Here is a 57,671-nt window from a genome sequence, read left to right as displayed (position 1 = left end):
TTGGCATCAATGGTTTTGGCCGGATCGGTCGCCTCGCTCTGCGAGCGGCCTGGAGCTGGCCAGAGTTCGAATTCGTGCAGATCAACGATCCAGCGGGCGACGCGACGACTCATGCGCACCTGATCAACTTCGACTCGGTGCATGGCCGTTGGCACTCTGCAGCCAGCGCCGAAGGCGATCATGTAGTGATTGACGGCAAGCGCATCAAGATAACGGCCAACAAGGCGATTGCCGACACCGATTGGTCGGGCTGCGATCTGGTGATCGAAGCCAGCGGCCAGATGAAAAGCGTGGCGGTGTTGAATGCATACCTGGACCAAGGCGTGAAACGTGTGGTGGTCTGTGCGCCGGTCAAGGAGCAAGGCGCCTTGAACGTGGTGATGGGCGTTAACCAGCACCTGTTCGACCCTGCGCAGCACCGCATCGTCACCGCCGCCTCCTGCACCACCAACTGCCTGGCCCCTGTCGTCAAGGTGATCCACGAAAAGCTGGGTATTCGTCACGGCTCGATCACCACCATCCACGACCTGACCAACACCCAAAGCATTCTCGATCAGCCGCACAAGGATTTGCGCCGTGCACGTGCCTCCGGGATGAGCCTGATTCCGACCAGTACTGGCTCGGCCACGGCCATCGCCGAAATCTTCCCGGAGCTGCGCGGGCGCCTGAATGGTCACGCGGTACGGGTGCCGCTGGCCAATGCTTCGCTGACCGATTGTGTCTTCGAGGTCGAGCGGGCCACTACCGTCGAAGAGGTCAATCAGTTCCTCAAGGACGCTTCCGAGAACGAGCTAAAAGACATCCTTGGTTTCGAAGAGCGTCCGCTGGTGTCCATTGACTACCGCACCGACCCGCGCTCATCGATCATCGATGCGCTGTCGACCATGGTCATCAATGGTACCCAGGTCAAACTCTATGCCTGGTACGACAACGAGTGGGGCTATGCCAACCGCACCGTCGAACTGGCCAAAATGGTCGGTCTGGCAGTTTAAGGAGCGGTCATGAACGCGTTGTCAGCCCTCGCTCCGCAAGTGCGGCAGTACCTGCTCGTGACGGGCAACTATTGGGCCTTCACCCTCACTGACGGCGCTTTGCGCATGTTGGTGGTGCTGCACTTTCACGCGTTGGGCTATAGCCCACTGCAAATCGCGGCATTGTTTCTGTTCTACGAGCTTTTTGGCGTGATCACCAACCTGCTGGGTGGCTACCTCGGCGCCCGGCTGGGTCTGAACCGCACCATGAACATCGGGCTGGGTATGCAGGTCGCGGCGCTGTTGATGCTGACGGTGCCCTCGGCCTGGTTGACCATCCCATGGGTGATGGGCGCTCAGGCGTTGTCCGGGATCGCCAAAGACCTGAACAAGATGAGCGCCAAAAGCGCTATCAAGCTCCTGGTCCCTGATGGCCAGCAGGGCAAGCTCTACCAGTGGGTGGCGATCCTCACCGGCTCGAAGAATGCACTCAAGGGTGTCGGCTTCTTTCTGGGCGGAGCCTTGCTGGCCTTGATCGGCTTCAAAGGCGCCTTACTGGCCATGGCCAGCGTACTGGCGATGATCTGGATCGGCAGCTTGATCCTGTTGAAGAAAGATCTGGGCAAGGCCAAAGCCAAGCCAAAGTTTCGCGACATCCTGTCCAAGAGCCGGGCGGTCAATATCCTCTCAGCGGCGCGGATGTTCCTGTTCGGTGCCCGCGATGTCTGGTTCGTGGTGGCCTTGCCGGTGTACTTGAGCAGCGTGTTCGGCTGGGATTTCTGGACGGTTGGCGGCTTCCTGGCGGCCTGGGTGATTGGTTACGGCATCGTGCAGTCCTTCGCGCCCAACATCACCGGCAAGAAGCGTGGGCGCGTACCGGATGGTCGTGCGGCGTTGCTGTGGGCACTTGCACTGGCGGGCCTGCCTGCGGCAATCGCTCTGGGGCTGACCACCGGGTTGTCACAACAGGTGGTGCTGCTCGGCGGATTAATGGTCTTTGGCGCGCTGTTTGCGGTGAACTCGTCGCTGCACAGCTACCTGATCGTGTCCTACGCCAAGGAAGACGGCGTGTCGCTGGATGTGGGTTTTTATTACATGTCCAACGCCATGGGGCGGCTGATCGGCACGGTGCTTTCCGGTTGGGTCTATCAGGTGTATGGGCTGGAGGCGTGCTTATGGATATCGAGTGGATTCGTGCTGCTTGCAGCTTTGATTTCGGCTGCATTGCCTCGTCACGCGCTTGGTGAATGACCGCTCCTGGCCGATTCTTTCAACAGAACCGACCGATAGCAGTCTGTCGAGAAAATCGCCCGCCGCCACAGGTGCCAGCCTGGGACATGATGACTGCGTCGGTCTTGGTCAGATGCCATATCGGCTATCGGGAAAACCTTCAACACTCACGTTGAAGTGCAAACTCGATAGCACTCAGCAAGGCATCGCTGCTGAAGGGCTTACGCAGGCATTCGATGGGTTTATAGCGACTGGACTCGGCCAGTGTCGCTTCATCCCAATGTGCCGACATGCAGATCACCGGGAATTGTCTGTCCTTGAGCGTCAGGGCGTGCATGACGTCTATCCCGGACAGGCCGTGCATTTTCAGATCCAGCAACAGGCAGGCGATGTCATTGAAGTTTTCCAGGGCCAGGAATTCCTCGCCCGAGGCGAATACCCGGGCGCGGTATCCGGCTGACCGAAGCAGGTTGGCCAGGCTTTTGCGCACCGACGCATCGTCGTCCACGATGCAGACGATGATCATGACGCTGCCGGATGATCCGCAGGCGGTGTCGATCGTCATGAAGAACCCTGCGTGCCAAACGCCGGCTCGGCGCTGAGCAAGCCATACAGGCTGACCAGACTGACCAGCGAGCGCGTCTGCATCTTCTCCATGATGTGTTTGCGGTGGACCTTGGCGGTGACTTCACTGGTGCCCAACCGGTTGGCAATGTGCTTGTTGGACAGACCCGCGACGATCAGCGGCAGCACTTCGTGTTCACGGGGGGTCAACAGGGCAGCCCTTTGACGGGCACTCTGGGCGCGTTGCCATTGCTCGAACGCCGTCGCTGCGCGCTGACGGGTGGTGCGCAGGATGTCCAGCAACTGGTCGTCATTGAAAGGCTTGGTCAGGAACTCGACCGCTCCCGCTTTCATGGCCTGCACCGACATCGGGATGGTGCCGAAACCGGTCATGAAAATAACCGGCCACGGCAGTCCGCGCCGCCCGAGTGTGGATTGCAGCTCCAGGCCTGTCGCCTCGGGCAGGCTGACGTCCAGCAACAGGCAAGCGGGGCCGATGTCGAGGTCGGCACTGAGCAATTCTTCGGCCGAGGCGAATATCCGGTGCACGATGCCTTCGGCCCGCAGCAGTCGGCTGAGCGCTGTGCGCACGCTGGCGTCATCGTCCACGATGAACACCGGCACGCTGTCAGGATCGATCCGCTGCTGATCCTCGGACGCCAAGGGGGCCGCAGGGTGGAACAGGGGCAGGGGCGGTTCACGTTCTTTCAATAATCGGTAACCTCGGCGCGGGATCGTCTGGATGAGCTCTTTTTCTCCGAGCAACTTGCGCAGCGAGGAAATCTGCACCTGCAGATTGTTTTCCTCGACGACGGTGTCAGGCCAGACCTGTGTGATCAATTCATCTTTGCTGACGATGCGGCCATCGGCCTGCATCAGCACCGAGAGGATTTCGAACGCCCGGCCCCCGACACGCAGCGGCTGTCCATCAAGAAAGGCTTCGCGCCGTTCCAGGGAAATAGTGGCTTGGCCGAGTCGGATCATACGTTCCTCTGCACTGCGTTGACGGGAGTGACGCCGGAACGTCGTTTCTCAGGGCTACACGCTAGGGGACGGCCTCGCATAATGCAATTATCCCGAGGGATAACACGCGGCGATTTCAGAGCGCAAAAACCACAGGCCGCGGGGGGGGCTCAACTGCCATTCTGGTGCCAATGACGGACAGGATTGCTTGAGCGCAACCCCCCGGGCCAGAGCCTTGCGTATACTCCCGGGCTCAGCCCGAAACGAATCTTCAGCGGTGATTGTTCATGCCCAGCAACCCTCCCTCAGCATCCGGTTCCCACAGTCTTGACGTCGTACACGATGAAGCCTGGCTGGAGCGTTGCACCTTCACAATACTGCGCCGGGAAAACGACCTGACCTGGTTCACGCTTCAGGATCGGGCATCGGGCACACGCTGGCTTGCAGCCCGGGCGCCGATTCAACGGCCTGCCCTATGCCAGCGGCTGGAGCGCGATTTTCACCTGCGCCTGGATCCGGCCTGGGCGATTGCCCCTGTCGCGTTCATCCGCTCGGCCGAGGGGCCTTTGTTGATCTATCCCGCGTCCGGGGTGCCGCTGACTGATTTGATCAGTGACACGGGGCTGCCACTGGCGCGCTTGCTGGCCATCGCCGTGGCCGCGGCCAACGCGCTGGCGAGCGCCCAGAAGGTGGGTGTGCGACATGCCAGTCTGCTACCTCACCACTTGGTGGTGGATGCGGCCGACTCGGTCAGACTGCTGAATTTTCACCGCCATGCCGGGGAAGCGCCCGCCGTTGAACTGCCCGGCCTGGAACAATGGCCTTATCTGGCCCCCGAGCAGGTACGACGCGATGCCGCCAGTTTTGATGCGCGCAGCGATGTCTACGCGCTGTCCGCGATTCTTTATCAGGCACTGACCGGCCGACTGCCGCTCACTGCCCGCGACCCGTCCCAATGGCTGCACGTGCACGCCGCTGTCCAGCCGCAATCACCGGCGATTCATATCGCCGATCTGCCGGAAGGCATCTGCCGAGTGTTGCTCAAAGGCCTGGCGAAAGAACCGGGTGTCCGCTACCAGAGTGCCGAATCAATGGCCGCGGATCTGGCCTGGTGCCAACAGCAGTGGCTGGAACATGAGCGTATCGACGCGTTCCGCCTGGGCGCTTTCGATGCGTTGCCTTCCTTGGCCCGCAGCGATGTGCTGTTTGGTCGAGAGGCCGAATGTACGCAGTTGGTCGAGCTGATGCAGCGGGTGGGCAGCGATGGCATTGCCCGGGTTCTGCTGGTCGGTGGCGCGCCGGGCGCCGGCAAGTCGACGCTGATCCATCAGGGTGTCCGGCCCCTGGCGCCCGGCTACTGGGCCAGTGGCAAGAGCAATCTGTTGCAGCAGGAAATTCCATTCGCACCCCTGGCGGAAATCTTCAAGTCACTGATGACCCAGTTACTGGGCAAGCCGGCTCTGGAATTGCAGGCAGTGGGCAAGCAACTGGTCGAACGGCTCAAGGGGCGGGGCAGGCTTCTGGTGGAGCTGGCGCCGGAGGCCGAGCTGGTCATCGGGGTCACACCGGAGCTGCCGAACATGCCGGCCCGACATGCGCTCGATCGCGCCAACCGGACCCTGCTCGATGTACTGGAAGTTTTCGCTCAGCCGGGACGCCCCCTGGTGCTGTTTGTGGATGACGTGCAATGGGCGGACGATTCGACGCTGTCGTTTTTGCAGGCCTTCGTCGCCCGGCGGCCCCGGCATCTGGTGCTGATCCTGGCGTATCGCGAGGCCGAGTCGCAGGCCCTCGAGCGCGAGGGGGGAGTGCTGGAGGCGTTGGGCCGCGAGCAGTCGTTGCCCTGTGCAAGCGTCATGCTGGGGCCATTGTCGGTGCCTGCGGTCGTGGAGCTGATCGCCGCTGAGCTGGACACCGACCCCAGGGAGATTGAGGCGCTCGCGCAAATCGTGCATTACAAGACGGCCGGCAACCCTCTGTTCGTCAACCAGGTGTTGCGCGCATTGATCGATGAACGTCTGGTGCGCTTCGACGTGCAGGGTCGCCGCTGGGTCTGGAGTCAACAGGAGGTGGACGGTTATCGCTACGCCGACAACGTCGCGGACTTGATGGTACTGCGACTCGAGCGCCTGTCACCGATGGAGCGCGAAGTGCTGCGCACGGCCGGCTATGTCGGCGGGCGCTGTGATGAATCACTGCTGCACCGGCTGTTGCCGTGTGAGCCGCAACAGATCACCCATGATGTGCAAAGCCTGGTCGATGCCGGTTTTCTGCTGCGTGAGCACGAGCAACTGGTGTTTCTCCATGACCGTGTGCTTGAGGCGGCCTGTCAGCTTGCGGCGCCAAGGAGACGCGCCACCGAGCATGCGCGTATCGCTGGCGCCATGCTTGATCATTGGGGCGAGCAGATCCATGAGCATGTGTTCGAAATCGCCAGTCAGGTCCAGCGCATTGACGCCGATGAACAGCAGGCGCATCGCCGCGCCGCGTTCGTCGAGTTGTTGGTCGAAGCCGCCGAACGCGCCCGGGACACCGCCGCTGTCGAGCAGGCTGTGGGCTATCTTCGCACGGCCGAGAGTCTGCTCGGCCAGACAGGTTGGTCGAGCCTCTACAGCCAGGCGTTTGCCACCCAATGGCTGGCTGCCGAGTGCGACATGCTCATGGCCGATCTGGACAGCGCCCGGCGCCGCCTCGACGATTGCCTGACCCACGCCACCACCGTGCTCGACCGCGCGAAGACCTATCGGTTACGGGCCACCTTGCGCACGCTGCACTCCGATTACGAGGGGGCGATCGCCGAGGCGTTGAACGGTCTGGCCCTGCTGGATATTCCCCTTCAGCGCAGGCCTTCACAGAACGATTTGACCCTGGCATTTACCCAGGTTCGCGAGCTTGTCGGCACACGCCGCATCGCCGATCTGGTGCATTTGCCCAAGGCCGATGACCCGCCTGTCGAAGCGGCCATGGAGTTACTCAGTACGTTGATTTCTTCGTTCTTCGTCGACGACGACATTCGTTTTCTGCATTTGGCGAAAATGGTCGAACTCACACTGCTGCATGGCACCACGCCAAGTAGCGGTTACGGTTTTGCCTGGTTTGGCGTGATGATTGCCGAACGCTATGGCGAATATGTAGACGGGCAGGCCTTCGCTGAGGTGGCGCTTGAACTCACCGACAAGCACGGCTACGAAGCAGGGCGCACAGGCACACTGGTGGCGCTCGATCAGGTCAGCCCGTGGACCCGCCCGATGGCGTACGCTCGACAGAAGGCGTTCGCCGCATTCGAGTGCGGCCAGGCCGGCGGCGACCTGGGCATGTCCTGTTACGCCTGCAACCACATCGGTTCCGACCTGCTGTTCATGGGCGAACCCTTGCAAGGGGTGTTGAACGAACTGGAGCATGGGTTGGCCTGGGTGCGGCAATTTCATTACATCGATATCGAGCGCATCCTGCTGGCGCAACAGGCATTCGCCACCGATCTGCGCGACGGGCGCCTGCATCGACCGTTGGCCGAACCGGATGGTATCGAATACGACCGTTTCGGCCCCATCGACCGTACCCGTGTGTCGCAGCCGACGCTGTTCTGGTCGTGGCTGTATTGCGGTATGTCGGCGTTTTATTTCGGCGATATCCCTTACGCATTGCGACGTTTTGAAGACGCCGCCGCGCTGGCCTGGTCCATTCCGGCGCATATCAATCTCGCCGATTACTACCTGTTCTACAGCCTGGCGTTGGGCAGTGCGCAAGCGCCGGGCGAGGTGGCGGAAAAACTGGAAAAACTCGAGCGGCAACGCCTGCGGTTCCTGCCGTGGGTCGAACTCAATCCGACAACTTTCCGCAACAAGTTGCTGCTGATCGAGGGCGTCATCGCCCGTTTGCGCGGTCAGGAGCTGGTAGCCATCCGCTGTTTCGATCAGTCGCAGATCGCTGCTGCGGCGGCCGGTTTCATCCACGAACAGGCGCTGGCCCATGAACAGCTGGCCGATATCTGCCTACCCAACGGGCTGGTGTCGGGTGCCAGTCACCACCTGCGTGTCGCACGCGACTGTTACAACCTGTGGGGCGCCGAGGGCAAGGCACGTCAATTGGAAACCTTGCACCCGTTTATGAGTGCGCAGCCGTCGTTCGAGCCGGTCCGGCCTGTGACCCAGGTCCGCCTCGATCTTGAAGTGGGGATCGAAGCGGCGCGTGCACTGTCGCAGGAAGTTCTGCTCGACCGACTGGTCGAAACCTTGATGAATCACTTGATGATTCAGGCCGGTGCCGACAATGGCGTGCTGATGATCGTCAGCGGCGCCGAACTGCAACTGGCGGCGACGGCTTCGGTCGAAGCCGGCAATGTACGGGTCGCGCTGGACGCCGGGCAACCGCTCGAACAGAGGGCGCCGGCCTCGGTGCTCAACGCTACGATGCGCACGCGCACGACCCTGGTGCTCGACGATGCCCGCACCGAGTGTCCCGAGGCCTACAGCGTCGATCTGCATCAGCGTCAGGCACGGTCGGTGTTGTGCCTGCCGTTGCTCAAACAAGGCACGTTGATTGGTCTGGTGTATCTGGAAAACAGCCTGGTCCCCAAACTGTTCAGCGCCGAGCGCCTGACCATGCTGGAAATTCTCGCCTCTCAGGCTGCAGTGTCACTGCAAACCGCCAAGCTGTATGAACAGTTGGTCGAGGACAACCAGCTACGCGCGCAGATGGAAGCGGACTTGCGCAGTTCCCGGGCGGAACTGGCGCGTAGCTCGCACCTCAAGGTCATGGGCGAGCTTTCTGCTTCGATTGCCCATGAAATCAGCCAACCGTTACTGGGCATCGTGTCCAATGCCTCGGCCAGCCTGCGCTGGCTCAAGCGTGATCAACCCGATCTGGAAGAAGCGATTCAGGGACTGGAAGACATTCGCTCAGACAGCGCCCGTGCCGCGGACATTGTCCAGGCGCTTCGCGTACTCGCCAAACAGGTGCCATCGCAACGGTTGCCGGTGCACATCGATCAGATGATCGGTGAGGTCGTGCGCCTGACCGCCACCGACCTGGCGAACCGCAACGTGAGCCTGGAAACCCGGCTTGATGCGCGATGCCCGGTGTCGGTCGACGCGGTACAGATCCAGCAGGTGGTGTTCAACCTGATCACCAATGCGCTGGAGGCCATCGCCGGAGCAGGGTTGCCCAATGGACGCATCATCATCGGCTCCGCGGTGAAGGACGCTCATGTCCAGGTCTGCTTCCAGGACAACGGGCCCGGAATTGACGCGCACCAGCGCGAGCAGATCTTCGATGCGTTCTACACCACCAAAGGCAGCGGCATGGGAATGGGCCTGGCCATCTGCAGGTCGGTGATCGGCGCGCATGGCGGGACGCTGGTGGTCGAGGATAGCGAGCAGGGTGCCCGGATTTGCTTCAACCTGCCACTGGCACCGGCCAGCGCTGGATAAAAAAAGGTTCTTCACGGAATTCCGGGAAACTGTAGGAGCCAGCTTGCTGGCGATGGACTCAAGTACGCCGCGTTTATCCAGTTCACACGCGTTATCGTTATCGACCATCGCTGCGATGCGGCGACCCGACAAGCCAGCTCCTACAAAGGAGCGTGCCCACGCTTTTTAGGCCGCATGAGCGGCCAAAGGGGAGGCGTTCGTGTTATCGGGTTCGATCGGTTCACGCGTGCTGCTCCTGTGCGCGCGCCTGACCCACGCCGTCGACCAGGCTATCGCGAATTCTCCATTGGGGCATGTCCCGATCCATCACTGGCGGCTGGCCAGGCTGGCTCGCTACAGGATCGAAGGCCCGGCGCCATGCCTTGGGTGTCATCCCTTCCAGGCGGCTGAAGGTGCGGGTGAAATGCGAGTGGTCTGAGAAACCGCATTCATAGACGACATCGGTGATCGGCATCGAGGTGATCAGCAGGCTTTTGGCTTTTTCGATTTTCATCATCACCAGCCAGCTTTGCGGCGAGTGGCCGGTAACCTTTTTGAACGCCCGGGAAAAATGGCTACGGGACAGGTTGCAGTGTTCGGCAATCTCGCTGATGCGAACACAGCTGCCCATGTCCCGCAGCATCAGCTCCTTGGCGCGGCGCTCCTGCCAGCCGGACAGGGCACCCAGCGGCCGTACAAGGGTGTATGGATGGTTTGAAATCACCGATTGCGGGTTCATGGCGGCTCTCCTGATCGTTCAGGAAAGTCTGTCCGCCGGGGACATTTAAAGTCCTTAAGCAAACCTTAAGAGTTCTGAAATCCAGTGTCCGTTGCGGTGTGTCCTTTCATGCCGGTCAGCCAGGTTGGAAGCGAAGGATGATTTGTTTTTTACCGGACCCGTCAGAGCGTTCCAAAGGTCAACTCCATCGCCAGTACAGCGGACAACGCCAGCATAATCAGCAATGCGATAAACATCAGGCTCAACTGAGCGACCTGCTTGTAAACGGTCATCGGCCTTTTGGTGACTCGTGCAATTGATTTATCAGAGGAAGCCATCACCCATTCTCCCTTTTGCACGCAATGCGTAATCGCTCCGGAAGGAGTACATCAGGATCACCGGCAGGATGAACTGCGCGCCGACATCATCCAGCGGAACGGTGTTGGCGGTGGTCAGGGTAAGGTGCATCGCACAGGGCGGGTTTGACCTGAGCAGCAAGGCGATAGAGTTGCATGGTGGTGTCGCACGATTCATTTTTCACCCCTCGCATCATGCCGGGCCCGCCGTCTCCATGATGTCCGGGACGACAGCTGTTGCGGGTACCAGGGGGCCTGCAACTAATGAGCCATTTCAATAGGGCGAAGGAAAAGTTCAAATGAATGAACAGGCTCTGAGTGTTTGAAGCGAGAGAAAAGGGGGAGGGGGGAATATTCCTCAAATCAGGTGGCAAACGCCCGTTCGGGTGGGTGAAATGCCCCATTTATGGAGATAGCCCCCGGCCCCTTTTTATGGTTCTTCACGCAATCCCGGGGAGCACCGATACCTGTAGAAGCTGCGGTGCGGCGATCCGACTTGCCAGCGATGGCAACTGACGGCCGAGCATTTTCTTCCTGGTGTACATATTCATTGCTGCGGTAACGGCCACTTAGGGTTCCGCCCTGACGGCGGGTCACTTGGAAAAGCCTGTAGGAGCGAGCTTGCTCGCGATGGAGGTCAACGATGACGCGGGGAGCCTGACACCCCGCGGTGCTCTCAGGTTTTTCGCGAGCAAGCTCGCTCCTACAGGGCCCGCCGCCATCGGCCATCCATGGCCGTGCGCGGCCTCACGAGGGGGCGTGCACCGCAACAGCACCGCGAGGCGAGGCGAGCTAACGCTCGACCTCGTTGTTTGGTGGTGCACGCATTCCCCTGTAGGAGCTGCCGAAGGCTGCGATCTTTTGATCTTGATCTTCAGCAATCTCCAGATCGCAAAAGCAAGATCAAAAGATCGTCCGAACGCGGCCCGAACCTTCGGCAGTCCCTACAGATATTTCGTTATATGTGTTCCCCGGAATTCCGTGAAGAACCTTTTTTATCGACCATTTTGGGTAGGGACTTCTCGTACCCGACGGCGGTTTGACCGGCTGCGATTGGCCTACCGCAACGAGCGATAGGCAATGGGCTCGAGGTAAGCCGACTGCAGGTCTCGTTCCGGGATCTCCCAGATGATTTGCTTTGGCGGGGTTTCTTTGGAGGCCGGGTTGTTGAGGTAGCTGTTTGCAGCACCGGAGAACGCTCCGCCGTCTTTGGCGAAGTTACCTACGGGGGCGCCCAGTGCCTGCTGCACAAACCCTGCGAAGTTGGAGTTGCGTGAGAATGAAGTGCCGATGAGCACTGTATCGGGGAGGTCGGCATCGCCAAAGAGATCTGCCTCGGTGTCAGGGCTGGCGGCTGACGCAACGGGAAGTTCGTGGGTGCGGGTCTCGGCGAGCATTTCGGGGGTGGGTTGCCATTTGAGCGGCAGCCAGTCGATGCCCGCCAGATGGACCAGGTCGCCAGGTCGCACCGCGAGCGCGGCATGACTTTCGTTGAACGACCGGCGTGGCGTGGCGCTGATGCCCAGGGTCTTCAGGCGCTGTGCGATGGCCTCGGCTGCCACCTTCGCTCCCGATTCACTCCAGTGTGTATCGGTGCGCAACCAGGCACTGGCCCCCAGTGGCGTCAGCGCACCGGTGAGGTCCAGATTCGACACGCCACCCGCATCCAGTTTCGAGGTCCAGGCTCGAATGCGCCCTTCGAGAGCGGCCGGGCGGTGCAGTGCGCATAGCTGTCCGGAGGCGATGCGGCTCTTGTCTGGAACGATGACCACCAGCAGGCCGATGTCACGCTGGGAGAGCTGCTGCTTCAGATCAATCACTGCCTGGACCTTGGCATCGGCATTGCGCTGTGCCTGATGATTGACCTTGAGTTCATCGGCCAAAAACAGCCAGTCAGGACAACCCGGGCGAACCCTCGGCCCCGTGTCGCGCAGGAGCAGCCAACTGGCACCGCGCTCCAGCTCGGCGAAGGTCGTGGGGAGTTGAGCGTTCGACAGTTCCTTGGCGATCCGATGGGTGATATCGCCGTCAAGAATCTGCGTGGCCGGCACTTTATCGGGTAGCAGCGAGATCTGCCCTGAAACGATCAGACGGCCAGAGGACAGCAGGCCGACGACCAGGAATATCAACAGCGCCACGCCGGCCAACCGACTGCTGCGTGTCGCCAGATCCTCTGGCTGAGTGGGGGGCGGGGCGTGCTTTGGGGTCGTCATCAGAATTGGAAATACAGGAAGGGTACGGTTTCGCGACTGGCGATCAGTGCGAACGACAGCATGAAACCGGCGATGGGCCAAAGGGCGGCGGTGTATAGCGAAAGGCCGCCCAGTCGTTTCTCACAGTAAGGGCGCAGCAGCGGTGCGACGACACCGAACACTCCCAGCAAACCCGCAAGGCCGTGCACCGGGCGCAGGGTCGTGGACAGTTCGTCACCGAGGGCGATGCCCTGCAGACCGAACTGTCCGGCATACAGGCTCAGCGCGCCATGAAAGTCGGGGGCGCGGAACAGTGTCCAGGCCAGGCATACAAACAGCAGAGTCAGGCCATGGGAAAGCACCGGCGGCACCGGGGGCAGGGAAGAGCTGTTCCAGGCACGATTCACACATAACGCAATGCCATGGGCGCTGCCCCACAGCAGATAATTCCAGCTATCGCCACCGTGCCAGAGGCCGGCGATGGCCATGATCAGGAACAGGTTGCGGTAGGTTTTCCAGGTGCCGTTGCGATTGCCACCCAGCGAAATATACAGATAGTCACGTAACCAGCTGGACAGTGACAGGTGCCAACGACGCCAGAAGTCCTGGATGCTGTTGGCCAGATACGGACGATCGAAGTTCTCGGGAAAGTGAAAGCCCAGCATCAGTCCCAGCCCGATGGCCATGGCACTGTAGCCGGCGAAGTCGAAGAACAGTTGCAAGGAATAGGCAAGGCAGCCGATCCAGGCGTCGCAGAAGCTGGGGTTCGGCACACTGAACGCCACATCGACTACCGGCGACAGGGTGTCGGCCACCAGGACCTTCATGCACATCCCGACCATGAACCTGCGTGCGCCCAGGGAGAAATTCTGCAGGTTGAAGTAACGCTGATTCAGCTCACGCCGAACCCAGTCATAGCGAATGATGGGGCCGGCGACCGAATGGCCGAACATTGAAATATAGGTGGCGTAGTCAATGAAGCTGCGTTCAACCGGCACGGTACGGCGATGCACATCCACCAGATAGGAAATCGCCTGCAAGACGATAAACGACAGCCCCGCCGGCATGATGACCCGCTGCCAGTCCGGGGGCATGGCGCCGTACCCGGTGAGGGTATCGATCAAGGTGCCGGCAACGATGTTGGCGTACTTGTACCAGCACAGCACCGCCGTGTTGAGCACGATCAGCGTCGCGAGCAGCCGCACGCGGCCCTTGCCATCTTCGCGCAAGGCGTCAATCAGCAAGCCGCCGACCCACGCCGTGATCGTCAGCACCACATGCACCGCGAGGAACCGTGGGCTCAACCAGCCATAGAACAGCCAGCTGCCGATCAGTAACGTGACGTTGCGCCAGGCGGCCGGGCACACGGCATAGGCCGCCAGGAACAGCGGCAGGAACAACGTCAGAAACTCGAGAGAGGCAAAAACCATGGCGGTGGTGCGATCCGATCAGTGGGCCAGGACGTCAGTCGCGAGCAACAGGTAAGGGCCATTTGCCCCAGGCAGCAGCACAACGCTATAGCGCTCGCCGGCCTTGAGCTGGCCAAGGTCCAGCGGGGCACCGACGCTGGTTTGGGCGCAGACCAATTGCACCGACAGGTTGACCGGATTGATCGCTCGGCGTTGCACGCTGCCGTCGGCCACCTCCTTGAACAGGTCGGCGTTTTTTCCCGCAGCGCGCAAACCGGCCTGGGTGCACGCTGGATCGGCGCTGACAAACGCCAGCGAGGCTCTCAGGCTATTGAAGTCGTCGGGTTGCTCACGGATGACGACCTGGCGGATACCTTGAGCGCTGTCTGGCAAGGCGATCACGCTGGCGAACTCACCTGCCGCCACCTGGATGTCCAGTGGCTGGCTTTTGCCGTTGCGTTCCAGGGTGCCCTTGATCGGCTGATTGGCGGGCACGGGCAGGTAGTCGGACACGGCTTTCGAGCCTTCCAGTTTGAGGCTTGCGCGCGAGCCTTCGGCCAGCAACTGCAACGGTTGGTCGGCGGCGTTGATGAAGCGCAGGAAGGCCGAATCCTGATCCGGGCCCGTCGGGTACAGGGCAATGTCGGCGGCCTGGGCGTGCAGGCTCAGCATCAAGGGCGCGAACAGCGCCCAGCCAAAGGCGGATCGGGTCATTTGCCGGCTCCCGTGCTGCTGACGGTGTCGGCGGGGAGTTTGGCCAACGCTCCACCAATCGCATTGCCCCAGGATTGATAACCGGCGACGGTGAAGTGCTGCCCATCGGTGGTGATCCACTGCCCGGGTTTGGAGAACGTCAGCGAATCGATGTAGGTGCAAGGCGCCACGTTCGCGGCCAGAAACTGCGACATCAATTGGGTGCGGGCATCATTCTTCTGGTACATGCCGCCGGCTTTGCCCCAGGCCGGGCCCACCCAGGCGCAGCGGGTTCCGGTGGCGGCAATGGCCTTGGCCAGGCCAGTGACGCTTTGCCATGCCCAGGCTTTCGGAAACACCGGTTTGTCATAGGACGCCATGGTGTCACCGATGACCAGTACCACCAGGTCGGGCTTGTCGGCGGCGATCAGGTCCTGGATCGGTGTGGTGGTTGCCTCGCGCCCCTTGATCACGATCTTGTCGTTGCCTTTGCGCTCGGCGCCGCAGTCGACTTTCTTGCTGATCAGCCAGTCTCCGGCGCTGGCGCCGCAGGCACCGATGGAGTGGACCTGGGCGCCTTGGCGAGTCAGGTTGTCGTGCAGCGGTTCCAGCAAATGGTCCGCGAGGCTCATATGGCTCTCCCCAAGGACAAGGAGAGTCAGACCGGCAAGGGCAGATGTGGGCATCGAAAGCTCCAGAATGATCAGTTGGAATAAGGCGAGGTGTAGGGGCTGACCGGCAGGCTCATGGGGCCGCTGATCTCCTCGAACTGGTAGCGCAAGGACAGGGCACCGTTGATTTGTTGGTAGTCGCGGGCGTTGTCCAGGCCCAGATTGGCGCCCAGCAGGAAGTTTGACGCGACCTTGTATTCAGCCGCCGCGGCGACGCTGTAGCCGATCCCGGTTTTGTTTTGCCCTGCGTAGCGCAGGCCCGAGGCCGCCTGCAGGGCTTTGTCGGTCGGGAAATAGTCGACGCTGTCTTGCTCGAAATGCTGCACGCCGACCGAGCCCTTGACTTGGTACGTCAAGCGCCCGGTGCGTTGTGCCCAGGTCACCGGCACGCCCAGGGCGAAGAACGTCTGCGGGCTGAAATAGCCGCCGTGGCCGTAGGTGAAAAAGTCCTGGTTGTTGGCGTAGCTGATGCCGGTCATGCTCAAGCCGACGGTCAGTTTGCTGTCCGTTGCATTTTGCAGGTACCAGTACACACCGCTGCCCAGTTCACTGCGGTTGTTGGACTCGACATGGTTGCCCAACAGCTGGTGCCAGGAGGCGTAGCCATAGGCGCCGACTTCGTTGTCGTCAAAGCTCAACTGACCACGTCCGCCGTTGGCGGTCACACCGCCCCAGGACTGCCCGCTGCGTTTGTCCGTGGTGCCGGCAAACGAGGTGAGGCTGTCAGTCACCGGACGTCGGGAAACGCTCACGCCATAACGGACATCAGAGGTGTCGCTGATGGGGCGATCAATGCTGATACCGCCCGTTGCGGTGGTGTATTTGAAACCGAGCGGAGTGGTGCCGAGATCGGCTTTGAGCCCATCGGCGGGCCGTTGAAGGGCGACGGAAAGGCCGACACCCTCGGCTTTCTGCGAACCGGGGCTGCCGCTCTGCGCACCGTTGCCGAAACGCGACAGCGCCTCGCTGCTGGCACTGCCGGCGTTCAGCGAGACCGGTGTCACGCGCAGGGCGACGCGGCTCTCATCCAGCGGGATATTGATTTCCAGCGGAGTTTCAATGTCGGTGAGTTTGCTCAGTCCCGACTCACTGTTGTTGCTGCGAATGCTCACGCCCTGGGTGACGTAGGCGCTGCGCTCCTGAAGAATTTTATTGAGCGCCAGTTGCGCGGGGCTGATGTCCTCGCTCATCAGTGCTGCGCGGGGCAACTGCGACTCGAATGGATTGCTCGCCTGCTGCGGCCTTGGCGGGGCGTCGATGGCAAAAGGGCCGCTGCCCGGCATCTCCTGAACCGGTGGCGGGATGGCTGCCAGCAAGGTGTCGCGAGTGACTGCGTTACGTGACCCCGATACCCCGGCAAAAGGGTTGGGCGCCACTGTCGAGCCGGCCAGTTGAGCGCCCGGGCTTCTACGTTTCTCGCTCTGTTCGATGGCCACGGCTTTACGCAGCAGATCGGTCGCGGTGCCGGTTTTGCCCATGTTCTGGTAGAGGCGTGCGGCCTCGGTCAGCGTTTGAGGGTTACCGGATTCGGTCTTGAGCAGCTGCTGCAGCGCCTGTTCGGCAAAGGCCGTGTCATGTGCCAGCACCGCCGCGTCGGCAGCACCCAGCAACAGTTGCGGGTCGTTTGGCTGGCGCTGCAACAGCGGTTTGTAGAGTTCGAGGGCTTTTGCCGTATCGCCGTTGGCCGAGTACATCCGCGCCAGGGCCGCGACGGCCGCGCTGTCACCGGGACGTTGCGCCAGTGCGGGCGCCAGTGTGTCGTAGGCGTTGGCCAGATCGCCGCGTTCACGCAACTGGTCCGCCTGGCGGATGCGATAAAGATAGAGCAGGTCGTCGAATCGCTTGCGGGCCGGCGCGTTCAAGGGCTTGTTCTGAAGGTCGCGCAGAATCTGGTTGACCTGCGTGTCTTCGCCGGTTTTAAGCAGGACCGCGGCGTATTGCAGGATGAAGTCCGCCGAGGGCGCTGTGGTCTGTTGCAACCGCCCGCGCATGAGGGCCAGCGCACGGCCCGGCTCGCCGATGTCGACGTAGGCCGAGGCCAGGCTGGCCGTGCGGTCTGGACTGTCGTTGGCCGTCGGCTGAATGCGCTCGAGCAGGGTCAGGGCTTCCTGGCGCTGTCCGCGCTTGCCCAACTCGATCACCTGGCGAAGTTGCAGGTTGAAGCTGACGTCAGCGGCCAGGGCTTGCATGTCCGGGGTGCGCTGGTTGGGGCGCAAACGTCCCAAGGTTGTCTGGGCGGCTTTCCACTCACCCATCTGGACCGACAGCAAGGCGCTGACGTAAAGCGCATCGGCATTGTCGGGGTGGGCCTGGAGCATGGCATCGATCAGGTCCCGAGCCTTCTGGGGTTCGCCCATCGCCAGGTTCAGGCGGGCCAGGGCGAAACGCGTCCAGATGTTGTCCGGTTCAACGCGCAGTGCGTCTTGCAAGGCGTTACGCGCAGCGGGAAGGTCGTTGCGTTGTTCGGCGAGGGCGGCCAGTTGCGTCGCGCGCAAGGCTTGCAGGCGTGCGGACTGGCCGATCTTTGCCTGTCCGGTGGCGGGCAGGCTGTTGATCAGTTGCAGGGCTTCATCGTTCTTGCCGCTCTTGAGCAGCACGTTGACCAGCCCTTCCTGTGCTTGAGGGTCGTCGCGGCGCAGGCTCAGCACCTGGCGATAGTTGCGCTGAGCGTCATCGAACTGGCCCGCGCCGGCCTGAATGTCCGCCAGGGCGAGGCGAGCGTCCACTCCGTTTGGATTGAGCCGCAGGGCCTGGTTGACCAAGGCCAGTGCCTGGGCGGTCTGGCCTTTGGCCTGGGCGTCGCGGGCCTGCTGTAACGCCGACCAGTAGCGCACTTCGTTCAGCGCAACTTGCCAGTGGCTGCCGTCCTGTTGTCGCGTGGCCTGACCCAGGAGCTTTTCCGCTTCGTCCAGTCGGTGTTGTTGCTGGCGAATGACTCCAAGGCCACCCAGCGCATCGGCATCGTCGGGCCGGGTTTTCAAGCGCGCCAGGAAAGCCTGTTCGGCGGTGGCCTGATCGCCTTCCTTGAGCGCCTTCAGGCCGCGCGCGACTTCGGCGGGCGGTTGCCATTGCTTGCTGGTCGTCGTCGCTGCCTGTTGCTTGCCCTTGTTCATCTGCGCCCGGATTTCCACGTCATCCGGATGCGTCTTGAGGTACGCCTCGAACAACGGCACTTGTGCCGCATTGGGTGGGCCGATCCAGGTCAGCGCCAGGCGCCAGCTTTCGTCGGCATCACCGGCAATGTCGGTACGTTGGGTCAGCGCGGCCAGGGCGCGGATGCCCTCGGCACGGCTGTCTTCATGGCGCACCAGATGCTTGGCGTAAAACAGCGCGACGATCGAATCGTTGGGCATCTCCCGTTGCAGGCGCTGAAATCCACCGCGCGCTTCAGCCCAGTCCGCCTGATTGAAGGCAAGGTTGTTGTAATACTCGCGGCCAATCGTACCTTGAGGTGGACGGCCATCGAACAGCGCGCGAAACACGACAGTCGCCTTGTCACGTTCACCGGCATCGACGAGGCGCCGAGCCTCTTCCAGGCGCTGTTGGTTCTGCGGTTGTGCCAGGGCAATGTCCTGCGCCAATTGCAGTGCCTGCCGAGGCAAAGGCTGGATGGCCTGCAAGCGGGCGAGGTATTGCTGCGCCTGTTGTGGCTTGTCCTGTTGCACGCCGATCAAGCCCAGGCCATACAGGGCGTCAACCTGGACCGGGTCCAGCAACAGGACTTTCAGCCAGACTTCCGCCGCGCGTTGAGGGTTTTTGTGCAACTGCCAGTACTGCCCTTGCTCGACGAGCAATGCCTGTGGCGTCGGACTTTGAGCGTGGGCAGCAGCGGCCGTCCATGCGCTCATGACGGCGATGGCTAGCGTGCGGTGGTGCGCGTGCATGCGGTCTCCCAGGAGAGTTTCAGCGTTCCGTCTTCCCGGAATCGATAATGTTTATCTGCCCAGCCGAGCGCGAACAGGCTGAGCATCAAGTCGTAGTAACGCGGCGGGCCGACGTCGGTATCGAGCCTCGTCAGCGCTTGGCGCAAGGCGAGTTCCACGCGGTCTCGTTGCTGATCGGCCAACTTGGGTTGCCCCTTGGCCTGAAGGTAGGGAATCAGTGCAGCCCGGAAGCCGAAAGGGCTCTGGCCCTGGACACTGCCGTGCAGAACCTGGACCGTTTCCGGGGGGGAACCCGTCGCGACAGTGCTGCGGGCCATACCGTCCAGCCGTTTGAGCAGCCGCGCTGCCAGCGGTTCGGAGGTATCACTCATGCCCAGCCAGAGGTACACGCGAATGGCGTCGTAGCTGCCCGTGTCGCCGTGGACCGGGTCGCTGACGAAGACCCCCGATTGTGCTGAAGTGCCTTGATAACCGACCCAGTCCGCGATGAAACCGTGGCGGCTGGATTGGGCAATCATCGTCGCGGTGTTATCGGCAATCGCTTGCCAGGGCCCGGAGGGTGCTTGCTTGGCCAGCCGCCGTAACAGCGGCAGTGGCAGGTAGCTGGGGTTCAGGCGCCAGAGAGCGTCCGGCTGGACGAAGCCCTGTGGTCCAGGCAATACCATCGGCCCCAGCCCGGGCAGCTTGACGACCAATTGCGCTTCGATCGTCGCCATCAGCTGCAGGGCGTCCTGGTGATAGTCCGGCCGATGCCACAGGCGTGCGGCTTCGAGCAGGGCGTAGGCGATCCACAGGTCGGCGTCGGCGGCCGAATTGGCGTCTTGCAGGCGCCACTGACCGTCCGTGCCTTGCCCCCATAACCAGCCCGGCAGGCGTGTGGCGGTATCTGCGCCGGCGAGGTTGGCCGAGGTCCAGCGCCAGAGTTTGTCGAAGCGCTGCTGATCGTTGCCGATCAGCGCGAAGAGCATGGCGTAGGACTGCCCTTCAGAGGTGCTGTGATTGTTCGCAAGGCTCGATTCCAGAACCCGGCCGTCGGCCTGGACGAAGCGTGTTGCATAGGTCTGCCACAGTGGCCAGGCTGGCGGCTCGCAGGCATTTGCGGCCGCCATCGTCGGCGCCAGCAGGGCGAGCGCCAGCACGGCGCTCAACCTGCGCGCGTTACCGCGCAGGCTCTGGCGAAGTGAAGTACCCCGGCGGCTCACGGACGACACTGACATGAACGACACTGGCTTGCGCGGCTCATTGGCCAAGACGACGTTTGGCCCGTAAGCGCAGGGCCAGGTAGGCCATGGACGCAAGCAGCAGGACCCCGAGAAGCGTGAACAGCATGAGCGCCATGACGTTCTGCGAGAGGTACCACTGCAGATAGCGCAACGGACCCAGGCGCCCGACGTAGTAATCCTGCTCGGCGACCAGCGATTCGACATGCTTGCCCCTGACCACCACCAGACTGCCTTGCAATTGGTTGGCATTTTCTTCGCCGCTGAGCAGGGCACTGGTCACGTCGGCCAGGCCGCCGGGCCTGGTGCCGGCGATAAACACCACGCTGCGCCCACTCTTGAGCGGCGATTCGAATCCGGTCAGATAAGCACTGCCGTCCTCGGCGCTGAACCTGAAGCTGCTGCGCGCTTCGCGCCGATTGGTTTGCGTATCCGGGCTGATCCAGTTGCGCACACGCAACGGCAGGTCCGACAGTTCAAAGTACTGCGCAGCGTCTACGCCCCTGGCCGGCAGAAGGTGTTGCCATTGATCCAGCAGCGGCTGATTGTTGCCCGAGGCGAGCACCAGCAAATCCCGGTCGCGTTGCTCAGCGACCTGGTCGGCGTGGACCACCTTCACGCCGGTGGCCGGATAACCGGTGGAGTCGCCGAAGCGGCCCAGCAGGGTCAGATAGGCGCTCAGATCGGCCGGGCCTGGCTCGTTGGGCAGGATCACCGATGTTTCAGACAGGTCGGCCATGCGGGTGAACGGGAAACCACTGTCCTTGAACACCCCGAGGTTGGGCATGGCCATGAAATGTTCGTATTGGCTGAGGTCCAGGGTCGAGTCCGGGTCGATCACACCGCGCATGTTGTCGATGATGATGTCGCGGCATTCGCCCTGTTTGATGTAGTCATACATGAAGCGAAATTGCAGGCGCGATTGCAGCGCGACTGAATTGAGCGGCAACAGCATGCGCGACGTGCGGGCCAGGCTGTCGTCGGTTTTGAGCATCGACAGCAGGCTGTCGCTGTTGCCGAGCTTCTCGATCGAAGGCAGGTCGATCGACTTGATGAAGGTGTCGTTGAAACTGATCAGCAACGAAGAATTGGTAGAGACCGGTTGCGGCGTATAGCGGTACTTCAGGTCAAGTTGCGCACCGGGCTCGCGCCAGTTGAACAGGTCGGGTGGCAAGCGCAGGGCAACCGTCATTGGTCCCGGGTTATAACCCGACACATTGAGTTCTGCGGGTTTGGTCAGTTCACCCAGGCGAACCGGGCGATCGGAGGGCAGCCAGTTGGGCGCGTCGTACGGCTGGCGTGGCTTGAGCGAGTCGATCCGGTCGATCACCACGCTCTGCCCGGAAAAGGCCGAGCCACCGAGGGCCAACGCGGTCGCGGCGACTTTGAGATCGGCGCCATCGCGCCCGGAGACGATCAACAGTTTGCCCTGAGCATCATTGGGGTTGCTCACCAGGGTCAATGTCGGCCCGGTGGCCCCTTTGATCGGCAAACCACTCAAGGTCGTTGAGTCGCTGGCGCTGACAAATACCACTGCGTTGCCTTTGGCCGGCAGGCTGCCGAGGCTGGCGGGGAAGGTTGCACCGCGGTAGCTGGCCAGGGCGCCGAACCAGGACGACAGGATGCCGGCGGCTTCAAGCTCAGTGCCGCCTGGGCGCGCGGTGAACACGAAGGGCAACTTCAGGGGCGAGGCGTCTCGACGATCGAACAAGGGCAGCGGCAGCGCGGACAGGTCGTTGGGCTGTTTAATCGAGGACACCTGGAGGCTCAGCTGGCTCTCGTTGCCGATCCTGGCCCACAGGCTGGAGTGCAAAGGGTCTTCACATTGCATCGTGTAATGACCGATGAACTGCAGGCTGAGCCGGTTGAATTCGGTGATGGTCTGCGGCGGAATCTGCACGGTCCGGGTCTGCAATTTACCGGCCTCTTCCTTCGGGAGGGGCAGGCTGGCGGCCACTTGATCGTTGATCAGCACGTTGATTTGCGAAAGATCGGCCAGCAGCGCCGGTGAGTAGCTGTACTGCAGCGTGATCTGTGCAGCCGTGACGACTTCATCGGCGCGCACATCGAAATTCACGCTGTCGGTAGCCTCCACGCCTCTAAGGGTCATCGAATAGCTTTTGCCCAGCTCCTTGAGGGTGCGGGTATAGCTGTTGCCCGCGGCATCGGTTTCAGGCAACGATGCGACCGGCATCACCGCCGTGTCCGTGGCGCTGATTTGGGCGGCAGCACTCAAGGCACAGCCGCTCCAGCCCACTAGCGAGCAGGCGATCAGCATGAGTGAGCGAGGAAGAAAGGTCTGGCGAGTGTAAGGCTTCAAGATCGTTGCGTGTCCGCGGTGGAGTCGATAGGTGATGGAGCGCCCCGGCGTTTGCGTAGTAGCGCGCGGCTGTCCTTCAGGGTTGCTACGAACAAGCGCAGGATGGCGCGCAAGCCAATGCTGCTGACCTCGCGCAACGCCGACATGGGCGCATCGAGGCGGCCGTTACCCCAGGTGTTGGCCCAGGTGTCGGCCCGTGAAAAGGTCAGTCGCACCAGCTCACTTTGCTGGCGCAGGGTCAAACCCTCGAATTGCACCCCCGTCACGTTGTCGTTGCTGAAGATCGTTTTTGCGGGAAAAAGGCTTGAGGGAGGTGTGCGCAGAATGCACAGCCGCAGCTTCTCATCGACGCTGAGCTGAACCTGCGGTGGCAGTGCCAGACCTACGCCGTTTTGTGAGAAGTCCTGGGTTTTGCAATCGAACGAAGTGCCGTCTTCGCGATAGACGCGCACAGGCAGATCTGCGGGCACCCTGGGTTCGTTACGCACCTGAGAGGACTCGGTGGCCACCGCCACGGCAGTGCTGACGATGATGATGTTGTACACGGTCCAGGCCAGGTTGATCAGCAGGGTCGTGACCTGGGCCGAATCACCCCCGATCAGTTTCACCACGCCGATCACCAGACCGATCATGTTCAAGGTCAGCAGGACGATGTAAGGCCGCGCGAGCTTCCAGTCGAAATAGTCCTGCTCGATGGTGCCGCCCTTGTCGGTCACGTTGAACTTGCCCAGCGAAGGGCTGATCAGGGCCAACAGTACCGGTCGCATGATGTACCAGGCCAACACCGACTCATACACCTCGTTCCAGAAGGAATGGCGGAAGCGCCCCTGGATGGCGGAGTTGGTCAGGCTGGAGTGGAAAATATGCGGCAGTACATAGACCGTGACCATCAGCGCCGAGGCATGGAAAATCTGCGCGTCGAACATCAGGTAGGCCAGGGGGGCGGTCAAGAACACCAGGCGAGGCAGGCTGTAGAAAAAGTGCATCATGGCATTGAGGTAGCAGATGCGCTGCCCCAGGTTCAGACCTTTGCCAAACAGCGGATTGTCGGTGCGAAAAATCTGCGCCATGCCCCGCGCCCAGCGTATGCGCTGGCTGATGTGTCGGGAAAGGCTTTCGGTGGCCAGGCCCGCCGCTTGTGGAATGGCGAGGTAGGCCGTATTGAAACCACGGCGATTGAGCTTGAGTGCCGTGTGCGCATCTTCCGTCACGGTTTCGGTGGCGATGCCGCCGACTTCCAGCAAGTGAGTGCGCCGGATGACCGCGCAGGAGCCACAGAAGAATGCCGCGTTCCACAGGTCGTTGCCGTCCTGCACCAGGCCGTAGAACAGCTCGCCTTCATTGGGCACCGAGCGAAAGGTATCGAGGTTCTTTTCGAACGGATCCGGTGAATAGAAGAAGTGCGGTGTTTGCAGCAACGCCAGGTTAGGGTCCTTTAAAAACCAGCCCATGGTGATCTGCAGGAAGGAGCGGGTGGGCACGTGGTCGGCGTCGAATATGGCAATGAACTCGCCATCGGTGACCTTGAGAGCCTCGTTGAGGTTGCCGGCCTTGGCATGTTGATTGTTGTCGCGGGTGATGTAGTTGACACCAATCTGCTGACAGAACGCCTTGAATTCCTCCCGGCGTCCGTCATCGAGCATGTGCACCCGCAGTTTGCCCTCGGGCCAGTCGATGGCCTGAGCCGCAAGCACTACCAGTTTGACGATGCCCAACGCTTCGTTATAGGTGGGAATGAAGACATCTACCGTCGGCCATTGCGCGGGCGGCTGTTGCAGAAACTGCGGTGTGCGGTGCAGCGGCCAGGCGGTCTGTACGTAGCCGAAGACGAGGACGAGCAAGGCATACAGTTCGGCCAGGACCAGCCCGTAGCCAAATACGGCATCCAGCCAGTTGTCGAAGCCCAGGGTGTCGGTCAGGCGCCAGTACATGTAGCGCAGCGAAGCGATCAGCGAGAGGGTGATCAGGGTCAGGATCGCCAGACGCCCGGCTTGCTTGCGGATGATCAGGCTGGCGGCAAAACAGACGGCGGCAAACGCGGCCTGGGAATACAGGTTCAGCGGCGCTGTGAGGATGCCCAGCACCAACAATGCAGCGATCAGCCCGGCGGAGATCTTCAGGCCCTGGCGGCAACGCAGGGGCCAGCGACTGACGTGCGCCTGGAAAGTATCCAGTCGCTGCTGCAACCACCACGTCTTTGCAGGCAGCTGGTTGAGCCGGGCGGTCATGGCATGTCCTGCGGGCTTGAAGCATCCGCGCAAAGCAGGGCATGGACCGCGCCTGACAGCGAAAGAATGTCCAGACAGCCCATGCTCTCAGGTGCGTACTGCAACAGGTCCCGACCATAGGCCAGCGACTCGTTGAACTGGTGATCGAGGCGAATCGTCCCGATCAGGTTGGCACCGAGCCGCCGCCGAAACAGCACGCCCATGTCCCTGCTGAACGAACGCGAGTCATCCCGTTGATTGAGCACATACCGTTGTTGCTGCGCGCGTCGTCGGCTGGTTTCCAGCCACTGGGTCATGGTGTCCAGTGCCAGGTAGGAGGCCGCGTCGGCCACCGTCATCACCAGTACCAGATCGGCAGCGTCGAGTGCCTGTTGCGAATAGACGGTCGCACCCGAAGGCGTGTCCAGGATCACGGTATCGTTTTCGCTGAGGTCCATTGACGCGAGGTGCTGATTCAACCAGTCAGAGTCTTCAAGCATCAACTGCTTGAGCAATCGGCGCTCGTTCACCTGGCCAGTGCCGAAGGGCAGGCACTCGCTGTCGCCAAAGCCCGGCAGGCGATGAGCGCCCCAGTCTGCGCCCTGCTCTTTGAGCTGGATCAGCCCGGGATCCTGCCTGGTGATACCCAAGTGGCAGGACAGCGCGTTCTGAGGGTCCAGATCAATAGCGATGGTTCGCCCGCCAGGGCGCCGAAGGGTTTTTGCGAGGCCCGCGGCGACGGTGCTTTTACCCACCCCACCATTCGCCGAAACGATGGCAATGACCTTCGCCCTGGTTCGCTTGCGGGTCGCTTCCGGCAGACCGTCTCGACGAACCTGGTTGAGTTCACGCAACAGGTCGCTCAATCGCTGACGGTCACCTGTAGCAGAACTCGCAGGTGGCTCGGTCAGGGAAGAGGATTTGGGTGGCGGTGGCGAGAGGGCAACATGCTTCACCGGCTCGACCGGCGCGCCAATCAATAAAGAAGGCTGTGGCTCGTCCAGTAGAAACACGGGGGGCGTTGGCGTTGGTATTGGGGGAGGCAAGGCCTCCGCCGGTTCTGGTTCAGCCAGCGCAGGTGTAATCGGGGCCTCTTTGAAATCTTTATAGTTCGGTTGTATTTCCTGGTAACTCTGCGCATTGGCGCCAAAACGTGTAAAAAGTTTCGTAATGTCGTCTACATATTTCATGCGTTGTACCAGGAATGAAATAGCTCAGAAACTCAGCATTCCATTAACTTGACAAAGTTGATGCGTTGTCTGGATGTTGGCAGAGTGCCACTAATGTAGTGGTACCTGCGTCCCGGTGTCAACGAATGTTATAATAAGTCAGTGAGGCTTGTTGGTGTTGGACTGATGTTATTGAGTTGTTTTGTTATGTGTGGGGCGTGTGAGTTTTAGAGTGTGCTCAATAATGACTTTGTAGTGGTGTGTAATATGATAATGGTTAGTTGGGGTATAGGTGCGATGGCACGCCAGTGTTTATCGCTTTCGATGGTTTGATGTCGGGTTTATATATTAAAGAAGTTGGTTTGTGTATTTGAAGGAACAGTGATGGTTTCAAAAAGTACTTTCGGATAATGCAGTGGGTGTCGCGTATGTCAGGCCGCGTAAAGTCGCAAAGAAACTTCCCGTCTGGCTACAACGGCTGAAAATCAACACGCCTTATCAAGCGAGCCATTTGAAAATCGGACATAGCGATTGCTCGTCGGTCGTTCACCGGCAGGCTCAATGTTAATTTTGTTCAGGGTTGTGTTCGGGACACTTGGCGCTGCGCTGGGTAAAGTCATGATCGCTCGCCCGGCCTGGTGTGTTTCAGATGGATTACTGAATGGCCAGCAACTGGTCAGGGTGGGCACCCATTCAGACAAGGTGCAGGCGACAGGCTGAGGCATTCAGCTAACGTTCGATCGTTCGCCTCGCCAGTTGCGTTACACACACTCTCCCTGAGGTGACTGGCGGGGTGAACCCTGCACGCGCCGGATGCGACAGGTGGAGATTCCAGGTTCCGGTGTTCAGCTATGCTTTCAGCACTTTGTTCAAGAAATGGATTTCACTATGAGCAGCGTAAGAAAGCCGACACAGCGAGAAATCTGCGATGCCTTGGAACTTAGCGAAAGCGAGGTCGCGTTGTACGTTGCAGAAGTAGAGGAAAAGGCTGATGGCTCGGGGCACTGGATCTTTTTCAGCGTATTGACGCCTGACGAGGTACTGTTCTGGCCCAGGGTCGGTAACAGCCTGAGGCTTGAAACAGATGCCATAAACCGACTCTGGACAAAACAATCATCGAGTATCGCTCGGTAGGTTTCCGGGGTCGCGCTTTAACTGCGCCAAGCTCTTATCCTTAAATGCTCACGAGACCTTTTCACTGGTCTCGTAGATGCCTGTTCTTTTATCACCTGTCAGAGGTCTGGTTTGAACACGCCGGCAACTCATCGACAGCATGTCCGAAGGCAATAGAGTCATTGCCGTTGGCTGCGTTATCCGCGATCAAACCTCGCTGATGTCGACCCAGCGCTGTTCCCGTGCCGCCAATCGAATCGCCGTCGCCAGCCGCTCAACTTCCAGAGCTTGCTCGAAATCGGTGCCGGCTTGTCCATGGCCGGCCAAGGCCATGATCAGCTCATGCACTTCCAGCGTTTTCAACTCGTTGTAGCCCAGTTGATGCCCCGGCGCTGGACTGAACGCTGCATATCCGGGCAGGTTCGGCCCGGCCAGTAAACGCTGGAAACCATCCTGGCCGACGCGGCACAGGCGTAACTCATTCAAACGTTCCTGATCGAATGCCAGGGTCCCTTGGGTGCCACTGATCTCGAAACTCAGGTGATTCTTGTAGCCGTGCTTGAGCCAACTGCTGCTGAAGGTGCCACGTGCGCCGCTGGCGAAGCGCAGTAACGCATGGGCCTGATCGTCGACGGCAATTGTGCGTTGTTCCCGGCTACCGGTGGTGGCCGGGCGCTGGCGGTGCACGGTCTGGGAATCGGCGCATACCGCTTCGACATCGCCGAGCAGATAGCGCGCCATGCCCAGCAAATGGCTGCCCAGATCCGCCAGCGCGCCACCGGCATGTTCGGCCTCGCAGCGCCACGACCAGGGGGACGCTGGATCGGCCATGAAGTCTTCGCTGAATTCGCCTTGAAAGCTGATGATCTCACCGAGTCTGCCGCTCTGAATCAACTCCCGCGCCAGGCCGATGATCGGGTTGTGCTGGTAGTTGTAGCCGACACGGGTGACCACGCCCGCATCCTTGGCCGCCAGGTGCATGGCATTGGCCTGTTCAAGGTTCACCGCCAGCGGTTTTTCGCAGTACACCGGTTTGCCAGCGGCAAGCGCGGCCATGGCCATCGGGTAGTGCAGGTGGTTGGGTGTGGTGATGGCGATCAGGTGGACCTTGGGATCGTCGATCAATTGCTGCCAGTCGCCATAGGCCTGCTCAAAGCCCCAGGCAGTGGCGCATGCTTGCGCACGAACGGGATCGGCGTCGGCCAGGGCAGCGAGGCGAAGCGTGAAGGGCAGTTCGAATGCTGCGCTGACGTTGCGAAAGGCCAGGGCGTGGGCACGCCCCATGAAACCCGTGCCGATGAGTCCGATTCCGAGTTCGCGCATGACAGGATCCTTTGGTTTTTGTTTTCAGGAAACCTGTTTATAGAATAAAAATTCTTTTTTATCAATTATGGAATAAATATTCGCAGTCGGCCGCTGAGCGCTCGCGTGCAAATGTGGGCGTTCTGCGTTGCGCGCGGCGCGGTAACGCCAGTGTCTCGGTCAGTCTTCGAACCCGACCTGCTCGTGAATCTCATCGACTTTCAATTCCAGTCGATAAGCCACGGCGATAAACAGCGCCTGGCACAGGCACAAGGTCGCACTCAATGAGCGGAAGGCAAACGAGCTGCCTTCATTGACCAGCAGCACGGTGTTGGCGCGCTTGGCCAAAGGCGAAAGGTTACTGTCGGTGATGATCAGGGTTTTTGCCTGATGATGCTGGGCGATGCGCAGACAGTGCTGGGTTTCCTTGCCGTAGGGCGTGAAGCTGATGGCGATCACCAGGTCATTGGCGCGCACGCTGCGCATCTGCTCGCGGTAACTGCCGCCGAGCCCCGACACCAGGTGGATGCGCTTGTTGGTGTGTTGCAGGTTGTAGACCAGGTAATCGGCCACCGCGAACGAACGGCGCACGCCGACCACGTAGATGTTGTCAGCGTTGACCACCAGATCCACGGCCTTGTCGAAGGCCTGATCATCGAGTTCCAGCCCCAGCCGTTCGATGCCCGACAGGGTGGCGTTGATGCATTCGCGCGCCAGGTCGCCGCCGCTGGCCTTCTGTGACTTGTTGGCGATCATGCTGCGGATGCGTTGCTGGTAGTTCTGTACCGGCGTGGTCTTGTGGGTATACGCCTCGCGAAACAGTGCCTGCATTTCGCTGAAACCACTGAAGCCGAAGCGCTGGGAGAACCGCACGATGGCCGACGGATGCACGTCGCACTCGCGGGCAATGTCGCTGATGCGGTCGACCATGATCCGGTCGCTCTGCTGGCTCATGTAGCTGGCAATGCGTTTGAGCTGGCGCGGCAGGCTTTCGTATTCATCGGTGATCAGCTGCAGCAGACGCTCGGCATTGATCGGGGGGCTGGTGAGATCGCTGTCGGGCGTGCTCTCGGTCGTAGCCGGCTGATCGGTGCGGGACATGAGGAAATCCTTCTGGCTTGTTCTTATAGGGACGACTTTTCACCTCGTCCCCTGACAATAGGTTGGCTGTGCGCAGTCTACAGGGTAGGCCCGGATAAAATCTTGAGCTTGCCGTCGACACAGGCTTGCTGAAACGATGGACTGGCTCTGGAACGCGTGTACTGAAGTTTATTGGAAAAAATATTCCACGTAAAAAATATTTGGAATAATTATTGATTGTTTGGCCCGGGTCGTTTTAGTCTGCCTCCACCAAGAGTGTTCGGCGCGGCCATCGCCCCGAACGCAGGCTGATAAAAATAACAGGAGCCAGCATGGGCCAGACTCGTTTTGCCAGTGGGCGTCAATTGGATCTGATTTGCCTGGGACGCCTGGGCGTCGACCTCTATGCGCAGCAAGTCGGGGCGCGGTTGGAGGATGTAAGCAGCTTTGCCAAGTACCTCGGTGGCTCGTCCGCCAACATCGCCTTCGGTACCGCGCGGTTGGGGCTCAAGTCGGCGATGCTGAGCCGGGTAGGGGACGACCATATGGGGCGCTTCCTCGTCGAGTCCCTGACCCGTGAAGGCTGCGATGTCAGTGGCATCAAGGTCGATCCGGAACGCCTGACCGCCATGGTGCTGCTGGGTCTCAAGGACCGCGAAACCTTCCCCTTGGTTTTCTATCGTGAAAACTGCGCCGACATGGCGCTGCGGGCCGAAGACATCAGCGAAGCCTTCATCGCTTCCAGTAAAGCCTTGCTGATCACCGGCACGCATTTCTCCACCGACGGCGTGTACAAGGCGAGCATCCAGGCCCTGGACTATGCACACAAGCACAACGTCAAACGGGTGCTGGACATCGACTACCGCCCGGTGCTCTGGGGTTTGGCCGGCAAGGCGGACGGTGAGACCCGTTTCGTCGCCGACCAGAACGTCAGCCAGCATGTGCAGAAAATCCTTCCGCGTTTCGACCTGATCGTTGGTACTGAAGAAGAGTTCCTGATGGCCGGTGGTGCCGAGGATTTGCTCACTGCGCTGCGCAATGTCCGGCGCCTGTGCGCGGCGACCCTGGTGGTCAAGCTCGGCCCGCAAGGCTGCACGGTGATTCATGGCGAGATCCCGGCCCGTCTCGAAGACGGTGCGATTTATCCGGGCGTGCGTGTGCAAGTGCTTAACGTGCTGGGGGCCGGCGATGCCTTCATGTCGGGGTTCCTCAGTGGTTGGCTGGAGGACGCCAGCGATGAGCGCTGCTGCCAGTTGGCCAACGCCTGTGGCGGCCTGGTGGTGTCGCGCCACGCCTGCGCCCCGGCGATGCCGACCCGCGCCGAACTGGATTACCTGTTCAACAGCCCGGTGCCGATTACCCGACCGGACCAGGATGCGGTGTTGCAGCGCCTGCATCAGGTCAGCGTGCCGCGCAAACAGTGGAAGCAGCTGTTCATCTTTGCCTTCGACCATCGCTGGCAACTGGTGGAGCTGGCGCAAAAGGGTGGCCGTGACCTCAACGCCATCTGCGAACTCAAGCAACTTTTTATCCAGGCCGTGGAGCGGGTCGAAGCCGATTTGCGCAAGCAGGGCATCGACGCCGATGTCGGGCTGCTGGCCGATCAACGTTTCGGCCAGGATTCACTGAATGCTGCCACCGGTCGCGGATGGTGGGTGGCGCGGCCGGTGGAAGTCCAGGGTTCGCGGCCATTGGCTTTCGAACACGGTCGTTCTATCGGCAGCAATCTGATTGCCTGGCCACAGGAACAGATCGTCAAGTGCCTGGTGCAATTTCATCCCGATGACGAACCGTTGCTGCGCCTGGAACAGGAAGCGCAGATCAAGGGTTTGTATCAGGCGTCCCAGGTCAGCGGTCATGAACTGCTGCTGGAAATCATCCCGCCCAAGGATCACCCGTCGACGCATCCGGACGTTTTGTATCGCGCCCTCAAACGCCTCTACAACCTGGGCATCTACCCGGCGTGGTGGAAGATCGAAGCGCAAAGCGCCGAGGAGTGGAAGCAACTCGACGAACTGATTCAGGAGCGCGATCCGTATTGCCGAGGCGTGGTGTTGCTGGGCTTGAATGCTCCGGCAGCAGCACTGGCCGAGGGCTTTCAACAGGCCAGCCAGAGCCAGACCTGCCGCGGGTTCGCCGTAGGGCGGACGATTTTCCAGGAGCCAAGCCGTGCGTGGCTGGCCGGGGAAATCGACGACGAAACGCTGATCCGCCAAGTGCAGGGCACGTTCGTCGAACTGATCGAAGCCTGGCGTGCGGCGCGGAGTTGAACAAATTAGCTGATTGATGGGGCTTTGTGGCGAGGGAGCTTGCTCCCGTCGGGCTGCGAAGCAGTCCCAAATCAACCAGCCCGGTGTATCAGGTAAACCGCATTCACAGGTCTGCGACTGCTTCGCAGCCGAGCGGGAGCAAGCTCCCTCGCCACAGGTGATGGGTTGAACATTTTTTGAGAAAACAATAAAAGGTGCAGCCATGCCCGCTATCCGAATTGGCATCAACCCGATCTCCTGGAGCAACGACGACCTGCCGTCCCTCGGTGGCGAGACGCCATTGAGCACCGCCCTCGGCGAAGGCAAGGAAATCGGTTACGAAGGTTTTGAACTCAACGGCAAATTCCCCAAGGACGCCAAAGGCGTCGGCGACGTGCTGCGGCCCTATGACCTGGCACTGGTGTCCGGCTGGTACTCCAGCCGTCTGGCACGGCGTTCCGTGGCCGAGGAAATCGACGCTATTGGCAGTCACGTCGAGCTGCTGGCGAAGAACGGCGCCAAGGTGCTGGTCTATGGCGAGGTCGCGGACTCCATCCAGGGCCAGCGCATTCCTCTGGTCGAACGCCCGCGCTTGCACACCGAACAGGCCTGGCAGGAGTACGCCGACAAGCTCACCGAGCTGGCGCGCTTCACTCTGTCCCAGGGCGTGCGCCTGGCCTATCACCATCACATGGGGGCTTACGTCGAATCCCCGGCCGACATCGACAAGTTGATGGCCCTGACCGGCAGCGAAGTCGGCCTGCTGTTCGATTCGGGCCATTGCTACATGGGTGGCGGCGAACCCTTGCAGGTGCTGCGCAAACACATCGAACGCATCTGCCACGTGCATTTCAAGGACGTGCGCAAACCGGTGGTGCAGCTGGCGCGCAACAACCTGTGGAGCTTCCCGGACTGCATCATCAACGGCACCTTCACCGTGCCCGGCGATGGTGATATCGACTTCGGCGCATTGCTCGATGTGCTGCTGGCCGCCGATTACCGCGGCTGGCTGGTGGTCGAAGCCGAGCAGGACCCGGCGGTGGCGCCAAGTTATGTCTACGCGAAAAAAGGCTACGACACCTTGCGCGCACTGCTCGATGAGAGGGCCGCGCGATGAGCCTGTTGGTCAAAAGCAATTCACGCGGCCGGACCATGGTCGAGTTGGGCCAGGGTGAACTGGAATACGTCGGCTTCGCCGCTTACCGCCTGAGCCTCGGTGAGTCCCTGCCGGTCTCGGCGGGTGATAAAGAACTGTGCCTGGTGCTGCTCAGCGGTCGCGTCAGCATCAAGGGCGAAGCGCCGGGGCAGGGCGCGTTCGACTGGGACAACATTGGCGATCGGCAGTCGGTGTTCGAAGACAAGTCTCCGTTCGCCGCGTACTTGCCGCCCGGCAGTCAAGCCCAGGTGGTGGCGTTGAGCGATGTGCAAATCGCCGTCTGCGCCGCCCCCGGTTCGACCGCCGACAACCTCGGTCCGCGACTGATCAGACCCGACAGCATGAAACGCAGCGTGCGCGGCAAGGGTGCCAACACCCGCTACGTTTGCGACATCCTGCCGGACACCGAGCCCGCCCATTCGCTGCTGGTGGTGGAGGTGCGCACGCCGTCCGGGCACTCGTCGAGCTACCCGCCACACAAGCACGACACTGACGATCTGCCGCACCAGAGCTTTCTCGAAGAAACCTATTACCACCAGATCAACCCGCCCCAGGGCTTCGTGTTCCAGCGGGTGTACACCGACGATCGCAGCATCGATCAGGCCATGGCCGTGGAAAACAGCGACCTGGTGGTCGTGCCCAAGGGTTATCACCCGGTCAGTGTGCCGTACGGCTACGAGTCGTATTACCTGAACGTGATGGCCGGTCCGAAACGCGTCTGGCAGTTCCATAACGATCCGCAGCACAGTTGGCTGCTTGATCTGTGAACTGAAAAGCCTGAATTCCAACGTCTGAATTCCCATTTCTGTACGGAGAACAAGAACAATGAGCGACGCCCAGGTAATCGGCCATTACATCGACGGTCAGGTGCAAGACACCGGCAGCGAGCGGTTCAGCAATGTCTTCGACCCGGCCACCGGCAACGTGCAGGCACGGGTCGGTCTGGCCGGCGGGAAGACTGTGGACGAGGCGGTCGCATCGGCCCTCAAGGCCTTTCCGGCCTGGTCGGAGCAATCATCCCTGCGCCGTTCGCGGGTGATGTTCAAGTTCAAGGAACTGCTCGACCGCCATCACGATGAACTGGCGCAAATCATCAGCCGCGAACACGGCAAGGTGTTTTCCGACGCCAAGGGCGAAGTCACCCGTGGCATCGAAATCGTCGAATACGCCTGCGGTGCGCCGAACCTGTTGAAAACCGAATTCAGCGACAACATCGGCGGCGGCATCGACAACTGGAACCTGCGCCAGCCACTCGGTGTTTGCGCCGGGGTCACGCCGTTCAACTTCCCGGTGATGGTACCTCTGTGGATGATTCCGCTGGCGCTGGTGACCGGTAACTGCTTCATCCTCAAGCCGTCGGAGCGCGATCCGTCCGCCAGTTTGTTGATGGCGCGGTTGCTGACTGAGGCCGGTCTGCCGGATGGCGTGTTCAACGTGGTCCAGGGTGACAAGACGGCGGTCGATGCGCTGCTGCAACACCCGGACATCGAGGCGATTTCGTTTGTCGGTTCGACGCCGATTGCCGAGTACATCCACCAGCAGGCTACCTCGCGCGGCAAACGCGTACAGGCCCTGGGCGGAGCGAAGAACCACATGATCGTGATGCCCGATGCGGACCTGGATCAAGCGGCAGATGCCTTGATTGGCGCCGCTTACGGCTCGGCCGGCGAGCGTTGCATGGCGATATCGATTGCCGTTGCGGTCGGCGATGTCGGTGACCGGTTGATTGCCAAGCTGCTGCCGCGCATCGATCAACTGAAGGTTGGCAACGGCCTGCAGGGTGACACTGACATGGGGCCGCTGGTGACGGCCGAACACAAGGCCAAGGTTGAAGGCTTCATCGATCAGGGCGTGGCCCAGGGCGCACAGCTGATTGTCGACGGTCGCAACTTCAAGGTGCCGGGCGCCGAGAATGGCTTCTTCGTTGGCGCGACGCTGTTCGACAAGGTCACGACCGAGATGAGCATTTACCAACAGGAAATCTTCGGTCCGGTGCTGGGCATCGTGCGGGTACCGGACTTCGCCAGCGCGGTGGAGCTGATCAACGCCCACGAGTTCGGCAACGGTGTGTCCTGCTTCACCAGCGACGGCGGCATCGCCCGAGCCTTCGCCCGCACCATCAAGGTTGGCATGGTTGGCATCAACGTGCCGATTCCGGTGCCCATGGCCTGGCATTCGTTCGGTGGCTGGAAGCGCTCGTTGTTCGGCGACCACCATGCCTACGGCGAAGAAGGTATCCGTTTCTACAGCCGCTACAAAAGCGTGATGCAACGCTGGCCCGACAGTATCGCCAAGGGCCCTGAATTCAGCATGCCAACGGCTAAGTAATTCACCTGTGCGGAGAACAACAATAATGAGCAAACCCCTGCGTTTCGCCTTGAACCGTATGGTCGCCCCACGTTTGTCCCTGCCGGCGTTCATCGAGTTGGCGGTGACCCTGAAGGCCGACGCCATCGAGCTTCGCAACGACCTTGAAGGTGTCGAGATCGAAGATGGCACCGCACCCGGACGCGTGGGTGAGTTGTGTGCGGCCAAAGGCATCACCGTGCTGTCGATCAACGCGTTGTATCCGTTTGATGTGTGGAATGACGAGCGCCGTGCACAGGCCTTGAAGCTGGCCGCTTATGCTCGTGATTGCGGCGCTCGAGGGTTGGTCATGTGTCCGCTCAACGACCGTGCCGACCCGCGTAATGAAGCCGCACGTGCTTCAGGTTTGCGCACGGCGTTGACTGAACTGGCGCCGATCCTGCGCGATCACGGCATTCTCGGTTTCATCGAGCCGCTGGGTTTTGAAGAATGCTCGCTGCGACGCAAGCGCACGGCGGTGGACACGATCAAGACCATTGGCGGGCTGGATGTGTTCCGGTTGGTCCACGACACCTTTCACCATCACCTGGCCAGCGAGCATGAGTTCTTCCCCGAGCTGACCGGGCTGGTGCACATCTCCGGTGTCGAGGATGCCGAGGCACCACTGGCGACCATTCGCGACGGCCATCGGGTGCTGGTGGGCGAGGGCGACATTCTCGGCAACGCGGCACAGATCGAAACCTTGCTCGCTACCGGCTACAGCGGCTACCTGTCGTTCGAACCGTTCGCCGACAGCGTGCATGGCCTGGCGGATATCGAGCGGGCGATCGGCGCGAGCATGGATCACCTGCAAAAAACTCTGGCCTGAGACAGTTATCGAACTGATTGGAGAACCCTTGTGGGAGCGAGCTTGCTCGCGATGGGGCCTGCACATTCAACATTGATGCTGGCTGCCAGTCCGCCATCGCGAGCAAGCTCGCTCCCACAATGATCAGTGTTCACAGCACATACCGGATTTGGCTTCAAAGGAAGGTGCAAGCATGACCACAACAAGACTGACCATGGCCCAGGCCCTGGTGAAATTCCTCGATAACCAGTACATCGAGGTCGATGGGGTCCAGAGTAAATTCGTCACCGGGATCTTTACCATTTTCGGCCACGGCAACGTGCTGGGTTTGGGGCAGGCCCTGGAGCAGGACAGCGGTGACCTGATCGTCCATCAGGGCCGCAACGAGCAAGGCATGGCCCATGCCGCCATCGGGTTCGCCAAGCAGCACCTGCGGCGCAAGATCTACGCCTGTACTTCATCCGTGGGACCGGGTGCGGCGAACATGCTGACCGCTGCCGCCACGGCGACGGCCAACCGCATTCCCTTGCTGCTGTTGCCCGGCGATGTCTATGCCTGCCGCCAACCGGACCCGGTGTTGCAACAGATCGAGCAATTCCACGATCTGAGCATCAGCACCAACGATGCGTTCAAGGCTGTGAGCAAATACTGGGACCGCATCAACCGTCCCGAACAACTCATGACCGCGGCGATCCACGCCATGCGTGTGCTCACCGATCCCGCCGAAACCGGCGCCGTGACCCTGGCTTTGCCGCAAGACGTGCAGGCCGAGGCGTACGATTATCCCGAATACTTCCTGCAAAAACGCGTGCACCGCATCGAGCGCCGTCCGGCCACCGAGGCGATGCTTGGCGATGCACTGGCGCTGTTCAAAGGTAAACGCAAACCGCTGATCATCTGCGGCGGCGGGGTCAAGTACTCTGGCGCCAACTCCGCGTTGCAGGCGTTCGCCGAGCGCTTCGACATTCCTTTCGCCGAAACCCAGGCCGGCAAGAGTGCGGTGGTGTCCAGCCATCCGCTGAACGTCGGCGGGATCGGCGAAACCGGTTGCCTGGCGGCGAACCTGCTGGCCAGGGACGCGGATCTGATCATTGGCATTGGCACCCGTTACAGCGACTTCACCACCGCGTCGAAGTCCTTGTTTCAGCACCCGGAAGTGCAATTTCTCAACCTCAATATCAGCCCCTGCGACGCCCTGAAACTCGACGGCGTGCAATTGCTGGCGGATGCCAGAACCGGTTTGTCGGCGCTGGCCGAAGCGCTGGGCGATTATCGTTCGAGCTGGGGCGATCAACCCCGTCAGGCCAAGGCGCAACTGGATGAGGAGGTCGATCGCATCTATCAGGTGGAATACCAGGCCAAGGATTTCGTCCCGGAAATCAACGACCACATGGACCCGGCGGTGCTGCGCGAATTCATCGAGCTGACCGGCTCCTGCCTGACCCAGAGCCGCGTACTCGGGGTGCTCAACGAAACCCTCGCCGATGATGCCGTGATCGTCGCCGCCGCCGGCAGCCTGCCCGGTGACTTGCAGCGCAGTTGGCGCAGCAAGGGCGTGAACACCTATCACGTCGAGTACGGTTATTCGTGCATGGGTTATGAGGTCAACGCCGCATTGGGTGTGAAACTCGCCGAGCCTGAGCGCGAGGTCTATGCACTGGTGGGCGATGGCTCCTACATGATGCTGCACTCGGAGCTGGCGACCTCGATTCAGGAGCGGCGCAAGATCAACGTGGTGCTGCTCGACAACATGACCTTCGGCTGCATCAACAACCTGCAGATGGGCAACGGCATGGATAGCTTCGGCACCGAGTTCCGCTTCCGCAACCCGCAAACCGGCAAGCTCGATGGCGATTTCGTGCCGGTGGATTTCGCCATGAGCGCTGCGGCCTATGGCTGCAAGACCTACAAAGTGAACACCGTCGAAGCGCTGCAAGCCGCTCTGGCGGATGCGCGCTTGCAGACGGTGTCGACGCTGATCGACATCAAGGTGCTGCCCAAGACCATGATTCACGGCTACCTGTCGTGGTGGCGGGTCGGCGTGGCGCAAGTCTCCACCAGTGCGCGCACCGATGCTGTGGCCAAGACACTGAATGAACGACTGGCGAAGGCCCGTCAGTACTGATTGCCCCTGAAACAACAACAAATTTTCACAGGAGAATCTTCATGTCATTGCTCTCTAATTCATTGCGCATTGGCGTCATCGGCACCGGGGCCATCGGCCAGGACCACATCCGTCGTTGCAGCCAGACCTTGCTCAACAGCCAGGTCGTGGCGGTCACCGACATCAATTTGCAGCAAGCGGCCAAGGTCGTTGCCGATTTGAAACTGACTGCCGAGGTCTATCCCGACGGTCACGCCCTGATCAACGCGCCGGAAGTCGAGGCGATCCTCGTTACCTCCTGGGGGCCGAGTCACGAGGAGTTCGTGCTGGCAGCGATTGCCGCCGGTAAGCCGGTGTTCTGCGAAAAACCGCTGGCGGTCACCGCCGAAGGCTGCCGCAAGATCGTCGAGGCCGAAGTGGCCCACGGCAAGCGTCTGGTGCAGGTTGGTTTCATGCGACCGTACGATGAAGGTTATCGCGCGTTGAAATCAGTGATCGACAGCGGCCAGATCGGCGAGCCGTTGATGCTGCATTGCGCCCACCGCAACCCGACCGTGGGTGAGAACTACAAGACCGACATGGCGATCACCGACACCCTGATTCATGAGCTGGACGTGTTGCGCTGGTTGCTCGACGACGATTATGTCTCGGTGCAGGTGGTGTTCCCGCGCAAGACCAGCAAAGCCCTCGCGCATTTGAAAGACCCGCAGATCGTGCTGCTGGAAACCGTCAAGGGCACGCGCATCGACGTCGAAGTGTTCGTCAACTGCCAATACGGCTACGACATCCAGTGCGAAGTGGTAGGGGAGACCGGCATCGCCAAACTGCCGGAGCCGTCCCAGGTGCAGTTGCGCAGTGGCGCGAAGCTGTCCAACGCGATTCTGATGGACTGGAAGGACCGGTTCATCGCTGCGTATGACGTCGAATTGCAGGCATTCATCGATGGTGTGCGCGCCGGGCAGGTTGGCGGGCCTTCGGCGTGGGATGGCTTCGCAGCGGCGGTGGCGGCGGATGCGTGCATCGAAGCACAGAACAACGGCCAGATCGTCAAAGTCGCTCTCCCTGACCGCCCCCACTTCTACGACTAACCACAACCTGATCTCTGCTGACACTCATCGATCATGTAGGAGCTGCCGCAGGCTGCGGCAGCTCCTACAGGGGGCATAACAATAAGAAGGAGTTGATTCATGCGCATCGGACTTGTCGGATACGGCCATGGCGGCCGGTTTTTCCATGCTCCACTGATCAGCAGTTTGCCGGGTGCAACCTTCGTCGGTGTGGTAACCCGTTCAGCCGAGCGGCGCCAGTTGCTGGCGGCAGAACATCCCGGCGTGCCGGCCTTCGACAGCATCGGCCAGATGGTGGAAGCGGGGATCGATGTATTGGTGGTGTCGACACCACTCAAGGGCCGCCCGGCACTGGTGCTCGACGGCATCGAGCACGGTGTGGCGGTGGTCAGCGACAAGCCGTTCGCCGCTGACGCGCAACAGGCGCAAACCCTGATCACCATGGCCGAGCGCCAGGGTGTGCGGCTCAGCGTCTATCAGAACCGGCGCTGGGACTCGGACTTCCTCACGGTACGCAAACTCATCGAGTCAGGGGCGCTGGGCCAGGTCACCCGTTTCGAATCGCGGATCGAGCGTTACTCGCCACAGTCGGTGAACAACGGCAGTGGCGGCGGTTTCTTGCGCGATCTTGGCAGTCACCTGGTGGATCAGGCGTTGTTGCTGTTCGGTCCGGTGACACGGGTCTACGCCGAACTGGATTATCTGGAGAAAGACCAGACGTTCGATAACGGCTTCTTTATGTCCCTGACCCACGCTAACGGCGTGACCTCGCACCTGGGCGGCAGTTGCCTGCAAAACACCCCCGGCCCGCGCTTTCGCGTGACCGGCACTCAGGGTTGCTACAGCGTCGACGGTCTGGACGGGCAGGAGGCGTCGGCGCTCGCCGGGCTCACACCGAAATCCGAAGGTGAACGCTGGGGCGTGGAAGAGCATCGCCGCTGGGGCTGGTTCGAACAAGGCGAAGTGCGCGAAAGGGTTCCCTCCGAGCGTGGTGGCTGGAATCAGTTCTATTTACAACTGCAAACCGCGTTGCAGAGCGGTGGCCCACTGCCTGTGGACGCCCGTGATGCACTGGCGACCACCCGCGTGCTAGACGCTGCGCGGCTGAGTTTCGAGCGCCATCAAGTGGTGCAATTGAGCTCGTTCGAGAGTCATGGAATAAAATCATAATAAAATTCTAAAATGAGTTGATATGGAATATATTTTCCAATAAAGTCATTTTCAGCGAGCTGCCTCGCACCCGGTTCCAACTCTTTTCCCGCTTGTCCGCTTACTGAAATCGTCACGCCTTATCCATAAAACCAACAAGAATGTGGAGAAAGACTTTTCATGAAGACCAAGATCCGTTTCGCCTCACTCGCCTTGTCCCTGATGTTCGCCAGCGGCGCTGCACTCGCTGACATGAAGATCGGCGTCAGCATGTCGCAGTTCGATGACACCTGGCTGACTTACCTGCGTGAGTCCATGGATACCAAAGCCAAGTCCTATCCCGATGGCGTCAAGCTGCAGTTCGAAGACGCGCGCAGCGACGTGGTCCGGCAGTTGAGCCAGGTAGAAAGCTTCATCAGTCAGAAGGTCGACGCCATCGTGGTCAACCCGGTGGATACTGCCGCGACCAAAAAAATCACCGAATCGGCGGTCAAGGCCGGCATTCCGCTGGTGTACGTCAATCGCCGTCCCGATGACCTGAACCTGCCCAAAGGCGTGGTCACTGTCGCCTCCAACGACCTGGAGGCCGGTCAGATGCAGATGCAATACCTGGCCGACAAAATGGGCGGCAAGGGCGACATCGTCATCCTGCTGGGCGATCTGGCGAACAACTCCACCACCAACCGTACCAAGGGCGTGAAAGAGGTGTTGGCCAAATACCCGAACATCAAGATCGAGCAAGAGCAAACCGGCATCTGGTTGCGGGACAAGGGCATGACCCTGGTCAACGACTGGCTGACCCAGGGCCGCAAGTTCGACGCAGTCGTCTCCAACAACGACGAGATGGCCATTGGCGCCGCGATGGCTCTGCAACAGGCCGGAGTGGAAAAGGGCAGTATTCTGATCGCCGGTGTCGACGGTACGCCTGACGGTTTGAACGCGGTGAAGAAGGGCTCTCTGGTCGTCTCGGTGTTTCAGGACGCCAAGGGTCAGGCAGACGGATCGATCGAGACGGCAGTGAAAATGGCCAGGAACGAGCCGGTCGAGCCGGCCGTGTGGGTGCCGTATCGCTTGATCACGCTGCAAAACGTTGATCAGTTCAAATAGCCCGTCCGTTCAATAACAACAATAAAACACGCAAGGTGGCAACCGCGACCTTGCTGATGGAGTACCTGATCATGTTCGCTTCAGCGACTGCTTCGAGCACCCCTTTGAAGGGTGTCCAGCCAACTGCAATACCTGTCGATGAGCCGTACCTGCTGGAGATCATCAACGTCAGCAAGGGTTTTCCCGGTGTGGTGGCGTTGTCCGATGTGCAACTGCGGGTGCGCCCCGGTTCCGTGCTGGCCTTGATGGGCGAGAACGGCGCCGGCAAATCCACCCTGATGAAAATCATCGCCGGCATCTACCAGCCAGACGCCGGCGAATTGCGCCTGCGGGGCAAGCCGGTGGTGTTCGACACGCCCCTGGCGGCGCTGCAGGCCGGGATCGCGATGATCCACCAGGAACTCAACCTGATGCCGCACATGAGCATCGCCGAAAACATCTGGATCGGTCGTGAGCAGCTCAACGGTTTCCACATGATCGACCACCGGGAAATGCACCGCTGCACGGCGAAACTGCTGGAGCGCCTGCGGATCAACCTTGACCCCGAAGAGCAGGTCGGCAATCTGAGCATCGCCGAACGGCAAATGGTCGAGATCGCCAAGGCCGTTTCCTACGACTCCGACATCCTGATCATGGACGAACCGACTTCGGCCATCACCGACAAGGAGGTCGCCCACCTGTTTTCGATCATCGCCGACCTGAAAAGCCAGGGCAAAGGCATCATCTACATCACCCACAAAATGAATGAAGTGTTCGCTATCGCCGATGAAGTGGCGGTGTTCCGCGATGGCGCCTACATAGGCCTGCAGCGGGCCGACAGCATGGACGGCGACAGCCTGATTTCGATGATGGTCGGTCGCGAGTTGAGCCAGTTGTTTCCGGTGCGCGAAAAGCCGATTGGCGATTTGTTGCTGTCGGTGCGCGACCTCAAGCTCGATGGCGTTTTCCAGGACGTGTCCTTCGATCTGCATGCCGGCGAGATCCTCGGCATTGCCGGGTTGATGGGCTCGGGGCGGACCAACGTCGCCGAAGCGATTTTCGGCATTACCCCGAGCGACAGTGGCGAGATTCGTCTCGATGGCGAGGTGGTGCGCATCAGCGATCCGCACATGGCGATCGAGAAGGGTTTGGCACTGTTGACCGAGGATCGCAAGCTGAGCGGCCTGTTCCCATGCCTGTCGGTGCTGGAGAACATGGAAATGGCAGTGCTGCCGCACTACGCCGGCCACGGCTTCATCCAGCAAAAAGCCCTGCGCGCCTTGTGCGAGGACATGTGCGCAAAGCTGCGGGTGAAAACCCCGTCGCTTGAGCAGTGCATCGACACCTTGTCCGGTGGCAATCAGCAGAAAGCCTTGTTGGCGCGCTGGTTGATGACCAACCCGCGAATCCTGATTCTCGACGAGCCGACCCGCGGTATCGATGTCGGCGCCAAGGCCGAGATTTACCGGCTCATCTCCTGTCTCGCCAGCGAAGGCATGGCGGTGATCATGATTTCCTCGGAGCTGCCGGAAGTGCTCGGCATGAGCGACCGGGTGATGGTCATGCACGAGGGCGACCTGATGGGCACTCTCGAGCGCAGCGAAGCGACTCAGGAACGAGTGATGCAACTGGCCTCGGGCATGTCCCAGTGTCATTAAATCAAGGGTGAGCACAATTCAAGGGTGAAAGGGGATTGTGTGGCGAGGGAGCTTGCTCCCGCTGGGCAGCGAAGCGGCCCTAAAAGAATGGGACTGCTGTGCAGTCCAGCGGGAGCAAGCTCCCTCGCCACAAGCAAGCTCCCTCGCCACATGGATTTCATTTGAAGGGTGAGTGGTTATGAACGCGATACTGGAAAACAAGCCTGCAACGGCGCCGGTCAAGAGTCGCCGGCGCTTTCCGACCGAGCTGAGCATCTTCCTGGTGCTGATTGGCATCGGCCTGGTGTTCGAAATGTTCGGCTGGATCGTACGCGACCAGAGCTTTCTGATGAACTCCCAGCGGCTGGTGCTGATGATCCTGCAAGTATCGATCATCGGCTTGCTGGCGATTGGCGTGACCCAGGTGATCATCACCACCGGCATCGACTTGTCCTCCGGCTCGGTGTTGGCGTTGTCGGCGATGATCGCCGCCAGCCTGGCCCAGACCTCGGATTTCGCCCGTGCGGTATTCCCGTCGCTGACTGACTTGCCGGTGTGGATTCCAGTGATCGTCGGGCTCGGCGTCGGGCTGCTGGCGGGGGCAATCAACGGCAGCATCATTGCCATCACCGGGATTCCACCATTCATCGCCACCTTGGGCATGATGGTCTCGGCCCGTGGCCTGGCGCGTTACTACACCGAAGGCCAGCCAGTGAGCATGCTGTCGGACTCCTACACGGCTATCGGTCACGGCGCGATGCCGGTGATCATTTTTCTGGTGGTAGCGGTGATCTTCCATATCGCGCTGCGCTACACCAAGTACGGTAAGTACACCTACGCCATCGGCGGCAACATGCAGGCGGCGCGTACGTCCGGGATCAACGTCAAACGCCATCTGGTCATCGTCTACAGCATCGCCGGGTTGCTGGCGGGACTGGCGGGCGTGGTGGCTTCGGCCCGTGCCGCCACCGGCCAGGCCGGGATGGGCATGTCCTATGAGCTGGATGCGATTGCCGCCGCGGTCATCGGTGGTACCAGCCTGGCGGGCGGGGTGGGGCGCATCACCGGCACGGTCATCGGCGCACTGATCCTCGGGGTGATGGCCAGCGGGTTCACTTTCGTGGGGGTCGATGCCTACATCCAGGACATCATCAAAGGCTTGATCATCGTGGTCGCGGTGGTCATCGACCAATACCGCAACAAACGCAAACTCAAACGCTGAATTTGACTGCAAAAACAGCGAGGGCCATTTCTGGCCCTCGCTTCGCAATACCCCCCGCAAGGCAGCCACTGCGTTTCATCGATGCCAGGCTATCAACTGGCGGATCCGGCAGCATCGTTGATGGGATCTCCGTCAGCAAACATCTGTTGAGGCATTCACCTTCTCGGTTCCGGGTAGCACGCCAGTCGTAGTCGCCTTCAGCGCTGTGATTCCCTCTGTGTTGAGTACCCTGACTTCGGCTGTTGCGTGACCACGTTCATCGATGTCAGCGATGAGCCAGTGGCAGAATGAAACGGGTCATTCAGGACAGGGCTCTTCCATTGTAATGGCGCTGGCAAGCCCTGCGGTTTGGGCTTTCGGGAAGAGGGGGGCGTGTCATGACGGCGCTCTTTTATTTCGCCAAAGGGCAGGCCGCATAACGATTCAATCGTACGGCGAATTCAGGGGGGAATATACGAGTAGGTTGCAGGCGGGTGTCTTGTGACTTTCATAACGTTTTTGTCGGTATTTCGCACAACGCAATTCACTCAACGAAAAACGCCGCTGATTCCCGACCGGGACAGCGGCGTCGTTGGTTAGTGTCGGGCGCTACTTATAGTGTTTTTCATACACGGCAACCTGCTCCGGTGTGATCAGCTGAAAGGGTACCCAGACATCCGTCTCGACCGGCTCACCCTTGATCATTTTGATGGCCGCTTGCAGCGCGGTGGCCGCCTGGGCGTTGGGGTCTTGAAAGACTGAGGCGGCCAGCATCCCGCGCTTGATCGCCGCCAGGCCGTCGGGCAGGCCGTCGATGCCGACAATCGCAATCTCGCCTTTGGTTTTGCCGGCCTGCTGCAATGCCATGGCGGCGCCGATGGCCATCTCGTCATTGTTGGCGACGATGGCATCGAAACTCGTGCCGGCCAGCAGCCAGTTGCTGGTCAGGTCCATGCCTTTGTTGCGCTGCCATTCGGCACTTTGCTGTTCGACAATCGTGATCCCCGGGTAGTCCTTGAGCACCTGTTTGACGCCCTCGGTGCGGTCGTGCGTGGAGTTTTGCGCGAGGTCGCCCATGATGATCGCGAGGGTGCCTTTGCCCCCCAGTTTTTCGGCCAGATAGCGCATTTGCAGTTGCCCGGCCTCAATGTCGTTCGATGCCACAGTGACCACGCCTTTGGGCAAGACGCGTTCGTCCGGGTGGCGGTTGACGTAGACCAATGGTGTCTGCGCGTCGACGGCGGCGCGGGTCATGTTGGCGGTGGCAGCAGTGTCCACAGGCAAGACGATGACCGCATCGACTTTCTGGTTGAGAAAGCCCTGGACTTGATTGAGCTGGCGAACCACATCGCCTTGGGCATCCTCGAACTGGATCTGGATGTTGTCCTTTTTGGCGGCTTCCTCCAGCCCACTGCGCACATAGGTCATGAAGTTGTCATCGACCCTGGCAATGCTGACACCGATGCGATAGCTGGCGGCGGCCCATTGGCTGAAGACGAGTAGCAGCGTGGCAAAAAGTAGTGTGCAGCGACGCATGATGGTTTTCCTTTTGTTGTTATAAATCGACATTCATCAAGATCGGGGGGAGGGTTGCTGGCGCGCGCAGAATCAACTTCCGGGCGCGCCGCAGGCTCCTCAATCCAGCGTGAACGCTTGCCGGAAACGTTCGAGCGCCGCTTCGCTGTCGCCGCTGGCCCAGCCCTCAAGCCCGACGACACCGGTGTATCCCATACCGAACAAGGCCTTGGCAATGGCCGGGTAATGGATTTCGCCGGTGCCCGGTTCCATGCGCCCCGGGACGTCAGCGACCTGGATTTCGCCGATGGCGTTGCCGGCGCGCTGGATCAGTTCGATCAGGTTCCCTTCGCCAATCTGCGCATGGTAAAGGTCCAGGTTCATCTTCAGATGAGGGCTGCCCACGGCCTCGATCAGCGCCAGGGTATCGTCGGCACGAGCGAACGGCGTGCCGGGGTGATCCACTTCGGTATTGAGGTTTTCCAGCAGGAACACCCGGCCGGCGTCTTCGCCCAGACGCGCGATTTTCTCCAGGGTCTTGCAGGCGCTCAACCACATGCGGCCGGTGGTGTGAGCCACGGGTTTGACTGGTAAACCCTGATCGCCCAGGCCCGTGCCATGCAGGTTGAGGCTTGGGCAATTCAGTTGGGCGGCAACGGCCAGCGATTCCCGTGCGCTGTCGAGCAGGTGCTGGATGTCCTCGGGGTCGGTCAAGTTGCCCGAGATGTAGCCAGTCATGGAGGTGAAGTCAGCGCCGGTGGCGACCAGGGCCGGAATGTCTTTACTCGTCCAGCCCCAGATTTCGGCGCTGAAGCCCAGTTCATGAATGCGTTTGACCCGTTCGGTGAACGGCAGGTCGAGGAACACCATTTCGGCGCTGATCGCCAGTTTGAACGGCGTGAAACTCATGGACGACCTCCTTGCACACGCACCGGTTTGCCCTGCTGGAAGGACTCGATACAGGCGCGGGCAATGGCCAGTGCCGCGCGGGCATCCTCACCGCTGGCGAGTGGTTTTTCTCCGGTGCGCAGGCAGTCGACAAAGTGGTTGAGCTCCGCCACATACGCGTCACGCAACAGGTCGGTGTCCAAACGCTGGGTGTCGGCCTGGATGCCATTGGCCAGGTAGCGAACCAGGTCAGAGTCATTGACGCTGCCCATGCTCAGCATGCCAGCGCTGCCGAACACTTCGCCCCGAACGTCGTAGCCATAGACCGCCTGGAAATTCGCCTCGGCGGTGGCGATGGCGCCGTTGTCGAAACGGATCGTGACCACGGCGGTGTCCAGAAACCCTTTATTCTTGTAGTCCGGCGCGATCAGGGCATCGGCCATGACAAACACCTCGACCGCTTCGGCTCCGGGATTGAGGTAGCGCAGGGTATCGAAGTCATGGATCAGGGTTTCGAGGAAAATCACCCACTGCGGCGAAGCGGCGGGATTGTTCAGTGCCGGATCGCGCGTCAGCGAGCGCAGCAGTTGCGGGGTACCGATACGTCCGGCGACCACGTCCAGGTGAGCCGCGCGGAAGCTTTTGGCAAAGCGGCGGTTGAAGCCTACCTGCAGCGTCACTCGCGCATCGGCAGCCGCAGCGATGGCGCGGTCGGCTTCGTCCAGGGTAATGGCCATGGGTTTTTCACAAAACACCCCTTTGCCGGCCCTTGCTGCGCTAACCACCAATTCGGCATGGCTGCGGGCCGGGGCAGCGATCAACACACCGTCGATTTGCGGGTCATCGAGCAATTGCTGTGGATCGGTGTAGACCCGCTGTACACCCAACTCTGTGGCGAGGCGAGCAGCCTGGCCAGGTGTCGGGTCGGCGATAGCGGCCAGGCAGGCACCGGGAATGTGTCGGGCCGCGGTCTGACCGTGGAAGCTGCCCATACGGCCAGCGCCGATGAGACCCAGGCGGATGATCTTGGATGCACTCATGAAATTTATCCCTTTTATTGTTGTTCAACGACTCGACAGCAGGAATGTCCTTGCTGGTAAAAAGCAGGGAGCAAAGGCTGTGCCAATACTTAACACGTTGATTTATAAAGATTTAATAATATAAATTTGAATTAAGTGTTCATTCTGATGACATGTCTATACTGACATGTCGAAAATATGAACATAGGGACGCAGAGTGAACCCACAGCCGATGGCCTTTAGCGCGCAAGACCTGGATTACATCGCCGCAATCGGGCCTGCGTCGTTGAGCGAAGGACCGATCGCAGAGCTGGAACAGGCCTGGCTGGCGTGTCTGAGGGGAAGTATCGATCGACCCGCCGGGGTCCGGCAGGTGATTTGGGACTCCTGGCTGCGCAGCGTCGGTGCTGGCCTCAACCCTGAGGATGGTGCGTACCGGTTTGTCGACCCTGCCGATCTGGCCGCGACGCTGGCAGCCAATCGCGCGTTGATCGCAGCGGCAGCGCAGGTCATGCGCGGATTGCTGGCGTACAACCCCAGGGGGCATATCAACCTGACCGATGCCCAGGGAACGATGCTGTATTCCTGCGGCCTCGATCTCACACCGGTGGGCAGCCAACTGCTGGAGTCGGTGCAGGGCACCAACTGCACTGGGCTGGCGCTTGCCGAAGACCGATTGATGTATGTGCTGGCCGAGGAAAACTTCGGTGTCGACCTGCGTCGGCGGCGCATGCATTGTGCCGCCGCGCCGATCCGTAATGCCCAGGGTCGGACGCTGGCCATGCTGACCCTGACCGCAGAGCCCGGCTGGTTTCATTTCCATACGCTGGGCACCGTCCAGGCCGCAGCCGAAGCGGTTTCGCGGCAGATGGCGCTGCAGGCCTTGCTGGAAGAACAACAAACCGTGCTTGAGGTGCTGAACGAAGGACTGGTGGTGCTGGATGAGCGCGGCTGTATCAAGGCGCTCAATCGCTATGCCCGGCAATTGTTTCGCGTGGGCCTGGATTTGCTGGGCAGTCCGTTCCAGCGACTGGGCCGGAGCGAGTTGACCGATGAGGTACTGCTGTGCGGCCGGGAAAGGCAGCAGTATGAAGGGATCAGAGATCTGGATTGCACCTTTGAATTGCATGATCGCAGTCAGCTGGCGTGCCTGGTGTCCGTGTGTTCACTGGAGCAAGGCGGGCGCATCGTTTCGTTGCGGGAGAACCGACGCATCCGGGAAATTACCCGGCGGATCATCGGCACTCAGGCCAGCTACACCTTCGAAACCATCCAGGGCAGTTCGCGCGCCATTCAAGACGCATTGCACCTGGGACGAATCGCCAGTCGCAGTGACTCGACCACACTGATCCTGGGCGAAAGCGGCACCGGCAAGGAGTTGTTCGCCCAGGCGATTCATAACGGCAGTGACCGGTGCGGTGGTCCGTTTGTGGCGGTCAATTGCGGGGCCATTCCGCGAGATCTGGTGCAGAGCGAATTGTTCGGGCATGTCGAGGGCGCCTTCACCGGGTCGGCCCGCGGCGGTTCGGCCGGTAAGTTCGAATTGGCCGATGGCGGAACGATCTTCCTCGACGAAATCGGTGACATGTCTTTTGATGCCCAGGTCAGCCTGCTGCGGGTCTTGCAAGAAGGCGAGGTGACGCGGGTGGGCGCAAAGCAATCCCGGCAGGTGAATGTGCGCATCATCGCGGCCACCCACCGCAACTTGAGTCAGGCAGTGGCCGATGGCGCGTTCCGTGAGGATCTGTACTACCGGCTCAACGTACTGAGCCTGACGGTTCCACCACTGCGGATGCGCCGCGAGGATGTGCCCTTGCTGGCGCAACATTTTCTTGGTCGTTGCGCACGCTCGCTGCGCAAATCGGTGCAGGGCATCTCGCCGCAGGCGCTGGATATTCTTTGCGCCTACCACTGGCCAGGCAATGTTCGCGAGCTGGAAAACACCATTGAACGGGCGGCCAATCTGGCAGTGACCGAACTGATCCTGCCCGAAGACCTGCCGCATGAAATCAAGCAAAGACTGCGGCGTTCGGCGCCGGGAAACGTGCCTGAGCCTCGGGCGGCCAGGGACCTCGGCACCCATGAAATGAACGCGATCATCACGGCCCTCAGGGATACCCGCGGCAACATCCGCCTGGCCGCCAGACAGCTGAACGTTTCCCGTGGCGGGCTGTACAACAAGATGAACCGGTTTGGGTTGAGTGCCGATGCTTTTCGTGCGAACCCTGACCTGGGTTGAGTTGACTGAAACACGACCCTGTGGCGAGGGAGCCAGCTCCCTCGCCACAGGGATTCGGTCAGACCAACCCCGCCCCCATCAACACTCCTCCAACGCCAGCACATCCGGGTGGCAATTTCCATTGCTGTATCGCTGGTGGTCGGCACGCCAGGATCGAACCAATCTGGAGCCTCCCGCACACATTGCGGCTCAGGCGCTGGCGTTCCAGAGCAGCCTGAAGCAATTGCTGACGACTCGGCAGGCTGTCTGTTCAAGATGTGGCTCGGCTGATACACAGCGTATCAATGAGCGACGCCCTTATTTCCGTTGCCGTGGATGCTCAAGCAGCTTGAGTTTGCTCCGAGGAACACTGTTTTCCCGACTGGGTTATCCAGAACACCGGCTGACTTTTGCCCAAGGGTTGATCAATGGCGAAAGTGTGATTGATTTACAGCGGCGTACAGGGCTTTGCGTGCAAGCGTGCAAACGCTGGAAAGTGCGTTTCTTGCTGATTTTCGAACATCCAGGCCTTCGGTGCTACAAGCGCCGCCGCGTTTTTTTGAGTGTTCGGCTGGCATCCCTGGCAGTCAGCGACTCGAGATTTTTGTAAAAATACCGCGTCGCGTTGAATCAGCCACGCTGATCGGGACGGCTACTCCAATAGCATCAGTTGGCCAACATCACCCGCTTGAATTTTGCTTTCGAAAGCTGCGAGCCGTAATTTCTAAGTGGAGTCTCCACGAGCTGGTAGGAAAACTCTGCAGTCACTCCAGTTAGTACTAGTGCGATGAGGGTGGCAAATATTTTATCAGTTTCAAGTGTGAGGTCCGTATACCCTGACTGAAGGCATATTTCTCTTACAACTGCAAATATAGGGTTGTGAACAAGATAGATGGAGTAAGAACGCGATCCGATGTAGATGGCGATCTTTCGGAGATGGCCATGTGAGCCTGTAAGGTTTAGATTTCCCGAGCACAGGAGCGCAACCAGGCTTGAAGTGATCGCGACAAGTCCCATGTAGTAGGGAGACCAGCCGATTTTTGCTGTGATGATGGGTAGGGGGATGCAGATCAATAATGCAAGTTGTAATGTTTTTTTCTTGTTGGCAGAGAGAATACTTGATATCCGCTGTGGGTAGTAATGCCAGGCCAGCGCGATTAGGGTGCCGTAAAGCAATGCGTCACTTCGAATGAACCAAAGCAATGTACCCCACGGACGTATCTGTGTGGAATGGTAAATTGCCACTGCAAGAAAAGGGATGATTAATAATTTGCGATTAGGGATGAAGAACAGAATGATGGGGAGAATTACATAGAACTGTTCTTCTAGCGACAAGCTCCAGTAGTGCCATAGTGGAGTTGCGCTGTTTGAGTTTTGAGTGTACCAGATGTATATGTTTTGGACGTTCAACATGCCGAATGCCCAGGAATTTACCATGTTCTCTTGTGAGCCAAATGTCCTGGAAACGTCAAAGGTAAATGAAATTGCCAGCGTTATGGTCGACCAGAAAATTGCAGCGGGCCACAATCGAAATAACCGCCTTGTCCAAAAAGATCCGGCAAAACGCAGGAATTGATCTTGCTGGTTTACTGTTTTTATCAACGATGTCGTTATAAGGAATCCGGAAATGCAGAAGAATAAATCTACCCCGCCACCCAGCCAGAAATAGGAAGTCCATTTAAACCAATCCGGATTTAAAAGACCGAGATGGGCAACGAAAGTAATAGCGATGGCATAGGCACGCAAAACTTCGATGTCCAGATTCTTTGTTTCGCTAACGGAGGGTGTCATGCGCTACCTGCGAATCAAGAAAGTTTTATTTTTTTTGGCGCGCAATTCTATAAGCTAAGCCACGCGCTGTCGATAACTCGGTGGCCAGTCGTTTTTCTTCAGGACGATCCACATTCGAATCTCCCCAGGACATATCACTTTTTCAGCGATTTACTGCCGGCAGGAACATGCAGGTAAGACATCACGCTTTCGGTCAATTCTGTCGCCAGCTTGACGGCTTCTTTATTGCGGGCCATCACACCCGCCACCAATCCTTCGATCAAGGCGAGCACGGCGATGTTGGAGCTGGTCATGACCGGATGGTCGGCGGGGGCAAATAGCACGTGTTCGGCAATGCTGGCGAGAGGCGATGCGGGAGAGTCGGTGATTGCCAGCACCGAGGCGCCGCGCTCATTGGCAAAACGCGCGAGTTGCAGGGTGTCGAGGGAATAGCGCGGCAAGGAGATCGCCAGCAATACATCCTGATCGGTGATTGCGGCCAGGCGGTAAGCGGCGTTTTCGTTGCCGCCTTCCATGCTGATGGCGGTGGCGTCCGCACAGAAGGGCATCAGGGTCGAGGCGGCCAGGCCGGCGAAGTAGACGCTGTTGCCAAAGCCGAGGATGTAGATTTTACGCGCCTCGGTCAGGCGGGTGACGAACGCTTCAAAGGCATCTTCATGGTTGTTGGTCGCCGCCGTGGCGAGGTGGCGGTTTCATGAGCCATTTCTTCGATGCCCAGCGTCGCAGCCCTTAGCGTCGATCCAGCCAAACCGTCTGTGCATTACAGAATTCGCGCACCCCGAAATGCGAGAGCTCACGGCCAAAGCCACTCTTCTTCACGCCACCAAAACTGACACGGGGATCGCTGGCGCTATAACCGTTGATGAACACGCCACCGGTTTCAAGTTCGCCGGCCATCTGTCGGGCGAGTTCGATATTGCGCGTGAAGAGGGTGGCGGTGAGGCCGAACTCGCTGTCATTGGCCAGCTCCAGCGCATGGGCTGCGTCTCGGGCCGTGATGATTGAAGCCACAGGACCAAACAATTCCTGTTTGAATGATGTCATCTGATCGGTCACGTCGCCGAGTACCGTAGGCTCATAGTAATTGCCGGGGCCTTCAGCCTTCTTTCCACCCATCAGCAGCGTCGCGCCTTCTTCCAGGGTGTCGCGCACCTGTTGATCCAGTTCGTCGCGCAGGTCGAAGCGAGCCATCGGGCCGATGTAGGTGTTGGTGGCGAGTGGATCACCGACGACCAGTTGCCGGGTGGCCGCGACGAACTTGCGGGTGAATTCCTCGACGATGCCTTGCTCGACAATCAGGCGTTTGGCGGCGGCGCAGACTTGCCCGGTGTTTTGATAACGTCCGATCACCGCGGCTTTTACCGCTTCGTCGAGGTCTGCGTCGTCGAGCACAATGAATGGGTCGGAGCCACCCAGTTCCAATACACATTTCTTCAGTGCCGCTCCAGCCTGAGCACCGATGGCCATGCCCGCCCGCACGCTACCGGTGAGGGTGACCGCCGCGATACGTGGATCGGCGATCGCCCTGGATACTCCCTCCGGCGTGACATTGATGACCTCGAATACACCTTCAGGAAAGTCCGCTTGCTTGACGGCTTCCAGCAGCAGGTAGGCACTGCCCATGACGTTTGGCGCGTGCTTGAGCACGAAGGTATTGCCGGCGAGTAGCGTGGGGACCGCGCCGCGCAGGACTTGCCAGACGGGGAAGTTCCACGGCATGACGGCCAGAATCGGGCCGAGCGGGCGATATTCAATGCGTGCCTTGCCGCCTTCAACCAGGGTCGGTTCCGGGCTCAGCATGGCGGGGCCATGTTCGGCGTACCAATCGCAGAGCTGCGCACATTTTTCAATTTCACCGCGGGCCTGAGCAATCGGCTTGCCCATTTCCTGGGTGATCATATTTGCCATGGCCTGCGCATTGTTGCGCAAGGCCCGGCCGAGGTTGATCAGAAGCTGCGCGCGCTGCTCAACCGGTTTGCGGCGCCAGGTGCGAAACCCGGTAGCGGCTCGTGTCAGTGCTGCCTCTAATGCCGAGTCGGATTCGAAAGGGTATTGGCCGATCTGCTGACCCGTAGTCGGGTTGATCGAAATGGCATGGGTAAGGCTGGATACGTTGGTCATGGCACCGTCCTGCGGGGTAGGAATGCGCTCAGGTTATGGGGGTATATGTTTTATGGAAACTGAATAATACTGAGCATAATGTTCACGTTTGGAGAATGATTTGGATCTGGTTCAGCTCGAAATTTTCAAGGCTGTCGCCGAGCACGGCAGCATCAGCGTGGCCGCCCAGCATATCCACCGGGTGCCATCGAATCTCACAACCCGAATCAAGCAGCTCGAGCTGGACCTGGGTGTGGACCTGTTTATCCGCGAGAAGAGTCGTCTGCGCCTGTCGCCGGCCGGCTGGAGCTTTCTGGATTACGCTCGGCGTATCCTCGACCTGGTTCAGGAGGCGCGTGCCACCGTGGCAGGTGAAGAACCCCAGGGAGCCTTCGCCCTGGGCTCGCTGGAAAGTACGGCAGCGGTACGCATTCCAGAGCTATTGGCCGCCTATAACCAGAGGTACGCCAAGGTTGAACTGGACCTGTCCACCGGCCCCTCCGGCACCATGATCGATGGGGTGCTGTCGGGGCGGCTGGCCGCGGCATTCGTCGATGGTCCGGTGTTGCATCCGGCGCTGGAGGGCGTGCCTGCTTTCGAAGAGGAAATGGTCCTGATCGCACCGCTCAACCATGCGCCGATTCATCGGGCCAAGGATGTGAATGGCGAAAACATCTATGCCTTTCGCTCCAACTGCTCCTATCGCCATCATTTCGAAAGCTGGTTCGCCAATGGTGCGGCGGTGCCCGGCAAGATTTTCGAAATGGAGTCCTATCACGGCATGCTGGCCTGCGTCAGCGCCGGTGCCGGCCTGGCGCTGATGCCTCGCAGCATGCTCGAAAGCATGCCTGGATGTTCGACGGTCAGCGTCTGGCCGTTGTCGGAGTCGTTCCGCTATCTGCGCACCTGGCTGGTGTGGCGCAGGGGGACGGTGTCGCAGAGCCTGACGATGTTTGTGCGTTTGCTTGAGGAACGCGGGGTGGTGTTGGTTGAAAAATAGTGGAAAGTTAACGGTCTGCGCTGAAAAACCGGATAATGGCGGCCAAATCGTATAGCTCGTTATTCTGGTAAGCACGCATGGAAATCAAGGTCAACTTTCTCGACAACCTTCGACTTGAGGCCAAGTTCGACGACTTCACGGTGATTGCCGATCAACCCATTCGCTACAAGGGCGATGGTTCGGCACCGGGGCCGTTCGATTACTTCCTGGCTTCGTCGGCGTTGTGCGCGGCGTACTTCGTGAAGTTGTACTGCGAGACTCGCAATATCCCCACCGAAAATATCCGCCTGTCGCAGAACAACATCGTTGATCCGGAAAACCGCTACAACCAGATTTTCAAGATTCAGGTCGAATTGCCGGCGGACATCTCCGCCAAGGACCGTCAGGGGATCTTGCGCTCCATCGACCGTTGTACGGTAAAGAAGGTGGTGCAAACCGGGCCTGAGTTCGTGATTGAAGAGGTCGAAAACCTCGACGCCGATGCCCAGGCATTGCTGATGCCGCATTCGACTGGCGAAGCGGGCACCTGCATTGTGGGCAAGGATCTGCCGCTGGAGCAAACCATCGCCAACATGTCGGGCATCCTGGCCGACCTGGGCATGAAGATTGAAATCGCTTCGTGGCGCAATATCGTGCCCAATGTGTGGTCGCTGCACATCCGCGATGCGCACTCGCCAATGTGTTTTACCAACGGCAAGGGAGCAACGAAGGAAGGCGCGCTGGCATCGGCACTGGGCGAGTTTATCGAGCGGCTCAACTGCAACTTCTTCTACAACGATCAGTTCTGGGGCGAGGACATCGCCAATGCGGCGTTTGTACATTACCCGGACGAACGCTGGTTCAAGCCTGGCCCGAAGGACGAGTTGCCGACTGAAATCCTCGACGAGTACTGCCTCAAGGTTTACGACCGGGACGGCGAGTTGCGTGGTTCGCATCTGTACGACACCAACTCCGGCAACACTCAACGTGGCATTTGCTCACTGCCTTTTGTGCGCCAGTCGGACAATGAGGTGGTGTACTTCCCGTCCAACCTGATCGAAAACCTGTTCCTGAGCAATGGCATGAGCGCCGGCAACACCCTGGCCGAAGCCCAGGTGCAGTGCCTTTCGGAGATCTTCGAGCGCGCGGTCAAGCGCGAAATCCTCGAAGGCGAAATGTCCTTGCCGGATGTGCCGCAGCAAGTGCTGGCGAAATACCCGAGTATTCTGGCGGGTATCCAGGCCCTGGAAGAGCAGGGCTTCCCGGTGCTGGTCAAGGATGCATCGCTGGGCGGGGAGTTCCCGGTGATGTGCGTGACCTTGATGAACCCGCGTACCGGTGGCGTGTTTGCTTCGTTCGGCGCGCACCCAAGCCTGGAAGTGGCGCTGGAACGCAGCCTGACGGAGCTGCTGCAAGGCCGCAGTTTCGAAGGCCTGAACGATCTGCCTCAGCCGACCTTCGAAGGTCAGGCGGTGACTGAGCCGAACAACTTCGTCGAGCACTTTATCGATTCCAGCGGTGTGGTCTCGTGGCGCTTCTTCAGTGCCAAACCGGATTTCGAATTCGTTGAGTGGGATTTCTCCGGTCAAGGCGAAAACTCCAATGTCGAAGAGGCCGCGACGTTGTTCGGCATTCTCGAAGACATGGGCAAAGAAGTGTACATGGCGGTCTATGAGCACATCGGCGCCAAGGCCTGCCGCATTCTGGTGCCGGATTACTCGGAAATTTACCCGGTAGAAGATTTGATCTGGGATAACACCAACAAGGCGCTGCAGTTCCGCGCCGACATCCTCAATTTGCACAGCCTGAGCAAGGTCGGCCTGAGATCGCTGGCCCAGGGGCTGGAAAGCAGCGAGCTGGATGATTACACCGACATCACCACCCTGATCGGCATCGAGTTCGACGACAACACGCCTTGGGGCAAGTTGACGATCCTGGAGCTGAGGCTGCTGATCTGTCTCGCCTTGCAGAAGTTTGACCAGGCCAAGGATCTGGTGGAAGCCTTCTTGCAATACAACGACAACACCGTCGAGCGCGGCTTGTTTTATCAAGCCGTGAACGTCGTGCTGGAAATGCAGCTGGACGATGATCTGGAACTGAGCGACTACGAGGTCAACTTCCGCCGGATGTTCGGCAACGAGCGGATGGATGCGGCGATAGGGTCCGTGGATGGCAGCGTACGTTTCTACGGTCTGACGCCGACGAGCATGAAGCTGGAAGGGCTCGACAGGCACCTTCGCCTGGTCGACAGCTACAAGAAGCTGCACATGGCGCGGGCGCGGGTGGCGGCCTTGTCCAGCTGAGAGTGATAACAAAAAAGCACCTTGGGTAATGCCGATCAGTTAAGGACTCTGTAGGAGCAAGCTCGCTCCTACAGTGATTCCCTTTCGCTTAACTGATCGGCATTAAGCACCTTGGGTGCTTTTTTGTTTTTTGGCCATGGCATGGGCTGTGGCTGTTTATGAGGAAGCTCTTCTATATAGAAGGGCGTTCTGGTCCTTCTATGTAGGCGTCCTTTGGGGCGATTTGCAGGTTGTTGATAGAAAACCCGAATCAGTGCTTGACGGCAGATTATAGATGTCTATAATTCGCCCCACTTCCGGCGCAGTCGAAACGGAAAACTCCTTGGTAAACAACGAGTTACGCAGTTTTCGGCAGCAGGTTGCTTCAGTTCATCGAAGCCAGAAGGAAGTTGAAAAAGAGGTGTTGACAGCAGCGAGTAACGCTGTAGAATTCGCCTCCCGCTGACGAGAGATCGGAGGCGCAAGTGGTTGAAGTTGAAAAGGAAACTTGGAAAACTTCAGAAAATAATCACTTGACAGCAAATGAGGCTGCTGTAGAATGCGCGCCTCGGTTGAGACGAAAGCTCTTAACCAACCGCTCTTTAA

At 60.0% G+C, this 57,671-nt stretch carries 39 protein-coding genes and 2 pseudogenes (1 of these 41 running past the window's edge); 17 read left to right on the top strand and 24 right to left on the bottom strand.

Going from position 1 to position 57,671, the window contains the following annotated elements:
- Positions 1-992 carry the 3' portion of an ArsJ-associated glyceraldehyde-3-phosphate dehydrogenase gene (locus tag KGA81_RS25665; RefSeq protein WP_223549700.1) on the top strand. The gene continues 13 nt to the left of window position 1, outside the view, so only the last 992 of its 1,005 coding nucleotides appear in the window; its start codon lies off the left edge, out of view; it ends in the stop codon at positions 990-992.
- Between the two features lie 9 nt (positions 993-1,001).
- Positions 1,002-2,222, top strand: a complete 1,221-nt coding sequence (gene arsJ / locus KGA81_RS25660) for an organoarsenical effux MFS transporter ArsJ (RefSeq protein WP_223549698.1) — start codon at positions 1,002-1,004, stop codon at positions 2,220-2,222.
- A gap of 139 nt (positions 2,223-2,361) precedes the next feature.
- Here arsJ and KGA81_RS25655 read toward each other — a convergent pair whose 3' ends face one another.
- Positions 2,362-2,727 (bottom strand): response regulator transcription factor, encoded by a 366-nt coding sequence (locus tag KGA81_RS25655; RefSeq protein ID WP_223549722.1) that lies wholly within the window; start codon positions 2,725-2,727, stop codon positions 2,362-2,364.
- 35 nt (positions 2,728-2,762) lie between these two features.
- On the bottom strand, positions 2,763-3,749 hold the full coding sequence (locus KGA81_RS25650) for a response regulator (RefSeq protein WP_223549696.1): 987 nt from the start codon (positions 3,747-3,749) through the stop codon (positions 2,763-2,765).
- Between the two features lie 353 nt (positions 3,750-4,102).
- Here KGA81_RS25650 and KGA81_RS25645 point away from each other — a divergent pair, with 353 nt between their 5' ends.
- Positions 4,103-9,157 carry an AAA family ATPase gene (locus KGA81_RS25645; protein ID WP_223549720.1) on the top strand — a complete coding sequence of 1,685 codons (5,055 nt, stop codon included), beginning with the start codon at positions 4,103-4,105 and terminating at the stop codon, positions 9,155-9,157.
- Between the two features lie 220 nt (positions 9,158-9,377).
- Here the strand turns inward: KGA81_RS25645 and KGA81_RS25640 are convergent, their stop codons facing one another.
- From KGA81_RS25640 to KGA81_RS25575, 14 genes are all read right to left on the bottom strand, one after another.
- Positions 9,378-9,875: a helix-turn-helix domain-containing protein gene (locus KGA81_RS25640; protein WP_223549694.1), complete on the bottom strand. Its 498-nt coding sequence runs from the start codon at positions 9,873-9,875 to the stop codon at positions 9,378-9,380.
- 161 nt (positions 9,876-10,036) lie between these two features.
- Positions 10,037-10,192, bottom strand: a complete 156-nt coding sequence (locus tag KGA81_RS25635; RefSeq protein ID WP_223549692.1) for a hypothetical protein — start codon at positions 10,190-10,192, stop codon at positions 10,037-10,039.
- A complete protein-coding gene (locus KGA81_RS25630) occupies positions 10,179-10,388 on the bottom strand; it encodes a hypothetical protein (protein ID WP_223549690.1) in 210 nt (69 codons plus the stop codon). Before KGA81_RS25630 ends, KGA81_RS25635 begins: the two co-directional genes overlap by 14 nt.
- 880 nt (positions 10,389-11,268) lie before the next feature.
- Positions 11,269-12,423, bottom strand: coding sequence for an alginate O-acetyltransferase AlgX-related protein (locus KGA81_RS25625; protein ID WP_223549688.1), 1,155 nt, complete (start codon positions 12,421-12,423; stop codon positions 11,269-11,271).
- Positions 12,423-13,832 carry an MBOAT family O-acyltransferase gene (locus tag KGA81_RS25620; protein ID WP_223549686.1) on the bottom strand — a complete coding sequence of 470 codons (1,410 nt, stop codon included), beginning with the start codon at positions 13,830-13,832 and terminating at the stop codon, positions 12,423-12,425. The genes KGA81_RS25625 and KGA81_RS25620 overlap by 1 nt, the downstream gene beginning before the upstream one ends.
- Before the next feature lie 18 nt (positions 13,833-13,850).
- On the bottom strand, positions 13,851-14,525 hold the full coding sequence (locus KGA81_RS25615) for an alginate O-acetyltransferase AlgF (RefSeq protein WP_223549684.1): 675 nt from the start codon (positions 14,523-14,525) through the stop codon (positions 13,851-13,853).
- Positions 14,522-15,190 (bottom strand): SGNH/GDSL hydrolase family protein, encoded by a 669-nt coding sequence (locus tag KGA81_RS25610; protein WP_223549681.1) that lies wholly within the window; start codon positions 15,188-15,190, stop codon positions 14,522-14,524. Before KGA81_RS25610 ends, KGA81_RS25615 begins: the two co-directional genes overlap by 4 nt.
- A gap of 17 nt (positions 15,191-15,207) precedes the next feature.
- Complete coding sequence (locus tag KGA81_RS25605; protein ID WP_223549680.1) at positions 15,208-19,059, bottom strand: cellulose biosynthesis protein BcsC; 3,852 nt, start codon at positions 19,057-19,059, stop codon at positions 15,208-15,210.
- Positions 19,035-20,276 (bottom strand): cellulose synthase complex periplasmic endoglucanase BcsZ, encoded by a 1,242-nt coding sequence (bcsZ, locus tag KGA81_RS25600; RefSeq protein WP_223549678.1) that lies wholly within the window; start codon positions 20,274-20,276, stop codon positions 19,035-19,037. The genes KGA81_RS25605 and bcsZ overlap by 25 nt, the downstream gene beginning before the upstream one ends.
- A 22-nt stretch (positions 20,277-20,298) precedes the next feature.
- Entirely contained in the window at positions 20,299-22,557 is a 2,259-nt protein-coding gene (gene bcsB / locus KGA81_RS25595; protein ID WP_223549718.1) for a cellulose biosynthesis cyclic di-GMP-binding regulatory protein BcsB, read from the bottom strand.
- 38 nt (positions 22,558-22,595) lie between these two features.
- Positions 22,596-24,827: a UDP-forming cellulose synthase catalytic subunit gene (gene bcsA / locus KGA81_RS25590; protein ID WP_223549677.1), complete on the bottom strand. Its 2,232-nt coding sequence runs from the start codon at positions 24,825-24,827 to the stop codon at positions 22,596-22,598.
- Positions 24,824-25,996 (bottom strand): cellulose biosynthesis protein BcsQ, encoded by a 1,173-nt coding sequence (gene bcsQ, locus KGA81_RS25585; protein ID WP_317850822.1) that lies wholly within the window; start codon positions 25,994-25,996, stop codon positions 24,824-24,826. Before bcsQ ends, bcsA begins: the two co-directional genes overlap by 4 nt.
- 1,299 nt (positions 25,997-27,295) lie before the next feature.
- Complete coding sequence (locus KGA81_RS25580; RefSeq protein ID WP_223549672.1) at positions 27,296-28,411, bottom strand: Gfo/Idh/MocA family protein; 1,116 nt, start codon at positions 28,409-28,411, stop codon at positions 27,296-27,298.
- Between the two features lie 159 nt (positions 28,412-28,570).
- A complete protein-coding gene (locus tag KGA81_RS25575; RefSeq protein WP_223549669.1) occupies positions 28,571-29,491 on the bottom strand; it encodes a MurR/RpiR family transcriptional regulator in 921 nt (306 codons plus the stop codon).
- A 311-nt stretch (positions 29,492-29,802) separates the two neighbouring features.
- Between KGA81_RS25575 and KGA81_RS25570 the strand changes: the two genes are divergently transcribed.
- The 8 genes from KGA81_RS25570 (at position 29,803) to KGA81_RS25535 (ending at position 40,370) form a co-directional block, all read left to right on the top strand.
- Positions 29,803-31,740 (top strand): bifunctional 5-dehydro-2-deoxygluconokinase/5-dehydro-2-deoxyphosphogluconate aldolase, encoded by a 1,938-nt coding sequence (locus tag KGA81_RS25570; protein WP_223549666.1) that lies wholly within the window; start codon positions 29,803-29,805, stop codon positions 31,738-31,740.
- Between the two features lie 202 nt (positions 31,741-31,942).
- Positions 31,943-32,836 carry a myo-inosose-2 dehydratase gene (iolE, locus tag KGA81_RS25565; protein WP_223549664.1) on the top strand — a complete coding sequence of 298 codons (894 nt, stop codon included), beginning with the start codon at positions 31,943-31,945 and terminating at the stop codon, positions 32,834-32,836.
- The gene (gene iolB / locus KGA81_RS25560) at positions 32,833-33,642 is read left to right on the top strand and encodes a 5-deoxy-glucuronate isomerase (RefSeq protein ID WP_223549662.1); all 810 of its coding nucleotides are present in this window, start codon (positions 32,833-32,835) and stop codon (positions 33,640-33,642) included. The genes iolE and iolB overlap by 4 nt, the downstream gene beginning before the upstream one ends.
- Before the next feature lie 58 nt (positions 33,643-33,700).
- Positions 33,701-35,203, top strand: a complete 1,503-nt coding sequence (locus KGA81_RS25555; protein WP_223549659.1) for a CoA-acylating methylmalonate-semialdehyde dehydrogenase — start codon at positions 33,701-33,703, stop codon at positions 35,201-35,203.
- Positions 35,204-35,228: 25 nt separating this feature from the next.
- Positions 35,229-36,050, top strand: coding sequence for a TIM barrel protein (locus tag KGA81_RS25550; protein ID WP_223549657.1), 822 nt, complete (start codon positions 35,229-35,231; stop codon positions 36,048-36,050).
- A gap of 172 nt (positions 36,051-36,222) precedes the next feature.
- Positions 36,223-38,154 carry a 3D-(3,5/4)-trihydroxycyclohexane-1,2-dione acylhydrolase (decyclizing) gene (gene iolD / locus KGA81_RS25545; RefSeq protein ID WP_223549655.1) on the top strand — a complete coding sequence of 644 codons (1,932 nt, stop codon included), beginning with the start codon at positions 36,223-36,225 and terminating at the stop codon, positions 38,152-38,154.
- 41 nt (positions 38,155-38,195) lie between these two features.
- Positions 38,196-39,221, top strand: a complete 1,026-nt coding sequence (locus tag KGA81_RS25540; RefSeq protein ID WP_223549653.1) for a Gfo/Idh/MocA family protein — start codon at positions 38,196-38,198, stop codon at positions 39,219-39,221.
- Between the two features lie 99 nt (positions 39,222-39,320).
- Positions 39,321-40,370 carry a Gfo/Idh/MocA family protein gene (locus tag KGA81_RS25535; RefSeq protein WP_223549651.1) on the top strand — a complete coding sequence of 350 codons (1,050 nt, stop codon included), beginning with the start codon at positions 39,321-39,323 and terminating at the stop codon, positions 40,368-40,370.
- Here the strand turns inward: KGA81_RS25535 and KGA81_RS30030 are convergent.
- Positions 40,352-40,486 (bottom strand): hypothetical protein, encoded by a 135-nt coding sequence (locus KGA81_RS30030; protein WP_263293464.1) that lies wholly within the window; start codon positions 40,484-40,486, stop codon positions 40,352-40,354. The two genes, KGA81_RS25535 and KGA81_RS30030, sit on opposite strands and share 19 nt — an antisense overlap.
- A 43-nt stretch (positions 40,487-40,529) precedes the next feature.
- Here KGA81_RS30030 and KGA81_RS25530 point away from each other — a divergent pair, with 43 nt between their 5' ends.
- The 3 genes from KGA81_RS25530 to KGA81_RS25520 all read left to right on the top strand — a co-directional run bounded on the left by KGA81_RS25530 (position 40,530) and on the right by KGA81_RS25520 (position 44,294).
- Positions 40,530-41,456 carry a sugar ABC transporter substrate-binding protein gene (locus KGA81_RS25530; protein WP_223549649.1) on the top strand — a complete coding sequence of 309 codons (927 nt, stop codon included), beginning with the start codon at positions 40,530-40,532 and terminating at the stop codon, positions 41,454-41,456.
- A gap of 71 nt (positions 41,457-41,527) precedes the next feature.
- Positions 41,528-43,093: a sugar ABC transporter ATP-binding protein gene (locus KGA81_RS25525; protein WP_223549647.1), complete on the top strand. Its 1,566-nt coding sequence runs from the start codon at positions 41,528-41,530 to the stop codon at positions 43,091-43,093.
- Between the two features lie 178 nt (positions 43,094-43,271).
- The gene (locus KGA81_RS25520) at positions 43,272-44,294 is read left to right on the top strand and encodes an ABC transporter permease (RefSeq protein ID WP_057396421.1); all 1,023 of its coding nucleotides are present in this window, start codon (positions 43,272-43,274) and stop codon (positions 44,292-44,294) included.
- A 588-nt stretch (positions 44,295-44,882) separates the two neighbouring features.
- On the opposite strand, the gene KGA81_RS25510 is transcribed toward KGA81_RS25520, so the two are convergent.
- The 3 genes from KGA81_RS25510 to KGA81_RS25500 form a co-directional block, all read right to left on the bottom strand.
- The gene (locus KGA81_RS25510) at positions 44,883-45,809 is read right to left on the bottom strand and encodes a sugar ABC transporter substrate-binding protein (protein ID WP_223549645.1); all 927 of its coding nucleotides are present in this window, start codon (positions 45,807-45,809) and stop codon (positions 44,883-44,885) included.
- A gap of 99 nt (positions 45,810-45,908) precedes the next feature.
- Complete coding sequence (locus KGA81_RS25505) at positions 45,909-46,697, bottom strand: TIM barrel protein (RefSeq protein ID WP_223549643.1); 789 nt, start codon at positions 46,695-46,697, stop codon at positions 45,909-45,911.
- Positions 46,694-47,716 (bottom strand): Gfo/Idh/MocA family oxidoreductase, encoded by a 1,023-nt coding sequence (locus tag KGA81_RS25500; protein ID WP_223549641.1) that lies wholly within the window; start codon positions 47,714-47,716, stop codon positions 46,694-46,696. The genes KGA81_RS25505 and KGA81_RS25500 overlap by 4 nt, the downstream gene beginning before the upstream one ends.
- Positions 47,717-47,927: 211 nt before the next feature.
- Here KGA81_RS25500 and KGA81_RS25495 point away from each other — a divergent pair, with 211 nt between their 5' ends.
- On the top strand, positions 47,928-49,934 hold the full coding sequence (locus KGA81_RS25495; RefSeq protein WP_223549716.1) for a sigma-54 interaction domain-containing protein: 2,007 nt from the start codon (positions 47,928-47,930) through the stop codon (positions 49,932-49,934).
- Between the two features lie 645 nt (positions 49,935-50,579).
- Here the strand turns inward: KGA81_RS25495 and KGA81_RS25490 are convergent.
- The 3 genes and pseudogenes from KGA81_RS25490 to KGA81_RS25480 all read right to left on the bottom strand — a co-directional run bounded on the left by KGA81_RS25490 (position 50,580) and on the right by KGA81_RS25480 (position 53,825).
- Complete coding sequence (locus tag KGA81_RS25490; protein ID WP_223549639.1) at positions 50,580-51,704, bottom strand: acyltransferase family protein; 1,125 nt, start codon at positions 51,702-51,704, stop codon at positions 50,580-50,582.
- 134 nt (positions 51,705-51,838) lie between these two features.
- Positions 51,839-52,390 (bottom strand): annotated as a pseudogene (locus tag KGA81_RS25485) (MurR/RpiR family transcriptional regulator); the annotation flags it as partial.
- Between the two features lie 43 nt (positions 52,391-52,433).
- The gene (locus KGA81_RS25480) at positions 52,434-53,825 is read right to left on the bottom strand and encodes an aldehyde dehydrogenase family protein (RefSeq protein ID WP_223549637.1); all 1,392 of its coding nucleotides are present in this window, start codon (positions 53,823-53,825) and stop codon (positions 52,434-52,436) included.
- Positions 53,826-53,925: 100 nt separating this feature from the next.
- Between KGA81_RS25480 and ptrR the strand changes: the two genes are divergently transcribed.
- Positions 53,926-54,804: a putrescine utilization regulator PtrR gene (ptrR, locus tag KGA81_RS25475; protein WP_223549635.1), complete on the top strand. Its 879-nt coding sequence runs from the start codon at positions 53,926-53,928 to the stop codon at positions 54,802-54,804.
- Positions 54,805-54,881: 77 nt separating this feature from the next.
- Positions 54,882-57,086 carry an OsmC domain/YcaO domain-containing protein gene (locus tag KGA81_RS25470; RefSeq protein ID WP_223549633.1) on the top strand — a complete coding sequence of 735 codons (2,205 nt, stop codon included), beginning with the start codon at positions 54,882-54,884 and terminating at the stop codon, positions 57,084-57,086.
- A gap of 369 nt (positions 57,087-57,455) precedes the next feature.
- On the opposite strand, the pseudogene KGA81_RS25465 reads toward KGA81_RS25470, so the two are convergent.
- Positions 57,456-57,671: pseudogene (locus KGA81_RS25465) on the bottom strand (hypothetical protein); the annotation flags it as partial.

Source organism: Pseudomonas sp. A-B-19, assembly GCF_019947515.1.
Classification (GTDB): Bacteria; Pseudomonadota; Gammaproteobacteria; order Pseudomonadales; family Pseudomonadaceae; genus Aquipseudomonas.
The sequence above is the reverse complement of the archived record's forward strand: the minus strand, read 5'-3'. Positions and strand labels throughout refer to the sequence as shown.

Excerpts from the sequence above, each read along its gene's own strand:
- arsJ (WP_223549698.1), top strand. The coding sequence starts at position 1,002 with ATGAACGCGTTGTCAGCCCTCGCTCCGCAAGTGCGGCAGTACCTGCTC.
- KGA81_RS25655 (WP_223549722.1), bottom strand. The coding sequence starts at position 2,727 with ATGATCATCGTCTGCATCGTGGACGACGATGCGTCGGTGCGCAAAAGC.
- KGA81_RS25650 (WP_223549696.1), bottom strand. The coding sequence starts at position 3,749 with ATGATCCGACTCGGCCAAGCCACTATTTCCCTGGAACGGCGCGAAGCC.
- KGA81_RS25640 (WP_223549694.1), bottom strand. The coding sequence starts at position 9,875 with ATGAACCCGCAATCGGTGATTTCAAACCATCCATACACCCTTGTACGG.
- KGA81_RS25635 (WP_223549692.1), bottom strand. The coding sequence starts at position 10,192 with ATGGCTTCCTCTGATAAATCAATTGCACGAGTCACCAAAAGGCCGATG.
- KGA81_RS25630 (WP_223549690.1), bottom strand. The coding sequence starts at position 10,388 with ATGAATCGTGCGACACCACCATGCAACTCTATCGCCTTGCTGCTCAGG.
- KGA81_RS25625 (WP_223549688.1), bottom strand. The coding sequence starts at position 12,423 with ATGACGACCCCAAAGCACGCCCCGCCCCCCACTCAGCCAGAGGATCTG.
- KGA81_RS25620 (WP_223549686.1), bottom strand. The coding sequence starts at position 13,832 with ATGGTTTTTGCCTCTCTCGAGTTTCTGACGTTGTTCCTGCCGCTGTTC.
- KGA81_RS25615 (WP_223549684.1), bottom strand. The coding sequence starts at position 14,525 with ATGACCCGATCCGCCTTTGGCTGGGCGCTGTTCGCGCCCTTGATGCTG.
- KGA81_RS25610 (WP_223549681.1), bottom strand. The coding sequence starts at position 15,190 with ATGCCCACATCTGCCCTTGCCGGTCTGACTCTCCTTGTCCTTGGGGAG.
- KGA81_RS25605 (WP_223549680.1), bottom strand. The coding sequence starts at position 19,059 with ATGCACGCGCACCACCGCACGCTAGCCATCGCCGTCATGAGCGCATGG.
- bcsZ (WP_223549678.1), bottom strand. The coding sequence starts at position 20,276 with ATGTCAGTGTCGTCCGTGAGCCGCCGGGGTACTTCACTTCGCCAGAGC.
- bcsB (WP_223549718.1), bottom strand. The coding sequence starts at position 22,557 with ATGCTGATCGCCTGCTCGCTAGTGGGCTGGAGCGGCTGTGCCTTGAGT.
- bcsA (WP_223549677.1), bottom strand. The coding sequence starts at position 24,827 with ATGACCGCCCGGCTCAACCAGCTGCCTGCAAAGACGTGGTGGTTGCAG.
- bcsQ (WP_317850822.1), bottom strand. The coding sequence starts at position 25,996 with ATGAAATATGTAGACGACATTACGAAACTTTTTACACGTTTTGGCGCC.
- KGA81_RS25580 (WP_223549672.1), bottom strand. The coding sequence starts at position 28,411 with ATGCGCGAACTCGGAATCGGACTCATCGGCACGGGTTTCATGGGGCGT.
- KGA81_RS25575 (WP_223549669.1), bottom strand. The coding sequence starts at position 29,491 with ATGTCCCGCACCGATCAGCCGGCTACGACCGAGAGCACGCCCGACAGC.
- KGA81_RS25570 (WP_223549666.1), top strand. The coding sequence starts at position 29,803 with ATGGGCCAGACTCGTTTTGCCAGTGGGCGTCAATTGGATCTGATTTGC.
- iolE (WP_223549664.1), top strand. The coding sequence starts at position 31,943 with ATGCCCGCTATCCGAATTGGCATCAACCCGATCTCCTGGAGCAACGAC.
- iolB (WP_223549662.1), top strand. The coding sequence starts at position 32,833 with ATGAGCCTGTTGGTCAAAAGCAATTCACGCGGCCGGACCATGGTCGAG.
- KGA81_RS25555 (WP_223549659.1), top strand. The coding sequence starts at position 33,701 with ATGAGCGACGCCCAGGTAATCGGCCATTACATCGACGGTCAGGTGCAA.
- KGA81_RS25550 (WP_223549657.1), top strand. The coding sequence starts at position 35,229 with ATGAGCAAACCCCTGCGTTTCGCCTTGAACCGTATGGTCGCCCCACGT.
- iolD (WP_223549655.1), top strand. The coding sequence starts at position 36,223 with ATGACCACAACAAGACTGACCATGGCCCAGGCCCTGGTGAAATTCCTC.
- KGA81_RS25540 (WP_223549653.1), top strand. The coding sequence starts at position 38,196 with ATGTCATTGCTCTCTAATTCATTGCGCATTGGCGTCATCGGCACCGGG.
- KGA81_RS25535 (WP_223549651.1), top strand. The coding sequence starts at position 39,321 with ATGCGCATCGGACTTGTCGGATACGGCCATGGCGGCCGGTTTTTCCAT.
- KGA81_RS25530 (WP_223549649.1), top strand. The coding sequence starts at position 40,530 with ATGAAGACCAAGATCCGTTTCGCCTCACTCGCCTTGTCCCTGATGTTC.
- KGA81_RS25525 (WP_223549647.1), top strand. The coding sequence starts at position 41,528 with ATGTTCGCTTCAGCGACTGCTTCGAGCACCCCTTTGAAGGGTGTCCAG.
- KGA81_RS25520 (WP_057396421.1), top strand. The coding sequence starts at position 43,272 with ATGAACGCGATACTGGAAAACAAGCCTGCAACGGCGCCGGTCAAGAGT.
- KGA81_RS25510 (WP_223549645.1), bottom strand. The coding sequence starts at position 45,809 with ATGCGTCGCTGCACACTACTTTTTGCCACGCTGCTACTCGTCTTCAGC.
- KGA81_RS25505 (WP_223549643.1), bottom strand. The coding sequence starts at position 46,697 with ATGAGTTTCACGCCGTTCAAACTGGCGATCAGCGCCGAAATGGTGTTC.
- KGA81_RS25500 (WP_223549641.1), bottom strand. The coding sequence starts at position 47,716 with ATGAGTGCATCCAAGATCATCCGCCTGGGTCTCATCGGCGCTGGCCGT.
- KGA81_RS25495 (WP_223549716.1), top strand. The coding sequence starts at position 47,928 with ATGGCCTTTAGCGCGCAAGACCTGGATTACATCGCCGCAATCGGGCCT.
- KGA81_RS25490 (WP_223549639.1), bottom strand. The coding sequence starts at position 51,704 with ATGACACCCTCCGTTAGCGAAACAAAGAATCTGGACATCGAAGTTTTG.
- KGA81_RS25480 (WP_223549637.1), bottom strand. The coding sequence starts at position 53,825 with ATGACCAACGTATCCAGCCTTACCCATGCCATTTCGATCAACCCGACT.
- KGA81_RS25470 (WP_223549633.1), top strand. The coding sequence starts at position 54,882 with ATGGAAATCAAGGTCAACTTTCTCGACAACCTTCGACTTGAGGCCAAG.